We start from the raw sequence: 57671 nt of genomic DNA on the forward strand, positions 1-57671 counted from the left end.
TTTGCCAAATCAATTGATAATGTGCTAATTTTCATGACGGACGTTCCCTTTTAACTGAGTGAGTTCAATTACCAGTTTGGCGCATTGACGCCGTTTTGGGGAGCGTCCATCTCATCACCCATCCTAAATTTTGCTCTTTTGAAAATTTAGGACTACGTTTTAGTTAGTGCAAAAAATGAGCAGGGTGTCTTATGGCAATTGCAAGAAAGCGTCAAATAAGTTTGGTTGATACAAAATACTATCACTGTATTTCACGCTGTGTTCGTCGTGCATTTTTATGTGGAGAAGACCGTTTTACTGGTCAATCTTACGAGCATCGACGAGGGTGGGTTGAAGATAAGCTGCTTGAATTAGCAAAGGTATTTTGTATTGATGTGTGTGCTTATGCTGTTATGAGTAATCACACTCACTTAGTCCTGTATGTAGATGATAATCAAGCAAACAGACTGAATGATAAAGCGATTGTTATTCGCTGGCATAAACTGTGTAAAGGCACAGTGTTAACGCAGAAATATGTACAAGGTGAAAAGTTAAGTAAAGTTGAGCTCATCTTTTTCAACCAAACGGTTAAACAATACCGCGAACGCTTATCAAGTATCAGCTGGTTTATGCGGCTCTTAAATGAAGACATTGCGCGCAGAGCAAATAAAGAAGATAACTGCACTGGTAGGTTCTGGGAGGGCCGATTCAAATCGCAGGCATTACTAGATGAAGCAGCACTTGCGGCCTGTATGGCCTATGTTGATTTAAATCCCATTAGAGCAAAAATGGCTAACACACCAGAAGAGTCAGACCATACCAGTGTACAAAAGCGTTTAACATGCGCAGCAGAAGGTAAACAACCAAAACAGTTACTACGTTTTGCTGGTCTGCCTCGTCAGATTATGCCCAAAGGGCTGCCGTTTGAGCTTAAATCGTACCTTGAACTTGTTGAGCTAACAGGGCGAATAATACGAGAGGATAAGCGTGGGCATATTGATAATATGAACCTTCCTTTGTTAGAAAGGCTTAATATATCCCCAGAGAACTGGCTAAAACTGACTACGCAATTTACGCGCGTATTTCATGGTGCAGTAGGCAGACCCACTTCACAAGCAAGTTACTGTGAAAATTTAAAGCGTAAACGGCGATCAAATATTAGCAATTGCGAAAAGCTACTCGCATAAAACTTAAGCTACTCAGTAAAACTATTCAGTAATAAATCACAACTGCATTATGCTGTTATTTTCATGCGTGTAATTTAGCTTTAATAGGGCTAATTACTTATTTAACGGATGAAATAAAGTGACCCACTCATAAAAGATAAATTTTGAACTTGAAGAGCGAATTTTTTGGTATAGTTTTGTTTGTTCAATTAAAGTGGCTGTCTAGTTTAGTCGTGACCCACTTACTTACAGTTGATTTACCAACTCCCATAGCCTTAGCTGCATCTTCTTGCGTGTAGCCTTGGTCAACTACAAGCTGTGCGGTTTCTAATTTGATTGCCGCAGAATACGTTGCGCGTTTTAATTTCGTCATTTTTTCACCCAAATTTGTATGCTTATTAGCATAACATTTCTTTCTTAATGGGTGACCAAATTAACTATGCCACTACAGCAAGGGCGTACAACTGAGCAGAAAGCGAACCTTTCAAAGCAAATAGTAACCAAGCTGGTGGATTTGTTTCCTGATATACCGAATATAGCTATGAATATAAGCGACTTTGAAAAAGCTACTTATTGTAATAGGGCAATGCTCTAAACGTAAAACATCGGCGAATTAGCATTCTAATATACGCCGATGTTTATAACTTATTTAAGTAACTACCTTACTAAAAAGGCATTAAACCTTAATCTGCTTTACGGTTAAGACTAATTAAACATATTGCTAAAAGTAACGTTGCAATCATGCCTGAAGCACCAGCAACACCTGATGGCATAAATCCATCACGGCCAAAGATGATTAATATAGCATTGGCAAACATAGCAACCACACCTGCTAAGGCAGTAAGCCCTCCAATCGCTTTGCCACCTTTAGCGATAAAAGACAGGCCAAAAACAAGAGCTGCTAATCCCAATAATAATTTAGCTGCGTAGTAAATCATGAATGACAAATAAACCACGCCACCAATTAAAGGTTGTGCGCCTTCTACGGCACCCGCTACTTTTCCAAATGTAGAAAACAAAGTAAGGCCAATGCTTACCTGCACTATGTTAAGAATTGCGCTAAATGTTATAGCCGACCATCCTAGCTGAGAGTTTTGTGCTTGCACCATAGCAGAACCCGCAAAGGCAACAAGTAGAGTGAAAACCACGGCTTCTAGTCCCCATGCATACTGCCTTGAAAAACTAATTTCTGCACTGTAAAGGGCAGTAAAAACAGCCTGTGTTAACGCTAATACCAACAATAAAGATGCCGTAATTAGCATGGTGCGTTTATTCGTAAATTCCATTATGTACCTCTTATAATTTTATATTTAATGTTTTTAAAAGCTGTAATAGCTCTCATACTTGGGTAGAAGACAGGTAAAGCTATTTAATTATTTCACTCAAACCTACAAAAGTAATAATTAATAACAAATAGGCTCAAGCTACGGATTTTAATTAAAACTTAAATCGTCAAAGTCGCTTTGACTCAAGCCATTTATGCCTCTAAAAGCGCAGGGTCTCACACCCTCTTTGTGAATTAACTTTTAGATTACTAAGAGGGCATTTTACACGTATTCTAGCAATGGACATAAGTGACTTTGTAAAAGCCACTTATTGTAGTCAGGCAATGCTGTAAAAAGGCTTAAAACCTACTTTGTTAAGATAGAAATATAAAGTGAGACCAATCACTTAACGCTGTGATAGTTTGTTCTGTAGGGGGCGCAACATAGATTAAACCTGCAATGGCAATAATTGAAGCTAGCGTAATTAACTTATTATCAAAGTCAGCTATTTTTAAAGCGGTGCCAAAAGAGCGTTTAATTCTGACATTACTTAAATCTACACTGTAAATTTCATCCAGCAATAAATGAATTAATCCGCCTAATAAAATAAACCCACCCGTTAACCAGGCAAAGACAGCTGCTTGTGTGATTGATTGGTCATTCAGTTTCCATGTTACTTGAGTCGTTAATAACGCGCATAGCAGTATAAATAGTAAAGAGTGGCAACTACCTCTGTGTACTGTGATCCATTCAAAAATTGGTCTAATAATATATTTCATAAACCCGTACACCAATAATGGCACTACTATTAACTCAATAAAGCTAATTTCAATAATGAGCTCGGTGGTTATGTAATGCAGTACCAGTAATACAGCGCTGAGTGCAAATAAGTTAAAAATAGTATCGAGTGATGTTGAGTTATCTGAATCTATATCTGGTAATAAGCCGCCGATTGAGCCTAAAAACCATAACCAGAGTGCGCCCTTTAATTCAATATGTCCTGCAGATAATAAGGTGGCTGAGGCTAAGCCTGTGATGATTACGGCAGTATTAAGATGAGTATTGAAGTTTGCCATTGTATCTCTTGATAGGAAAATAGGGGGGCATTCTAACAATTGAAAAGTTTATTGTTCAATGTTCTTTAAAAATTGGGCTTAAATAACCTTGGCTCTGCTTATAAATCACTCTCTAGTAGCCATTTTTAGTGCTAACTGCGTTGAAAGAGCTCAATTAACCATCTTACTTTTTAAACTCGTCATAAAATGCAATTTGCCCTCGGCCTGTTTCTTTTACGTGGTAGAGCATTTTGTCACCATTGATCATTAATTCGAGTAGCTCTTCACCATCATTAGGGCCGACTGCAATACCAATGCTTGCACCCACGGTGCATGTTTTATTTTGTGAAATATAAATGTCTTGTTGTAGCTCATTTAGCAAAGCGATTGATTGATCACGCGTGGCTGCTTTGTTGTAGGTATTAACCTGCCTTGCAACTATAAACTCGTCACCGCCTAGGCGGATGCATATGTCGGTTTCTTGGTTAAAGTGCTTTTTAAATCGGTGTGCTATTTCAATAAGTACTTTATCACCGGCTTCGTGGCCGTAGGTGTCGTTAATGGGTTTAAACTTATCTAAATCAATCATCATTAGTACTAGGTGCTGATTGTGTTTAATGCACTCGCGCAGCGCTTTTTTAAGGCGTTTTTCACCGGCTCGGCGATTAAGTAGGTCAGTAAGTGGGTCGTGATCGGCTTCAAAGCGGGTTTGAAATTCGCGTTCGGCGCGCTCAGTTACATCATGTAAAATTACTTCAACTAAGTGTTCTTGTTGAACGCTTCGCTTTGTTTCACGTTGCTCTGTTAATCTAACAAATAAGCAGTGCAACCAAATGGTTTTATGGCCCACTTTGCACTCTATATCTAGAGTCGCTTGTGGTGGGTTTTTATCACAACGAATATCCGCAAGCAGGCTTTGTAATTCATCAACGTTATTTAACAGAGCAGGAAAGTGCAAGGTTGATAATTCTTCTTCGCCGGGTACGGTAAAGTAATGTTTAAACGCAGGGTTAAAGGTGGTGATAATATTTTTGTCATCTAATAAACAAATACCGGCGCTGGCTTGTTCAAAAATAAGTCTAAATTTAGCTTCTAGTTCTTGAGTTTTTTTACGAAGAGATTGCTCATTACTAATGGTTAGCTTTAACTCATGCATTAAGGCGTTTATACCTTGTGTTAGCCTGCTTATTTCGTCTCGCTTACCCTGCTTAAACTCTAGCATTGTCATGGTTTCGGGATTGGTAGGATCAATTGTTGCAAAGCTATTTGTTAAATTTTGAATAGGCTGAGTAAGCCATTTGCGTACTACTAGTGACACAAAAAAAGCGATGACGATTGATTGAATCAGCATTAAAATAAATTCTTTTATAAGTGATGACTGTGCTTGTTGTTCAATAAAGTTATCGTCGGGGTATATGGCCAGTACACCTATAAAAGTGTCTTCTATAAAGGGGTGAACTAATTTAATTAAAACAGCTTCTTTTTTCTTGTTAGTAGAGCCACTTGCAATAAATAAATCCATTTCTCCTTTTGGGTTTACTTCTCCTTCTAAGCTTGCACCTTGCACTAAGTCGTTACTTAGCAAGCCATTAATAATTTCTTGGCTTAATTCACGATCGTTTAGGTAGGCTGCTATGGCGGCTGTTTTTCCCATTGTTTGTGCTAACTGCTGCACGAGTAGGTAATTGGTGTTTTTCTTTTCTTTAAGACTCGAGTAATAAGAAAGTGTTGACGATACTAATGTGACTACAATGGCGACAATTGCGATTGATAGAGCAACGCGTACGTAGAGTGCTTGGCTAATTTTTATCAAATGTGTATACCACTTTTACTGCGTCTGTAACTTGCGATTGAGGAATATAACCAATTGCAAATTGTGATGCAGCTATTTTGTTTAATGCATCTTCAACGGATGTTGACGGTGATGGGGGCTTTGCGCGCCCTGAAAATAATAACCTTGCCCAATAAGCATTAATTTTTTGCTCATTTTTATTGACCAGTTGCAGGTAAAAATCATTTTTTAATGTTGATTGCGCCGGTAAATCAAGTGGCTTAGAGGTTTCACCATCAGGAAACGTTAAATAGCGACCCATATAAATATCAATAACTTCGCGTTTAGATAAAGCATTAATTGTATTGTTTTTATTTACCACTACTACAAATTCTGTAGATTTTGCATTAACACTAACAAGGAGCAGGCATAGCGGCAGCAACACATAAAGGAGTGAGTTACGATAGCTCATCATTGTTAAAACACCATACTAGCGTTCAAACTTAGCATATGTACTTTGTGGCCTTTGTCTACATCGGCAGGATTACTAAGACTCCATAAACCCGCGCCTTCGGGCTTTATATCAAAGCGGTCTAGTTGAGCTTTTAGCGCTAATCGCTCCGACAGTTGCCATTTTACACCTATATTAATTGAATGCTGATGAACATAAGGCACCTTAATAGCAGCTTGTGTTGCAAGTGCTAGCTGTTGTATTGGCTCTGAAATTTGATCGGGTATGCCTGGTGAAAAAACAGGTTCGTTTACTTGTATAACATCGTGACGATTTTTTGCTGCTGAAAAGCTCGTGTAAAATATTGCATTGTTTACCCTATAACCAGCGCTAATATAAGTATTGAGTACTGATGGAGCTATTATCCAATCGGATTCCGAAATACCTACTTCAGATTGAATAAGCCAATTATTATGATCGTAGGTTAGTCCAAACGCCGCGTATTCTATACTGTGGCCTTTGGTATTAAATTTGTTAGATATCGTTTGTGCTTGTGGCCATATACTTTGTGGTACTGCGTCTAGTAAGGCTAAAAACTCATCCAATGAGGTTAACTTATAGCCTCCAAAATCTGATTTAGATAAAGAGAAACGTGCGGTCCATGCATCTAGAGAATAGGTGGCACTAAAGGTGGTTAAATTATCAAAATCAATAAAAAAGTCATCATTATAGGCTTTTAACTTTGCTGTAGAGCTTCCATATGCGAGCTTTAAACGTAAAAAACCTTCATCAATGGCTTTACTGTATTCAATATCCACACCGTCGTAATTTCCTGCAATGTTTGCAAAAGAGTAGTATTCATGAGGAGGGCGGATCCACAAATAGGCGTATCCTACATAAGGATATTCGGAGAGTAAGTAAAGGTCGCTGTTTAGCCTGCCAGCACGAATAGCCCAGTGGCGCGAGGGGCGATAACGAATAAAAGCGAGTTCTAAAAAGTTATCAAGACTTTTGAAGCTATGATCTTGTACTACTACTTGAACCACAGAGTCCCAATTTTTTGAGAGTGAGATATTAGCTTGCCCACCTAAAATTGAATCACGCGTTGCTGAAAAGCCTGTATCGTTTTCGTTTAAATAATTAGATGCAAAGGCGATATCTGAATCGTCAGTGTAACTGAGTGTTAAGGATGCAAAACCACTAAATTGCACGTCTACTTCATTTGCATCGCTTTTATTAGCAGCAGAAATTACCAATATAGCTATGGCAATTGTACCTCGGAACAACATGTTAGCGCTTATTTTTATGATATGGATAATAAAAAGATAGCACATTTTTTAAAATTACCAACTTACTCAACATAAGATTTTACCAAAGGCGTTAGCATGGCAAAGCTAAAAAAATTACACTCTTTATACTTGGTTTTTAATTTACGTTAAATCGCAAATAAATACACATAACACCATCCTAAATTCCTCATAAAAGGGGTTATTAAAGTTGCTTTAATTTTTACCTCCTAAAGTAATAATTTATTAACTAAGTAACCATAATTATCTTATTTGTTAACTATTGGGATGTTATATTGTTGCAATTGTCATTTGATATAGTATAACATTCACGCCATATAATTTCCCTAAATAGAGTTTGAGTGTGACAGCACCTACCGCGATTAATAAAACACCAACAATTGCCCCTAAAACTTTTGATAAACAACTTAGCAATGCAGACGCCATCCTGAGTGATGCGATGATTGAAGTGAGTTCTTTAAATTTTAGTATTAAAAATAACGCTATTTTAAAAAACTTAAGCTTTAGTGTGGCTGCTGGTGAGGTTTATGCGCTACTTGGTGGTAATGGTGCGGGTAAATCAACCACGTTAAAAACGTTACTTGGGTTTAATAAACCAACCAAAGGCTCTGTAAAAGTAGCGGGTAAAGAGGTGAGTAAAGCGCTTGATTTTGTGCGAGGTAAAACAGCGTATTTGCCAGAGTCGGCTACGTTATATCCGCATTTAACTGCTCGTGAAAATGTTGAATATTTTTTATCACTCGCTGATATTACAAAATCGGTTGAGCAAATTAACGCGGCTTTTAATCGTGTTGCACTGCAACACGATGCGTGGGACCGCCACATGCAAACTTATTCAAAAGGCATGAGGCAAAAAACAGCAATTGCACTTGCGATACTGCGTGAAGCACCCATTTTTTTACTTGATGAGCCAACCTCTGGTCTTGATCCTGTTGCTATTGATGAATTTAATCAACTTGTACGTGAGCTTGCATTAACTGGTGCGACTATTTTAATGGTTACCCACGATGTATACGGTGCCTGCCAAGTCGCTAATCGAATTGGTTTACTTAAAAACGGTGAGCTGGTGGGAGAGTTTGATGCGCCACAAAGTGGGCGTATTGATACCGAGCAAGTACACGCTGCGTTTGGGCATCACGCTAAAAGAGGTGCTTAATGAGTATAAATAACTTTTCAAAGGTGGTGATTGTTGCCAAAGATGAGTGGCGTTATTGGCTTCGCTCAAAACTAGCAATGACCGTGCTTGCTATAGGTTTGGTGCTCACGCTTGCTTCGGTCATTGTAACGGCTATAACTATGATGGAGCTAAGCCATACTCGCCATGAGTTACAAACAACAAGCGATAAAAGCTTTGTTGATCAACCCGACCGCCATCCACACAGAATGGTGCATTACGGGCATTATGCGTTTAGAACGCCTTCGCCACTTAGCACGCTAGACCCTGGTATTGACGCTTACACAGGCAACTCTATATTTTTAGAAGGGCACAGACAAAACAGCGCAATGTTTGCAGATAGTCGCCAAGGGACTGCATTAACTAAATTAGGCAGTTTAACGCCTGCATTTATTGTGCAAACACTCGCACCTTTATTATTAATATTAATTGGCTACAGCGGTATTAGCCGAGAGCGCGAATCGCAAACGCTTTCGTATTTGTTATCGCAAGGTACATCGGGTGTAACGCTAATTGCAGGCAAAGGATTGGCGCTACTTTCTGTTGTGGGCTTAATTTTAACTCCACTTACGGTATCGGCTTTATTTACGGTTGCTGCGGGCGAAAGCTTACTGGCAGTTGTAAGTTTTGTTGTTGGCTACGCTTTATATTTAACTGTGTGGGTATTACTGATTTTACTGGCATCGAGCGTGTTTAGTAAAAACAGTGGTAGCTTTACCGCACTTGCCTTTGTGTGGATTTTACTGTGTATTGTTATGCCACGCGTAGCAAGTACCAGTGCCTCAACGGCTGTGCCATCTGCCGGTAAAATAGAAACAGACTTTGCTGTAAAAGCACAACTTAGAAAATTAGGCGACGGCCATAACGCAAACGATCCTGCCTTTATGCAATTTAAACAATCACTTCTTAAAAAGTACAACGTTAAAAGTATATATGAGCTACCCGTTAATTTTAGAGGATTAGTAGCCAGCGAATCTGAAGCAAAATTGACTAACGTACTAAACAAATTTGCCCAGCAACGTATGCAAGCTGAGCTTAAACAAACGAAGGTATCTCGTTATTTTGGTTGGGTTTCACCTATGGTGGCTATTCGGTCGTTATCGATGATAGTGGTAGGAACGAGTATTGAAACTCATCACCGCTTTTTACGTGAAACCGAACAGCTTCGTTTTGACTTTGTGCAAGGGCTTAACAAAGTTCATGTAGAAAAGCTTAGCTACCAAGACGATATGAACCGTAATGCCAGTACCGAAGCGACTAAGCAAGCTCGTGTAAGTGCACAAAATTGGCAAGTACTACAAAACTTTACTTTTAATGTAGATAACGCACAAGTGAGAGCGCAGCGAAGTATTCCTGCATTTTTACAGTTATTTATTTGGATTGCAGTGCTGTTAGGCGGTATTAAATTTGTAGGGAAGCGTTTGTTATGAGTTATGTATTTTCACAGCTAATTCGTGAATGGCGTTTTTTACTTCGCCAAAAATATTTAGTGATATTACTGGCATGTACATTTGCTGTATCGGGGTTTGCAGTTTTTAGCGGCCTTAGTGAAGTAAGCCTGCAACAACATACTATTGAGCGTTTAAAAACAGCTGACTTAATTGAATTAGCTAACGTACAAAATAAATACAGTGATGCTGGTTCGCTTGCCTATTACAGCTTTCATTTAACGTATTCAGCACCTTCAAATTTAGCGTTTGCTGCTTTAGGCGAGCGCGATATTTATCCTTGGAAACATCGGCTGAACTTACTTGCCCTAGAGGGACAAATTTACGAGAGCGATTCACAAAACGCAGAGCTAGCGCAGGCAGGTAAAATTGATTTTGTATTTGTAATTAGTGCATTAGCACCGCTGATAGTTATTTTACTATTTCATGATTTATTTGCTAATGAGCGAACAAGCGCCAGGCATGACTTATTAGTGACTACGGCTAAGTCGTACTTTGCATTATGGGGGGCACGTATAGCTGTAAGGTTAATAGCAGTAATAGTGTGTTTAATGTTGCCATTTTATGTAGGTACATTGCTTAGTCATTCGGCCCTTGCTGATGTGGGGTTTGTTACTTTTATATGTGTAATTTACATTGCGTTTTGGACTTTGCTTAGTGTGTGGTGGGGAAAAAATGCCAACAGTGCGCCGCGTGTTGCTTCAACATTAATCGGTTTTTGGGTGTTAGTTGCCTTTATTATTCCTATTTTAGGCGATTTAGTTATAAACAAAACGGTTCACTCACCAAAGGGCGGCGACATTGTGCTTACTCAAAGAGAGGCCGTTAACGATGCATGGGACTTACCAAAGAAAACCACAATGGATGCTTTTGTTACATCAAATCCACAGTGGAAAGATCACGTTGATATGCAAAGCGAGTTTGAGTGGAAATGGTATTACGCATTTCAGCAAGTTGGAGACGAAAAAGCAGGTGAACTTTCACATGCGTATCGTGATGCAGCGCATACAAAGTATCAATTAGCGGGAATTGTATCGTGGTTTTCACCACCACTATTGCTACAACGCAGTTTTACCCGATTGGCGAGCACTGATGCTTTAGCTGCATTTAGATACGAATACCGTATGCGAGGATTTCATAAAAGTTTAAGGGAGTTTTACTACCCTTGGCTCTTTATAAAGGGTAACCCACCAAAAGCGGCGCTTAAGAATATGCCTAGCTTTAAAAAAACAATGCTTAATGAAATGGATGAGCCTGAAGTTACAGGCGTTAAGCTAAAAGAAAATTTATCAGTTAACTAATTAACAAGGTTTATAATGAATACCAATAATAAAGGGCTAAAGCTAACCTATTTAAGCGCATGCTTAGTCAGTTTATTTAGCAGCCATGCTATGGCAGTTGAGCAAAACCAAAAAGATGACAACGCAAATAATAGCCCTATAGAAAGATTGGCTGTAATCGGCTCGCGCCAAGCGTATCAAGGTAAATTTAGTGCGTTAGAAACACCGCAATCAGAACTGACAATAGATTTAGAAGCCCTTGAAAACGCAGGTGCGATAGATTTAAACCAAGCACTTGATTTATCGGCATCGGTAGCGCGTCAAAATAACTTTGGTGGGCTTTGGAATAGCTTTGCACTACGTGGTTTTGTAGGCGATGAAAACTTACCAAGTAATTACCTTGTAAATGGGTTTAATGCCGGGCGTGGTTTTGGTGGCTCGCGTGATTTGTCGGGTATTGAGTCGGTTGAGGTTTTAAAAGGCCCACGCGCGGCTTTATTTGGCCGTGGAGAGCCTGGTGGTACAGTAAATTTAGTTACCAAACGCCCAACGTTTGATACAAGTGGCGAGCTCAAGCTAAGCGTAGGCAGTTTTGATACCTACCGTGCTGATGTAGATTACACAACGCCCCTTAACGACGATGTAGCAATTAGACTGGTTGGTTTTTATGAAGACGCGAAAAGCTTTCGCGATACGATAGAAACAACTAAACAAGGCTTTAGCCCATCAATAACGTGGAATATTAATGATAATAGCCAGCTAATATATGAGCTTGAATACAGCGACCAAGAGGTCCCTTTTGATAGAGGCGTATTAGCCATAGATGGCGAACTTGGTTTAATACCACAGAGCCGCTTTTTAGGTGAGCCAGGTGATGGCCCAATAGAGGCTGACGTACTTGGCCATCAATTAGAGTTTATTCATGACTTTAATGATAATTGGAGCGTATTGCTGGGCGCTAACTACCGTGATACCTCGCTTGAAGGGTTTGCTACCGAAACTGGTTTTGATGGCGTGATTGATGGCGAAGTAAATCGCTTTAGGCGCTACCGTGATTACAATGCAAAATATCAGGTATTTAGAGCCGAAGTGACAGGTAATTTAGAGGTTGCAGGGTTGGATCACCGTTTAATAATTGGGGTTGATTCTGATAAGTTCGAAAATGATCAATTTGTTCTTCGTGTACGTGGCGATCAGTATATAAATGTTTTTAATCCTGTATATGGAGCGTATGAGTTACCTACGCCAACGGCCAATACCGATAAGTTAGAAGTGCAAGAGTCGTTAGGTGTATTTATACAAGACCAAATAAGCCTAACCGATAAGCTTGATGTACGTATTGGTATACGTTTTGATGACTACCAACAAACACTCAATAATCGTTTAGCTGATACACAATCAAAACAAAATGAGTCACGTGTTAGCCCCCAGTTAGGTGTTGTGTATGAGGCGAGCGAGTTTGTATCTTTTTATGCCGCTTATGGCGAAAACTTTAGGCCTTTATCAGGCACTGATACAAATGGCGATGGGTTTGAACCAAATCAATCTACTTCAACAGAGTTAGGGGTTAAATTTACTTTAAACGATGGCGCTTTATTTGGCACTATCGCGATGTTTAAAGTAGAGCAAGACAACATGCTGGTGGTTGACGATCCCACTGCATTTACTTTTGCTGCAATAGGCGAAGCACAAAGCAAAGGCATAGAGATTGATATAAACGGTGAGCTAACGGATGATGTAAGCCTATGGTTATCGTATGCGTATGTTGATGCAACTATTGAAAACTCATTTTTTGATGCTAACTTTGGCTATACCGTTGAAGCGGGTAGTTCTTTATTAAATATTCCTAAACATCAACTTAGTTTACAGCTTGTTAAATCAGCCGAGTTATATGGCAAAGCAATTAAATTTGGCGCAGGTTTAGTTTATGTAGACTCACGAAACGGCTTTTTTGGTACCGATTTTGAGTTACCAAGCTATACAACAGCGCGTACGTTTATAGATATTGATGTAACTAAGGCAATTGGCTTGCGTGCAGAGGTAGATAACCTGTTTGATGAAACTTATTACACTAACTCATTTGCTGATGCCTGGGTTCAACCGGGCACACCCAGAAGTGTAAGGCTATCTGCAACGTATAAGTTTTAAACGTAAACTAAAACGATACTAACGAAAAGGCTGCTTAAATTAAGCAGCCTTTTTGCTTAGTTAAAAGCTTAGTTAAAAACTTAGTTAATAACTCGATTAAAATGGTGCATAGCCGTCGTTCGTCTTTTTAGGGTTAATCCAGCGCTGTTTAGCATTAATAGGAATGCGTGGTGCACCTTGTGCTGGTAATCGCCCACGTTCTCCATACAACCACAAAACAAAATTAGTTCGCTCACCACTGGTAATAGGCTTTGCTGCGTGTGCAATATTGCCACGATGTAACATGGCAGTGCCGGGCTTAAACGTAAGTGATTTAATGTCGCCTGTGTACGGGTGATAAAAGTCAACTTCTGACCCTGTAAACTCTTCACCTGGTAAGTTTAAGTTAATATTAAGCGTTACGGCCGATGCATCGGTATGTGGGCGAATTGACGAATCTGTGTTTGGCTCATAATAAATAGAAAAACCAAACGTTTGTGTATCAAACCCCGTAACCTCAGGGAACAGCATACGCGAAATAGGGCGCATATAAGTGTTTAGTATTTCGTTATAAAACGCTTGAAAGCTTGGCGCTGCTAAATAACCTTCTGATCGGCTATCAAGCATGGCACCACGGCGATTTAACACTATGCCATATGGTGGGCGCATAGGAATTTGCGAATTCCATACTTGTTCTAAATACCCGCGTATTACGGCAAGGCGCTCTGGATCAAAAAATGGAAATTGAAATACATCAGGCGCAACTTCGTGTAATAACGCTTTTACGGCCAGCTCTTTTGATGGATCTTCCCATGCTTGCTTTACTGCTTCGCGTAGGTTTTTATCAAGTAGTGTATCGTCAAGCGTAAACGTTGAGCCATCTATTGATGTTGTTTCCCATTCGCTCCAGGCGTTTGTAATTAGGTCGGTGTTACTATTCCAAAAGTGTTGTACTGCTGGTTCACGGTAAAGCATGGCTTGGCGTGTAGGTAACTCTAGAGCACGCGCTAGCTGTAATTGATTGGCAAACATTTTGTGTAACTCCAGTTGTTGAATTTGGTTTATATCAATCTAGGAGTGCAATTTATTGCATTTGATTTAGTAGATAAACAGCCTGCTTTAGGAAACAGAATATACTATTTATTGATAATGAAGGTTTGTATACTTTTTGAAGCAGAGAAAGCTAGCTTTGTAGATATATAAAAGGCTGCACAATACGCAGCCTTTTGTTGGTGTAATTTAAGTTGCTTAATAAATACTAGTGGGTTGCTCTGTCGCCCCAAATATCTTCTAGGCGGCTATCGCGACCACAACGCCAACGATAAGTGTTGTATCGGATTGGGTTGTTTTTGTAATAATCTTGGTGAAAGCTTTCCCTCCCTTTAATAGGGTAAAAGGTACTTGCGTTTAGTATAGGTGTAACCACAGTTTGATTAGGAAACTCGGCTACAACAGCTGCTTTTGTTTTTTCAGCTAATTTACGTTGTTCGTCGTTTTCAACAAATATAGCGCTTAAGTAACTAGGGCCTTTATCGCAAAACTGGCCTTTGGCATCAAAAGGATCAATATTTACCCAGTAATGATCAAGTATACCTTGATAGCTTACTATGGCTGGGTCGTAAGTAATTTCTACCGCCTCGTAATGGCCTTTATGATTACCATTGTATGTCGGGTTTTTAAGTTTGCCGCCAGTAAAGCCCGATATTACATCGGTTACGCCTTCTAGCTTTTCAAAGTCACTTTCCATACACCAAAAACAACCTCCAGCTAAAACGGCTTTTTCGGTTTTAGCTGCATGAGTAAATGTGCTAAACAATATTGCGGCAGATGTTAATGCGAGTGCGAGTGATTTTTTCATAAAATTATCCACCTGAAGTGTGAGTTTAAATACTTATGAAGTTAGACCCGCTAAATGCTAATACTATTTCATTGTAGAGGCATAGTTTTAGCTGGCTAACTTATATATGGTGCAAACCAATGTGCTTAAGATGTTTTATAAACGTAAAGCTGGTATTTAGATCACTTTTTAGTTAGTAGCATTGTTTAATTAGTTTAGCCAAATAAGCGTTATTTAATGGGGTATTGAATTATGCTGGCTTGTTCATTAAAGTGACAACATTCGAGATATAAATTAGCAGGTGATAAATGAACCAGTTAACTGAAAAATCAATAAACTGCCCTTATTGTGGAGAAAGTATAGAAGTATTACTTGATGCAGCAGATATTGATGAGCAATACATAGAAGACTGCCAAGTATGCTGTAAGCCTATTTCGTTTGTAGTATTTGAAGATGAGGACGAGTTAAACGTTAATGTTTACAGTGAAGACGAAGCATTTTAACTCGTTAATTAGATATTAGGCTGCAAAATTGCAGCCTTTTTATTGTGTATGTGTTTGGTTAGCTATTTTGCTCACGCGCTAATTGGTTAGGAAGAAGTTCTTCTACTATTTCGCGTGCTGGAAGTGTATAGCGTGTGCCGTCAAACATTACTGAGGTAAACTCGTTAATATTAGTAATGCCTGTTAAGGTCCAGCCTTCGCCGCGCTTTGGGCAATATACTGTGGTAGTGGGTTGTATTACTTGAAAATCGTCACTCATTACGTTCTCTTACTCTTTTTGCTTTAAAGATAATGCTTGTTAATGGGGTATGGTAAGTTAATAATGCCTGCCCATAAAGAGCTAATTTAACTAACCACTTAAATAAAATGTTTAATACCACAAAGCTTGAACGCGTTACGCTGCGTTTAATTACCCACAAACACGCTGCGTGTTTATTTAATATTTTAAACCACCCGCATGTGTCAGAATTTAACGACTACGAAACACCGCTCAGCAAAACACAAATCAAACAATTAATACAAGATGATATTAGTGCCTACTACGAAGGCGAAGTGATTAGAGTTGCAATTGAACATAATATATCTGGAAAGTTAATGGGTACTTGTGGGCTTTATAATTTAACGCCGTGTAAAAGTAGTGCGTTTATAGGATTTGAGCTGCACCCCGACTTTTGGGATAAAGGCGTAATGCTTGAAGTAGTCACCGGTTTTATTGAAACGCTACTTAAGGAAATTGCGCTTAAACATTTATCGGCTGAGGTGAGTGCACACAATGCACGTTCCCATAATTTACTTATTAAGTTAGGTTTTAGCTTAAGAGAAAATTCTATTTGGCATAAATCACTTTAACGAAAGACGGCAATTATAAGTGCTTATCTTTTTTCAATCCTGAAAGGTCAACGCCTCCAAGTGTAAATAAAATACAAAAAATAACGGCTTTCTATTATAGTTAAGCGTAAGCAAATGAATTTGTTACCCGTGTTTTATTAAATATTTACGCTTAACAAGGATTTTATATGCTAGAAAAACTATCTCAAGATGCGCTTGTTATTTGGGCAACCATTGACCCCATAGGCACTATGGCGCTGTTTGCTGCGCTTACTTCTCATTTAACAGATCAACAACGTCGTAAAACAGCCTTTAAAACGGTCCTCTATGCTGGTTGCGTACTATTGGGTTCTATATTGATTGGGCAGCTAATACTTAATGCGATGGGAATTAGGTTGGTGTCGTTTCAGTTAGGAGGCGGAATTATATTGTTTTTGTTTGGCCTGCAAATGATATTTGGAAATGATTCTAACAAAGCTAAACAAGACCCCGATCACGATATAGCAGTGTTTCCGCTAGCTATACCAGCAACTGCGACCCCTGGTGCTATTTTGGCGGTGATACTACTTACCGATAACCACATACACCCAATTACCACACAAATAGGCACAGCGCTTGTTACACTTGGTGTGTTGGGTATTACATTAATACTGTTGCTGCTTTCGGGTAAAATAATTAAGCTTATTGGTACTGGCGGCGCGTCTATTTTAACGCGTGTGATGGGGATGATTTTAGCCGCGTTTTCGGTTGAGCTTATTATGACCGCGCTTGAAATAAAACAATGGGTTAAGCTCGATTAAATAACTCTTAAACATTTGAAGGAATGCCGCATGGCAATAAAAATAACAAAACACTATTTTATTAATTTAAGTTTAGCCGTAGTCATTTTTGCTATCGGTATTTTAGCCATACGCTATTACAACCATTATGTATCGGCCTATACAGACGTAACAATTAACTCAAGCGTGCTTAATGAGTCGCGCAAAGTGTTTATAAGATTACCCGCTAATTACAATCCTAAAAAAGCGTATTCGTTAATTATTAAAACCGATGGTAACTTTAATTTAGATACATGGGACAAAGCACTTACAAAACAAGCTAAGAGCGAAAAAGGGGATAAGGCTATATTGGTGTCTATTCCTAATTTGTTTTTTACAGATACACGTAATCGCGATTTAGTGCCTCCTTATGCTCGCCAAGATGTAAATACACAAGCGCGCCCAGAGGGCGAAACACTTATAGAGCCTAATGGTGAAGCCGACAAGTTTTTAGCGTTTATTGAAACTGAGTTATTCCCGTATTTATCGGCAAAATATAAGCTTAGTAATAACCGTGTATTAAGTGGTTTTTCGGCAGGTGGTAGCTTTGTACTTTATACACTGCATACAAGGCCTGAACTGTTTAATGGCTACTTTGCATTTAGCCCAGCGGCTTGGTATGACGACATGACTGTGGTTAATAATGTAGAAGCGTTTTTAACTACTCAAGCTAACAAAGTTAAGGCGCCTACTTATTTATATCTTTCGGTGGGTGGAGCAGAGCATCCGTTAATGTTAAAAGCGTTTAATAATTTAGAGTCTGCTTTAAAAGCAAACCCTAATAATAACCTTGCGTGGCAAAGCGCTATAAACGAAGGTGCTGAGCATTCAGATAATCCACCACTTAGTGTATCAAAGGCATTAGCTGGTTATAGTGCGTTTATTAAAAAATAGGTTAGATAGGTTTTAGCGGTAACTGTATGTATGCACAGTTACCGCTGTTTTATCTATTTAAGATAACGAATCAGTTTTATAGTACTTTACTTAGTTTAATACTATTAACGACTTACAAAGGGTAGTTGGTTTAAATTATTTTTGACAGCAAATACACGCAGCGTGACTATTGAGTTAGAATGCAGTCAGTACCTATGAGCATATATCACACCTATTTGTTACTGCTTTTAATCATCCTTACGCCTTTGTGATCAGCAATAATCAGTGTAAGTACTTTGCAATTTCAATATAGTTTCACCATCTTTTACTCTCTTAATGCAGTTAATATAGATTAGCTGGTGGCTTTATAGTAAAAGAACACATCATACTAAATCATATTATAATGCTAAACTTAGCAATAGAGTTAAATTAGAAAGAAGTAATCAGGAAGATAGTGCAAATAATAAAGCGGGAGGTTTAGGTAAAAAAGAGCATTTATAAAAATGCTCTTTTGTAAGTTATTACTACTTTGCTTTGATCGGTTTAAAAAACAATACCAGTGCGATTATAAATGCTGAAACGCCACAAATTATAAATACGTTTTTCTCACCACCAGGTATGTACTGCATAAATGAGGTAAAAAACTGACCCGAGAATACAGCCATCGTAAAGTACGATAAGTTACGGCCGCGTACTTTCACATCACTGAGCTCTACCGTCATATGGTTTAAAAGCGGAATACTAAAACCAAATCCTATACCTATTAATATTGCGCCTAAAATTAAAAGTAGGGTGCTTACTTGTGTAAAACAAATATACGATAAACTAAACGCTAAAAAGGCAAATGCCAAAACCTTGGGCTCACCAAGCTTCTTTGTTATTTTAGGCATAAAGCCTGCGGTAACTACAGCCACTAAAGATATAAATGCGAGTAGTTGGCCTATTTGTGACTCATTAAAGTTTTCCTCGTTCATTGTAATGGGCAGTAACACAGTAGACGTAAAAAATATGGTCATCGCGAGTGTTGAAATTACATAAACGCTTTTTAACGAGAGACCATTGTTAGCTTTGTGGTATAGATGTTCTGACACTTCATCGTTATTATTAGCCAGTGAGTTTTTACTTGGCACAAATAATAAAAGCATGGCCAAAAATACCCACGCTATTAAATAAAGTGAAAATGGCAGTGCCCAAAATTGCGACGCTAATAATCCGCCTAAAAATAAAAATATAACACCGCCTAACTCTATCGCCATGCCTTGTTTTGCAATCATGCCAAGGCGTGCTTCGCCTGTGTACCACGCAGAAATTAAAACCGTACAACTTGCCATTACCACAGCAGTTATACCGCCGAGTAAAAATCGATTAGCAAATACAAGCGTTGGGCCTTTTAAAAAGTAAGCGCTGGCACCTGCAACCCCATATAAAAATAACCCAATTACTAAAAGTTTATAAGCTCCGTATTTATCAATTAATTTTCCTGCTAAGGGCGCAAACACCACAGCGCCTAACGATGGCAACGTAATTAAAAGTACGGTGTTATCGGTTATACCTAATCCTTGTGAAATACTTACTAAACCTGGCGCAAGTAGGGTTCCCACCATAATAGTTAAGCTGGCAATACACAGTAATGTAAAGCTACCCGCTGTTTTCAATGTATTCATTTTTACTCCTTAAGTTTTAAGCGATTACTTTTTAGCAAATGAATTAAAAATGCCACTTAGCAAAATAAATATAATGCTTACAGCAACAACGCCAGGCCATTGATAAAGTGCAAATGCCTTAACACCAACCATTGAGCCAACAGCGCCTCCAATGTAATAACCCAGCATGTAAATTCCATTTATGCGACTTTGCGCAGTGGGTTCAATACTAAAAACACGCACTTGGTTAGCCACTTGCGCACTAAATATGGCAAAGTCGATTAAAATAATACCAATAACCAACGACGCTAAACTGCCATTAAACAAACCTGTAATAGCAAAGCCGATTGCCGCAAGCGTAAGTGCAATCATAATTAGAGCTTTAGACCCTAGTTTGCTGACCCATTTACCCGATGACTTAGCGCCTATTACGCCAGCCAATGCTATTACACCAAATAAACCAGCTTGTTGAGCGTTGTAGTTAAATGGCTCATCACTAACATAAATTGCAAGTGTTGCCCAAAGCACATTAAATGATGCAAACCAAAATGCGCCCGAAAGTGTAAAATGCTGCAGTGATTTATGTTTAATAAACAACGCCAACGTACTTTTAATGAGAAGCCAATAACGCAAATTAGTGTGTGGCTTATTGCTAGGTAAAAACACGCGCAGTAATATACCAAATAATGCTGCGAGTACTGCCGACATTAAAAATACACTTCGCCAACCAAATTGCTCACCTACAAACCCACTTAATGTTCTTGAAAGTAATATACCGATAGTTAAGCCCATCATTAATGTGCCTAACGTGGCACCTTTTTGCTCGCTCGATACAAGCGATGCTGCAAAGGGTATTAATTGCTGAGTTATTATTGGCGCTTACACCAATTAAAAATACCGATATAAGTAATAAAGGTAAGTTAGGTGCAAGCATTGCTGCACTACAAGCCAATACTAATAAGCACGACAAAATAGTAATTAAATGCCTGCGAGCAATCGAGTCGCCCAAAGGAGAAATAAATAATAACGCAAACGCGTAACCAATTTGTGTTAGCGCGGGAATACTCCCAAGCTGCGAATCAGTTAAATTAAATTCGTTCGCTATAAGCGGTAAAATAGGCTGGTTGTAGTATAAGTTTGCTGCTGTTGCGGCAATTGCAGTGGTCATTAGTAATAAAATAAATCTACTTAATGACTGATTTTGTTTGGGTTTGGTCATGGTTGTCTAGTGTTGTTAACTCATATAGCTATGGTATGAGTACTTTAGCTATAACAAAAATGATATTATTTTATAGAATCTATACAAATAATGTATTAAAGGTGCGTAATGGATATTAAAACATTAAAAAGTTTTGTCAGCGTGGCTAAGCATCAGAGTTTTTCAGAAGCGGCCAAAGAGCTACACACCGTGCAACCTGCAATAAGTAGGCATATTGCACAGCTCGAAAGCGAACTTGATGTTGTGCTGTTTATAAGAAACTCACGTGATGTTGCAATAACTCAAGCGGGTGAGCAGCTATTAAAAGATGCACGCGCTATTTTGGCTCTAGCTGACAAAGCTAAAACTCAGGTTAAACGTGCCCAAAACGGGCAGATAGGTACACTTAATATTGCGCACTTAAGCTCGGCATGTTTAACCTTTATGGCAGCACTGGTTCGTGAATATAAACAGCAATACCCAAGCGTGCACGTTACATTGTTTGAAATGACTGCAACTGAGCAAATACATGCGTTTAAAAACGATTTAATTGATGTGGGTTTTTCACGGCCTTTACCTGATTCAATTAATGATGAATTTGTAAGTCATACTATTTATGTAGATTCATTGGTGGCCATCGTTAATCAAAACCATGCGCTGGCAAATTATAAAAATATTGATTTAGCTAAACTAAAAAATGAATCCTTTATTATTTTTAATAGAGAGGAAGCACTTGGTCTTTTTGATGAAACCATTTTGCAATGCAAACAAGCTCATTTTTCACCGAACATTATTAGCCAACCTAGGCATATGCAAACATTAGTTACTGAAGTGGCTGCTGGCCTTGGTGTGGCAATTGCGCCTTATTGCGTACGTAAATTATATAGTGAAGGGTGCTATTTTATAAAACTGAGCGACGTACTCACGCAAATCCCGGTGCTATTACAAATTAAAAAAGCAGATACCAACGCGGCTGTTAATGCATTTGTTGAAATAGCCTTAAATGCAAAACCAAGTATTCAAAAAAGTATGGCGGAATAAAAAAAGCCCAGTTAAAAAAGTTAAAAGGGCTAAAAGGGTTGTGCTTAGGGAAGTTGTAGTCGTTTTTAACTTATATTTAGAGCTTATATTTAGAACTTATATCTAAAACCAAATGCTATACCGTCGTCTTCCGACTGCTCCATTTGTGCTTGTTGATCGTCGTTATCACTTTCAAAGTCACTAAAGTCCTTACGTGCTTCTATGTAGGCAATAGTGGCTTCGTCAATTAAGTAATGTAGGCCAATAACAGCAAACTGACGCTTAAATACATCGTCAGGATCGGCGTTAAAGTTTGGCTGAATTACGTAATCATCGCCGGCATCAAACACGTTGTAGGCAATAAAAGGGCGAAAATCGTTATCAAAGCGGTAAGATGCAAATGTTTCTATACCTATTGCGTCTTTAATTAAGCGACCAATATTATCTGTGTCGTGGTTTTTGTTTTTATTTATGTTGGCAGCAACGTATAGGCCTGGCTTATCAATGTTGCCCCACATAATGCCTGCACCGTAAATTAAATCTTCAACATTGCGAGTAGAACCATCGCCAAACGTTAAATCAAACTCGCCACGGTTAATGCCCGCTGTAAGCGTGAGCATATCTGTAGGGGTATATGTTACAGATGCACCAAATGTGTAGTTAAATTCAACTTCTTGGGCTGCACTATCGCCAGAGTTCCAAAGCGTTTCGCATTCTTCTTCTGAAATATCGCTTACGTCACAGGTATAAAATTCGCTGTTTTTAAGCTGCGCTTGTACTGCAAAACTAAAATCGTTATAGCTATTGCGGTACTGCACTAACTTATCACCACGGCCAGTGCCATTTACAGCGCCATCGTCTTTGTTATAGGTGTAAACGCCTGCTGCATTACCATCCCATACAAAGCTATTATTTGTTCCATAAACTACGTCGTACCATGCACCCCATTGTTTACCAATGGTAAGTTGACCGTACTTTTCGTGTGAAAGGCCTGCGTAACCTAAACGGTTATACAAAAATTCGTCCTGAATTGACTCAAAACGATTGTTATAAATAATATCGCTACTACCAACAGGGTTTACACCCCATTCTACAAGAGCAAGAGCAGTCCAATCTTTCTTTAGCTCTCTAGTAAAGCCAAAGTTAATGCGCGAAGTACCGTTAACAACTTCGGTTTCGTTTTGTGTGTTAATTACACGCACATCAAGATACCCACCTACTTCTAGAGTGTTTTTGTCATCTTTGTATAACTCTACCGCTGAAATAGCGGGTGCGAATACAATACTTGCGCTAATCAGTGTCGCTAATTTTTTGCTCATCTTGTGTGTTGCCCTGTGTAAATTTTTAGTGTTTTTACGTAGGTAAAAATTCAGATTTGAAGACTAACAAAGCAATAAAGAGCTCAAAAGTGAAAAATACTCAACAAAATTGACAGGCAAATTCTATTGATATTCACTGGAGGTTAATTTTGTTTTTCAGGTGTTGCTGAGGTTTGTTTTTTTAGTTGTTTTGTAGGTAAAAAGGATTGGTAATAAGTGGTGTGTTAAAATTCTAATTTGAATTAATTTCATCTTGGTTAAAAAATAGCGACTAGTGCAAAAGCTCTAAAAGTGCTTTATTTTCATAAATATAACTTTTTATTATTATAGGTTGTACAAAAATGAGTTAAGTAAACACACAAACACGTTAAAAGTGTTTTTACTCTAGGGTCTGTTGATCTTTGCGGATTAAAATTTATTCAAACTAGGGGCTATTTAATCGCGGCGCGAGGTTTGTAACCTAGTGGGCTAAGTAAAAACCGAGCAACAAAGAGTAAATAGCCCCTAGGAAGACCCCTTTGGGCAGCGCCTGTTTGGTATTAATGCTACGTTATCGCCAATTTATGGGGAATAACCACACTACATAGACTCTGCCTTGCCTTAATACCAAACAGACTGCTGAAAATTCAACCTTAAAAGATCAACAGACCCTAATATATACCAAATTCTAAACGCTCATATCGGTTTATTATGAATGTATTTATGAATTTTAATTTATCTAAGTTGAATAACAATTTGCAAAAACACTAAATCTAATTTGTTATTTTAATTACGAGTAGCTCAGTGATAATAATTACCTTAAACGACGAGGTTTGCCTTTAAACTTTCATAGAAAAACAGGCCATTTTGGTTTAAACTGCGCGCAATTTAAATACATCATTACTCCTTTGGAGGGTAGCGCTATTATTAGTACAGCTAATGTCACCATGCAATTTGGTGCTAAACCATTATTTGAAAATATCTCAGCAAAATTTGGCGACGGAAACCGTTACGGTTTAATCGGTGCAAATGGTTGTGGTAAATCAACATTTATGAAGATTCTAAGTGGTGAGCTCGAAGCGTCTTCAGGTAATGTAAGTACTGATCCAAATGAACGTGTTGCTAAACTAAACCAAGACCAGTTTGCCTACGAAGAATACTCAGTAATTGATACTGTGATCATGGGTCACAAAGAGCTGTGGAAAATAAAACAAGAACGCGACCGCATTTACTCTTTACCAGAAATGAGTGAAGACGACGGTATGAAAGTAGCCGATCTTGAAACTGAGTTTGCTGAAATGGATGGTTACTCTGCTGAATCTAAAGCAGGCGAGCTTCTATTAGGCGTAGGTATTGGCACAGACCAACACTTTGGCCCAATGTCAGAAATTGCACCTGGTTTTAAACTACGTGTGCTACTTGCACAGGTGTTGTTTTCAGACCCAGATATAATGCTACTTGATGAGCCTACCAATAACTTGGATATTTACACCATCAAGTGGTTAGAAGACGTGTTAAACCAACGCGACTGTACCATGATAATCATCTCGCATGACCGTCACTTTTTAAACTCTGTGTGTACTCACATGGCCGACATTGACTACGGTGAGCTACGTATTTACTCTGGTAACTACGACGAATACATGTTTGCAGCAACGCAAGCACGTGAGCAACTACTTAGCGAAAACGCGAAAAAGAAAAACCAAATTGCTGAACTTCAACAGTTTGTATCACGTTTCTCTGCTAACGCATCTAAAGCTAAGCAGGCAACATCGCGCGCTAAACGTATCGACAAAATTCAGTTAGACGAAGTTAAAGCGTCTTCACGCCAAACGCCGTTTATTCGCTTCGACCAAGAAAAGCAGTTATTCAGAAACGCGCTTGAAATGAATAACTTAACGCAAGGCTTTGATGACAACACGTTGTTTTCTGGACTTGAAGGTTTAGTAGAAGTTGGCGAACGTATTGCTATTATTGGTGAAAATGGTGTTGGTAAAACAACATTACTTAATACATTAGCAGGGCGCTTAGCTCCTAAAGCCGGTGAGTTTAAGTTCTCAGAAAATGCAAATATTGGTTACTACGCGCAAGATCACGCAGATGAGTTTGCAACCGACATGAACTTGTTTCAGTGGATGGAGCAATGGCAACAAGAAGGCGACGACGAGCAAGTGGTTCGTAGCTTCTTAGGTCGTATGTTGTTCTCTCAAAACGATATTAAAAAGTCAGTTAAAGTAATTTCAGGTGGTGAGCAAGGCCGCATGCTGTTTGGTAAAATTATGATGCATAAACCAAACATACTGCTAATGGATGAGCCAACCAACCACATGGATATGGAATCTATTGAAGCGCTTAACTTAGCACTTGAAGCCTACGAAGGTACATTAATGTTTGTATCGCACGATCGTCAATTTGTATCATCGGTAGCTACCCGAATTTGGGAAGTTAAAGATGGTAAAATCATTGACTTTAGAGGCAACTACGCAGAATACCTAGCGAGTAAAGAAGCTTAATTAGCTATTTACACGTTAACCCTAAAAAGCCATGTTTAAACATGGCTTTTTTTGTTTTTGTGGCTTTGTATTAGTCGCAATTAATATGGCTTTGGGTATAATACCCGGCTTAAACAGGACATAAGTCCGCTATTTTAAAAATACATTACTGAGGAGTATTTATGACTGTTGGCATTATTATGGGTTCTAAATCAGATTGGCCAACCATGGAACATGCAGCACTTATGCTTGAGCATTTTGGCATTAAGTACGAAACTAAAGTCGTGTCTGCACACCGCACTCCTCAATTACTTGCTGATTACGCAAGTTCAGCCGCAGAACGCGGTATTAAAGTTATTATTGCTGGCGCTGGCGGCGCGGCTCATTTACCAGGTATGGCTGCTGCTTTTACATCGCTTCCTGTACTGGGCGTGCCTGTAAAATCAAAAGCATTAAATGGTGTTGATTCACTTTTATCTATTTGCCAAATGCCTAAAGGCGTTGCAGTGGGCACACTTGCAATTGGTGAGCCGGGCGCAGCAAACGCAGGTTTACTAGCCGCACAAATTTTAGGGTGTCAAAATCCAGAAATTTTTGCAAAAATTGAAGCGTTTCGTAAAGCTCAAACCGACACTATATTAGCTAATCCAAACCCTGCAGAGTAATAATGAATATTTTAATATTAGGTGCAGGGCAACTTGCACGTATGATGAGCCTTGCAGGCGCGCCGCTTAATTTAAACGTGGTTGCATACGATGTAGGCAGCAAGCAAATTAAGCATCCGCTAACTGGTGAGTTTTATAGCACGTCACTTGAGCAAGCAATATTAAACGCTGATGCAATTACTGCAGAGTTTGAGCACATTCCTGATGACGTACTAACACTTTGCTGTAACAGCAATAAGTTTTACCCAGGGAAAGCCGCTATTAAAGCCGGTGGCGATCGCTCGCTTGAAAAAGCATTGCTTGATAAAACAAACGTATCTTGTGCGCCATATCAATTAATTACTGAAAAAGCGCATCTTGAACACGCAGTTAAAACCCTAGGTAAGCCACTTGTTATTAAAACATGCCAAGCGGGTTATGACGGGAAAGGCCAATGGCGTTTAAAATCAGATAATCAAATAGACGAAATTTGGTCACAAATGGCTGACTTTATTGCATCAGGTACGCAGCTTTCGCCGCATACAATTATTGCTGAAAAAATGATCCCGTTTGATCGTGAAGTATCTATTATTGGTGCGCGCGATAAACACGGTAATGTTGCTATTTATCCGCTAACAGAAAACGAGCACACTAATGGTGTATTAACGCTTTCTATTGCCGGTAAAAATAATCAAAGTGTTGAAACTCAAGCAAACGATGCATTTACAAAAATAGCAAACGAGCTTAACTACGTTGGCGTGTTAGCTATTGAGTTTTTTGATGTACAAGGTACGTTACTTGTTAACGAAATTGCGCCGCGTGTACACAACTCAGGCCACTGGACGCAACAAGGCTGCCATTGCTCACAGTTTGAAAACCACATGCGTGCTGTTGCAGGTTTACCGCTTGGTAATACAGAGCTTAAACACATTACCGCGATGATAAACGTACTAGGCCAACCTAGTATTCCAGCTGACGTACTAAAATACGCAGATGTAACTAGCCACTGGTACGGTAAAACTGCAAAACCAGGTCGTAAAATGGGCCATATAAACGTATCGGCCAGCAGCATGAATGACCTAGCAGATAAATTAGGTGAGCTTACTGAATATTTACCTGAGCAAGACTACCCAGGTATTTTAAAAGCGGCAGCAAATTTAATACTAAGCCAATAATTTCTAGTTATAGAATTAATTTTTTAATACCGGCTTGAGCCGGTATTTTTTTGTCATAAAAAAAGCTTTTGAATATGTAATACTGTTAAAGTCTAATTTTAAATTTGTGAAGTAAAACAATGAAACTAAAAACAATATATGGCGCGCTAGCCATTGCTACATTATTTAGCTTAAATGCATTTGCATCAGGCTCTCTTCGTGTTGCTACTTTTAATGTAAGTATGGATGCGACAAATCACACGCCTAAAGGCGAGCAAGTTAAAAGTGATGCTTTAGTTAATGCACTTAAAGCAAACCACCAGCAAATTAAGAACATAGCGGAAATTATTCAACGAGTTCGCCCTGATATTATTTTACTTAACGAATTTGATTACATCCCAAAAGAGCAGGGCATTGAATACTTTAATGAGCACTTTTTAAATATAGGTCAGCAAAAACAAGACGCTATTAACTATCCTTACTCTTACATTGCTCCGGTAAATACTGGGCTTGCCACCGAGTTTGATTTAGATAACGATGGCAAAAAAAATGGTGTTATGGGCGATGCACAAGGCTTCGGCTTTTTTGAAGGCCATTACGGTATGGCTATTTTGTCAAAATACCCAATCGATTTTGATAAAGTAAGAACCCTTCAAACCTTTAAATATAAAGACATGCCAAATGCACTAATGCCAGTGATGCCTAAAACAGGTGAAAACTGGTATAACGCACAAGAATGGCAAGCGCTTAGACTCAGCTCTAAATCGTTTTGGGATTTACCTATTAACGTAAATGATAAAACCATTCATGTTATTGCATCTCACCCAACACCCCCTGTATTTGACGGTGAAGAGGATAGAAACGGCAAGCGTAACCATGATGAAGTAAGGCTAATTGCCGATTACGTTTCAAACGCTAAGTATATTTACGATGATAAAGGCGAAAAAGGCGGTTTAAAAACTTACTCTCATTTTGTTATCTTAGGGGATTTAAATGCCGCCCCTGAGGGTGATAAAGCCCGTACAAACACCACAGATCAACTACTTAAAAATCCACTTATTAACGCTCAATTTGTTCCAAAAAGTGAAGGCGCTAAAGAGCAGTATGACGTGCCTTATGCACAAAATTACAGTGCTAATTGGCAAGCGCGTGTTGATTACGTACTACCGTCAAACTATGGCTTAAAAATTAAGGACGGTGGTGTATTTTGGCCTACTAAAACTAGTAGTGAATATCGTTTAATTAAAGATAGAAACGCATCGAGCGATCACCGCATGGTGTGGCTTGATTTAATCGTTGAATAACGTCCACTAATAAAGGGGGCGTTAGTAAACTGAGCTTTACCCTGTTTAATGGCTATTTATCTTAAAAAATTGCAATAACTTGAGTGCTTCTGCTTAAATACGGCTCAATTATAATAACCGTATAGAAGCACTATGATTTTTAATCTTTCTTCATCTAAAACGTTAGTGGCCTTAGCTGTTGCCTCAAGTGTCATGCTTGCAGGTTGTAGCGCGACCGCTAACACCTCTTCAACACAGCAAAGTGCATTACCAGCAACTAAAATTGCTGCGGTTGTAAACACGCCAGCAGATATCGGCTCACAAAAAATAACGCTAGAACAAGCAATGGCCGATCCGGATTGGATGGGTAATCAGCCAGAGGGTGCTTACTGGGCGAGCGATTCGTCTACTATTATTTATGCTCAAAAAGAGCAGGGTAATACACTACGCGATTTATTTAGCCAATCGGTTACTAGCCAAACAGCAGAGCAAGTAGCTCTTAATAAACTTCATACTGTGGGTTCAAATAAAGCCGTTTATTCTAAAAATAAAACAATGGCGGCCTACACATTTAAAGGCAATGTATTTGTTAAAAACCTAAAAACCGGCGAACTTAAACAAATTACAGCTACATCAGCGGGCGAGTCAAAGCCACAATTTTTAAATAATGGCGATTTAGTTTACCGCCAAGGCAATGTATTTTTTAAAGTTGATTTAAAAACAGGCTTAACGAGCGAGCTTGCTAACTTAAAACTTGCTGATGAGCCAAAAGGGATTGAAGAGCCAAGCACGTATATTGCTAAAGAGCAGCATAAATTGATTAAGTTTGTGGCGCTTCAACAAAAAAATAAAAAAGTTAAGCAAGCACGTAATGAGCAAATTAATGAACAAAACGATTCAATTGCTAACACAGCTTACTACTTAGGTGACGGTAATAAAGTTGCAGAAGCACAGCTTTCGCCAAATGGTGATGCGCTGTTAGTCGTTGTACAAAAGCAAACAGATTGGCGTGGTGATGGCGATATTATGCCTAACTACATTACAAATGACGCCACTATAGAACCTAAAAAAGCACGCCGCCGTGTAGCCGATGCTAAAGAAGAAACCTCAAAGCTTGTGTACATCAATTTAACTAACAAAGAGCAAACATCACTTAGCTTTAATACCTTACCGGGCTTTGATGAAGATGTTTTAGCCGCAGTTAAAAAAGAAAACTATGCACGTGATGGTAAAACATATAAGTCTAAAAAGGCGCCTCGTGGCATTAACCTTATTATGGACTGGGGTTTTGAGCAAAGCCCAATAGTATGGAACGATGACGGCTCGCAAGTAGCTGTCATGCTCGAAGCATGGGACAACAAAGACCGCTGGCTTGCTACCGTTGATTTTAAAAGCAACAAACTTGTGTCGCAACATCGCCTTCATGACGATGCATGGATTGCTTATGCGTTTAACGACTTTGGCTGGTTACATAACTCGAACACGCTTTATTACCTATCGGAAGAGTCGGGTTACAGCCAGCTTTATAAAAAACCAATTAACGGCAAAGCAACTGCGCTAACACAAGGCCAATTTGAGGTTTCTAATTTAACGCTTACCAGCGATGACAGCGCAATTTATTATAAAGCGAATGTTGAGCACCCAGGTCTGTACGAAATTTACCGTGTTAACCCACAAACAGGTAATAGCGAGCAAGTTACTGACTTAAATGGCATGACCGATTACACGTTAAGCCCAGATGAAACTAAGTTACTCCTTAAGCACTCTACAATTACCATGCCTAATGAGCTTTATGTAGCTGATGCTCAAGCCAATACAAAAGCAACGCGATTAACCCATACTGTGTCGGATGAGTTTTTAGCTAAAAAGCTAACTGCACCTAAAATTGTTGCTGTGCCATCGAGCCAAACTGATCAACCTATATACGCAAAAGTGTATTACCCAGCTGATTACGTAGAAGGTGAAGTAGGTAAAAACCGCAAAGCGGTTATTTTTAATCACGGCGCGGGTTACTTACAAAACTCACATATGGGATTTTCGGTTTATTTTCGTGAATTTATGTTCCATTCACTGCTCGCTGATGAAGGTTACATAGTAATGGATATGGATTACCGTGCATCTAAAGGTTACGGCCGTGATTGGCGCACCGCGATTTATCGTCAAATGGGCACACCTGAAACACAAGATTTAGCCGATGGCGTTAAATGGATGGCGCAAAATGCCAACGTTGATACCAAAGCCGTAGGCACTTATGGTGGCTCTTACGGCGGTTTTATGACCTTTATGGCATTGTTTACCGCGCCTGAGTTATTTCAATCGGGTGCGGCACTTAGACCTGTTACCGATTGGGCGCATTACAACACAGGTTATACGGCTAATATATTAAACCACCCTGATGTTGACCCGATTGCGTATGAGCGCAGCTCGCCAATTTATTATGCTGAGGGTTTAAACAAGCGTTTATTAATTAACTCACCAATGGTTGACGATAACGTGTTTTTTCAAGACTCAGTGCGTTTAGTACAGCGCTTAATAGAGCTTGAAAAACAAAACTTTGAAACAGCTATATTCCCTGTTGAACCACATGGTTTTGTACAGCCTTCAAGTTGGTTAGACGAATACCGCCGTATTCATAAGTTATTTAAAGAAACGCTTTAATCTTTAATTCTTAAAGTATAAAAACAAAAACGCCGCATTGGTTTAGTTAACCAATGCGGCGTTTTTATTGGATTGAACAAAATCTAACTTTATTATTTCTTTTTAAAGTTCTTTTTAAAGAGCTCTATAGCCAATGGTATGGCAAGCAGAGTCCCGCCAATAACACCAATTAAATGTGCATCAATAGCCACAGTGGAGTTAATAAGCTTTCCTATATCAGCATTAGGGCCGCTAAATTGCTCAAACGCTATTTTAATCCATACGCCTATAAATAATAAATAACCAGACTTAAGCCCTACAGTTATATCTTTAACTGCCCCCCAAATAATTACACCATGCAGCAGAGCACTTAATCCGGTGTAAATATGTATGCTTGGGCAAAACCAATACACGCCGAGTCCACACCACAGTGCTAGCGCAGTTGTATTAAAAGCGTAGCGAGTAGGTGATGTGTATTCGCCATGTAAAAGCCATATTAATAAAACACCACTGGCATTTAATCCCAAATGAGCCCAATTAGCATGAACAAATTGGCTAGAAAAGATTCGCCACAGTTCGCCTTCATCAATTAGGCTTCGGTTAAATTCAAGTAAATTATTTAAATCAAATGCAGCAAAAATGGTACTAAATAGCAGCAGAATAATAGGCGGTAATATATAACGAGGTTGAATAGGTAAATTAAGCATTTTATTATATTTTTTTAGTCAAAATTTTTGCATATTGTGCCCGTTTAACTTTAAGATGCCAAATACAACTACGTAATTAAGTGTTTTTAGTATTTTTATGCATTTTAAACTTAACTCATTATTTGCCATTGGACTGTGCGCAGTATCACTGCCTTCATTTGCACAGCAAGCAACTCAAATTGAAACTCGCGAACCTGAAGCCGCTACTGGATTAATCCATAAAAAAGTAGTGCAAGGTGATAAATACATGGTTGCTGCGGCAAATCCATATGCCTCAAGAGCCGGTCAACAAATTTTAGCCCAAGGCGGCAGTGCCGTAGATGCTGCCATTGCTACTCAACTAGTGCTTACTTTAGTTGAGCCGCAATCGTCAGGTATTGGCGGTGGTACATTTATGATGTACTACAACAAAGCAAACAATAAATTGACTAGTTTTGATGGCCGCGAAACAGCACCTGCAAATGCAGACGAAACGCTGTTTTTAGATAAGCACGGTAAAGCCGTTAAATGGATTGAAGCTGTAGTAGGCGGACGCTCTGTTGGTGTGCCTGGTATTTTACATGCCTTTGCAAGCGCGCATAAACAATACGGTACATTGCCATGGGAAGCGCTTTTTAAACCGGCTATTGAACTTGCAGAGCAAGGCTTTGTAATTTCGCCGCGTTTACATGGCTTATTAGCACGCCAATTAAACCCTGGTGTATTGAGTATGCCGATTATTAACGAATACTTTTACCCAAATGGTAAGTTAATTGAAGTAGGTAGTGTTAAAAAGAATCAACCGCTTGCTGATTTATACAAAGACATTGCAAAGCAGGGCATTGATGCATTCTACAAAGGCGAAAATGCTAAACAAATGGTTAATGCTGTACAGCACTCTAAAATAGCCCCTGGTAAATTAAGTGTGCAAGATTTAGCAGATTACAAAAGTAAAGAACGCGATGCGGTATGTATACAATACCGTGCTTATAACGTGTGTTCTATGGCGCCACCAAGTAGTGGCGGTGTAGCAGTACTACAAATGCTTGGCCTACTTGAGCATAAAGATATGAGCGCACTTAAACCAAATGGCGAAAAGGCGATTCATTACTTTAGCCAAGCTTCGCGTATTGCATTTGCCGATCGCGATATGTACATGGGCGATCCCGATTTCACTCAAGTACCTACACAAGAGCTTTTAAACAAAGATTACATTGCCTCACGCGCTAAATTAATTACCGAAACAGACCAAAAAGCCGTAGCCGGTAATCCAGTAGGGTACTTAAGTTATGCAATGGATGATTCATACGAGTTACCTTCTACTTCGCATGTCTCTATTGTAGATAGTAAAGGTAATGCCGTTTCAATGACCAGTTCAATTGAAATGGCGTTTGGCTCTACGGTTATGGTTAATGGCTTTATTTTAAATAACCAACTAACTGACTTTTCGTTATCGCCACGTAAAAACGGTAAGCTAGTAGCAAACCGTGTAGAGGCTGGTAAACGCCCGCGTAGCTCTATGTCACCGGTAATGGTATTTAATAAAGATGGCAGCTTACGTTTAATTGTAGGCTCACCTGGTGGTAGTCGTATCATCGATTACGTTGCACAAGTTGTTGTGGGTGTTATTGACTGGAATTTATCAGCACAAGACGCTATTAACTTACCGCGTACAACAAATCGTAACGATTACACCAGCCTTGAAAAAGGCACAACCATTGAAGCCATTGCGCCTGCGCTTACTAAACGCGGCCACAATGTACGTATTATTGACTTAAACTCGGGCTTACACGCAGTTGAAGTTAAAAATAATACCTTATATGGTGGTGCCGATCCGCGCCGTGAAGGTGTTGCGTTATCTGATTTAACTGATAATAACGCCACTATACAATTTTAAATTATGTATAATATGCATGTGGGCAGTGAAGCCCGCATGTATTTTCTCTCAATGGTCTGACTAGCTTAATTGTCGTTGCAATTAAACCTTTAACACTGATAATGACAGATCATAACTTAAGACTCCGTTAAAGCCTGGAAATATGACAACTAATACTGATCCTAACTACTTATATATTCATCATTCTGGCCCTGGCCTAATTGAAACACCGCTATTAAATAAAGGCAGTGCCTTTAGTAAAAAAGAACGCGAAAATTTCAATCTTGCTGGTTTACTTCCTCCTCGCTTTGAAACAATAGAAGAGCAAGTTGAGCGTTGTTATCAGCAGTATTCTAGCTTTACCGACAACCTTAATAAACATATTTACTTACGTGCGATTCAAGATAACAACGAAACACTTTACTACCGTTTAGTGCGTGATCATCTTGAAGAAATGATGCCAATCATTTACACGCCGACAGTGGGGGATGCTTGTGAAAAATTCTCAGACATTTATCGCAGCGCGCGTGGCTTATTTATTTCGTATGAAGATCGTTACCAAATTGACGACATTTTACGCAACGCTACCAAAGGTAAAGTAAAAGTTATTGTTGTAACTGATGGCGAGCGTATTTTAGGCCTAGGCGATCAGGGTATTGGTGGCATGGGTATCCCAATTGGTAAATTGTCACTTTACACTGCTTGTGGTGGTATAAGCCCAGCATACACATTGCCTGTAATGCTTGATGTGGGTACTAATAACGAAAAGCTTTTAAACGATCCTATGTACATGGGCGCACGCCATAAGCGTATTGCTCAAGACGAATACGATGAGTTTTTAGATTTATTCATTAAAGCAGTTAAACGTCGCTGGCCAAATGTATTACTTCAGTTTGAAGATTTTGCACAACCAAATGCAATGCCGTTACTTAAGCGCTACCGCAATGAAATTTGTAGCTTTAACGATGACATTCAAGGTACTGCGGCTGTAACGGTCGGTTCTTTACTTGCTGCGTGTCGCGTTAAAAATTCAACCCTAAGCCAACAAAAAGTAGTTTTTGTGGGTGCAGGTTCTGCTGGTTGTGGTATTGCTGAACAAATTATTAGCCAAATGGTTTTTGAAGGTATTACAGAAGCTCAAGCGCGTAGCCAAGTATTTATGGTTGACCGTTTTGGCCTACTTTCAGAGGGGATGGAAGGCTTACGCGATTTCCAACAAGCACTTGCACAACCGCAAGGCTCGTTAAGTGATTGGACTTACAGCGGTGAATACGCATCACTTCTTGATGTTATGCACTGTGCACAACCAGACATTTTAATTGGTGTTTCAGGCCAACCTGGTTTGTTTACTGAGCAAGCTATTCGTGCAATGCACGCCGGTTGTGAACAGCCAATTATTTTCCCATTAAGTAATCCCTCTAAGCAGGTAGAAGCGCACCCTGCTGATGTGATTAAGTGGACTGACGGTAAAGCGCTTGTTGCAACAGGTAGCCCGTTTGATCCGGTTGAACACAACGGTGAAATTTTCCCAATCCCACAATGTAACAATAGCTATATTTTTCCAGGTATTGGTTTAGGGGTTATTGCAGCTAAAGCGACACGCATTACAGATGCTATGTTAAGTGTGTCTAGCGAAATGCTTGCAGAGTCGTCGCCGCGTGCCAACACAGGTAAAGGTAGTTTATTACCAGCCCTGACTGAAATTGAAACGCTAAGTAAGCGTATTGCATTTGCCATTGCTAAAAAAGCAATCGAAGAGGGCGTTGCTCTTGAGATTACTGATGATGCGTTATGGGCAGCAATCGACAAAAATTACTGGTTACCAAAATACCGTAACTATAAACGTTGTAGTGTTTAATTAGGTTTATACGTAATTAAAAATAAATAACGTTGTAGGCACAGTTACAACGCTTAACAAAAAACAGGCAATTGCCTGTTTTTTTGTGCTTGTTCATATTTAATTAACCGCGTACGGTGTTTACTTGCTTTTACATAATTAAAGGATCGACTTAATGAAAACACTGACTCTTGTTTTAGGTAGTGCACTGGCTTTAAACGTACTTAGTTTTGATGCACTTGCGGCAGCGACTCCCGATGCTCCTCATATTTATGTTAAAGGCGAAGCGACTCTTACTACAATGCCAGATTACGTACAGCTTAGTGTAGGTATTACTGAAGTTGATAAAGACTTAATTGCTGCTAAAAATAAAACCGACTTAACCATCGCTAAAGCAATTAAGCTCGTTAAAGAAATTGGTGTTAAAGAGGGAGATATAAACGCCGGGCAAATCTCAATAAACCGTGATAGCCAATACAACCGCACTACCGGTAATCAAGAATTTAAAGGCTTTAAGGTTTCTCGTACATTAACTGTAAAGCTTAGCGATATAAATAAATACCCTGAGTTACTACAAAGCTTAGTTAACAACGGTATTAACGAAATTAATCAAACGCAATTTTTAGCAAGTAACTATAACGAGCTGCATAAAAAAGCGCAAAAGTTAGCAATTAAAGACGCACGGGATGCAGCAAAAGAGTTTAGTGAAGATTATGACGTTGATTTAAAAGGATTATATAGCGCGTCACTAAGTCCACTCAATGTGCAGTCGCAGCCTTATATGCGCGCAGAAAAAGTAATGATGGCTGATAGCGCACCAAGTAACTATGTACCTGATGCCTACCATGCTGGAGAGATTAAAGTTACTGCCTCAAGCTATGCTGTGTACTACATAGATTAAAATATAGGTTCTTCCTAGGGACGATTAACTCTATGTTGCTCGGTTTTTACTTAGCCCACTAGGTTACAAACCTCGCGCCGCGATTTAATCGCCCCTAGATTGAACAAATTTCAATCCAAATAATTCAACACGCCCTAGTGGTGCTCAAAACGTGCCACCAACTTCTCACCTTGCTCTTGGCTAATACGCGCTATTGAGTTGAGCATATTAGTCACTTCGCGTCTGTCGTATTCATTAGTTACATGTTCATTTATGTCATCAACAATCGCATTTAAATAATTAAATAAACTGTTGCGTGCATCGGTATCTTTATGGGCAACAAACAAAATATTTTTAAATGCCTCAAGCACGTTTGTCATTACGTATGCATCGCCTTTGGCGTAATTACGCAGCGGTGTAAAGTTGTCGTGTAATAACTCATCAAAGCTTGTTTCGTGAAGGTACAACAATGGGGCATTATCACTGTGCTTAAACGAGTAGTTAATATCGTTAATTGAAAGTCGTTGAATAAGTAAAATACTCAGCATATCAATTGATTTAACCGCAGTACCAGGATCGTTTATGCCCGGGCTCATTGCCTTAACTGCAATCTCAGATATTTGCGTTAACCCATAACGGTAATGATCGCTAATGTACTCTTCTATATAAAAAATAAAGCAGTCGAGAATTTTATTTATCAACTCTTCATCGTTTGCTATATCTTTATTACATTTTAAAAACGGGTAACCTTTAACTGTAAAATAGCCTTGGTTAACAGAGATATACACCTTTATATCTTGCTCTGCCAAAATGGCACACAGCTTATCGGTATGTACGCCTTTATAATACCCTTCCGTTTTACTGCTAACCGAATGCCACTTGCTAAAGTCTGGAAAGTCTTCAACTGGGTTCTCTTGTTGTCTTTGTATTATTGTTTTAATTTCGTTTTTAGTTTGGCTAAACAAGCCATTTAACACGTTATCAACCTGAATGGCACGAGAGATTGAATGTATAAAAAATACAAATAAACCTAATGAAATCAACCCAAAAACAAGTGCAAACAACACACCAATTGAAGGAATAGCCGTACTACCACCTTCAAGTTTATTAATATTTATAAGCATAATAATTGAGTAAATTATGCTGCCTAAATAAAAGCCCAAAACCATTTGGTGTGATTTACGCGTAATAAGCCCTGGCACTACGCGGGGCGATAAACTCGCACTGGCCGAATTTAAAACCACCATTACCATCGAAAAACTAAACACGGTAAGCGAAATAATACTACCCGCTAAAGTGCTTAAAATAGTACGCGCGTTTTCGGCGCTATCAACAAGTACAACCGATATAAACGATTTTAGCTGCTCAATAGGGGCTAAATATTCAACCGACATAGTTATAATGGCAAATACTAAAAAGCCCACTGAAAGCATAGAAGGGTAAAAGCCAATACTGTTAATCATTTCACGGTAACTGTCGGCTACTTTGCGAGGTACAAACATAAAATCCTTATGTAATTTTCTACTTACTTAATACCCTTAGCTTAGCATAGGCATTTATTAAACTTCTGATAATGCTGCTCAAATTTATATGTTATTATCACGCCCACAATAATAAAGCGCATGCTTATGCGATAAAAATAACAGGAAAACGCCGTGATCATTTCAACTTATGCTGCATTACTTGCATTCTTTTACATTTATTTGAGCTTTAACGTAATAAAAGTGCGCCGCGCGGAGCAGATATCACTTGGTGATAATGGTAACGCAACGCTACAACGTGCTGTGCGTGCCCACGCTAACTTTATGGAGTACGTGCCAATTGCTTTAATTTTGCTTTTTTTAGCAGAATACCAAGGGCTTGCTAGCCATTACTGTCATATATTAGGTGGTGCGTTATTAATAGGGCGTGTGTTTCAAAATTTAGGCATAGTAGAAAAAAGCTTGAAATACCGCCAAATTGGTACTATTACTACATTTTTAGTGATTATTGTTAGCGCCTTTGTATTGCTAGTGACACGCGGATAATTAAAGAAAAGTTAATGAGCAAAATATTTATAATAGGTTTACCGCGTACCGGCACTACTAGTGTGTGCCACGCATTTTTAGAGCTTGGTATTACAACGGCGCATACCGCGTATACTAATGCTTGTTTTGAAAATGCTAACGCGATTGCCGACACTCCCATATTTAATGACTTTAAAGCGCTTGATATTCATTACCCAGACTCTAAGTTTATTTATTTAGAGCGCGAACTTGGTGCATGGCTTGTATCAATAAAACAGCTTTTAACGCGTATGCACACTAATTTAACCCGTGCAGACGGGGGCTTTAATATTCATATAAAACGCTGTTATTTAAATACGTTTAGTGAGCTTTCGCTTAATAATATTAGCGACGATAGCTACTTAGCTCACTGCTATAAAACACATTTTAATGATGCTCAAACGTACTTTAAGAACCGTGACAACGATTTTTTATCCATTGATATAGCAAAACCTGATAGCTACAAAAAGCTATGCGATTTTTTAGCATTAAAAAGTGACAAAGCTGATTTTGAAAAAATGAATATGGGCGGCAAAGTCACCGCGTGGAACGACATTAAACACCCGTTAAAAGTTGAATCTACGGCTAAAGGACGCATAGATAAATTACTGCCTTACAAGATTTTTTAAATCAAATACGTTAAAATCCTCGCATTATTATTTAAGTTGTACAGAACATGTTTGAATTAAAATACCACACCCCATTTGAATGGACCGAAGTTGTCCTTGCTGACTTTAATACTTTTTTACAAGATCACGCCGCTGCAGAAAAAAAAGCATCGGGTATGGCTATGTCTATGCTTTCGCATTATCCAGACAAACGTAAATTAGTAAAAGCTATGACCGACTTAGCGCTAGAAGAATTAATACATTTTAAACAAGTACTTAAATTGCTTTTAGAGCGAGATGTAAACTTAGGTGACGACAAAAAAGACCCGTACATAAAACAAATACGTGCACTGTTTAGACATGGTCGTGATGGTTTTTTAATGGACCGATTACTGGTTGGCGGTGTAATTGAAGCACGTGGCCACGAGCGTTTTTCTTTAGTTGCACAAGCACTTCCTGAAGGTAAAGAAAAAGATTTTTATGTTGCTATTGCTAAGTCAGAAGAAAAACATAAAAACCTATTTGTAGAACTAGCTTACGAATACTTTGAAAAAGAAGAAGTTGATGTTCGTCTAGAAGAGCTGCTTATAGCTGAAGCTAAAATCTGTGAAAGCATCCCGTTTACAGCCGCTTTGCATTAATTAAAACTAGCGTAAAGCGTATTTTCACTCGCTTTGCGCCACACACCTCTGCTCTTATTTCTTTGTTAACCTCTTCATGAATTGTTGATTTGCAATTTGCGAATCAAAATAATAAAAAACACGTTTATACATCTTAATCCATTGATTATAAATACAAAAACCCTTGGTCTCATACTTGCTACCTATACAGTAAGCAAATTGAGGGAAAGGTTTATGTTAAAATTTATTTTTATACTATTACTAATATCTTTTACCGCTATGGGCAGTGAAAGTCATTTAGATTATATAGAAAATGCAAATGGTGAGCGGGTAAAAAAAGTATCGCACTTAGTTAAATGGACGCATACTCGCTTTGTGTTTACCCGTGATATTTCTCGTATTGCACTTGGCCACGAAACAACACTTGATGTGAACGTGGTAAATGGCCGTGAGCTACTAATTTTAGCTAAAAAGTTGGGCCGTACATCTATGATGGTGTGGTACGACGATAAAAGCTCTGAAACATTTTTACTTGGCGTAACCGAAGACTACAGCGTACTAGAAAATGCCTTAAACGATATTCATCCTGACGTACAGCTAACCATAGCGCCTGATCGCCATGCTGTTGTATTACGTGGTGAAGTACCTACTATAAATTATCGTCATGCCGCTTATGAAGCTGCAAAAAACTACCTTTATGCCAGTAGCTCACAAGCATCACAACCCGTTATCACCTCAAATCCTAACCAAGGTATGTTTAATTCACTTGCTCAACGCTTGCAAGGCTTGGGTAACGCAAACGGCGGTAGCTCTCAAAACTCGAGTAAAGTCGCTATTATTAATTTAATAAAAGTAACTCAAGCACCCAAGCCAAAAGAAGAGCGTATTAGCGAAGTGATTAAATCAATGGGCGCAGATAAAGTGACCATTAAACGCATCTCGGTTGATGAGTTATCAAATGACGACAACGATGTGTTTTTACTTTCCGGCTCTGTAAAAAACCAGATAGAGCTAGTGCGCTTATTAAATACAATTAATAAATTATTCGAACCAGAGCAAGCATTACAAACTCAGGGTTCTCCTCTTGATCCTAATAATTTAATGGGCGGCGCAACGCAGGATAAAAGTTCAGGTATTGAAGTACTTGCCAACGAGTCAGGCGGTTTAATAAATGATGCTACCTCAGGATTAAATTTAAGTAATGTAAGTTCAAACATTGCAAGAGCAACGTTGCTGTCAGTGGCTGGCGGTAAAGTTTTGTCGAGCATTGAAGTTGAAGATTTACCGCAAGTGCGTGTATCGGTGCAGCTATACGAAGTAAATCAACGTAGGTTAAAGCAATGGCGCCCAGATATTAGCGTGCTCTCTAATGGATATGAAAAAGAAGCGGGCTTGTTTGGTCGTGACGGTATGACTAATCGCGAATCTGGCTCTGCAACAATAGAAAATGCGCTGCAATTAATTGGTGGTCAATTGACTAATAACTTACAGCTTTCTACCTCACAGTTTGCCATTGATATGTTATTTTCATTACTGGAACAAGAAGGTATTTCTCGAACGCTTTCTCGCCCTACAATCACGGTTTTAGCCGGTGAAAGTGCCGTGTTTAAAGTCGGTGGTGAAGTACCTGTACCTACAAGTTATAGCCCTTCAGGAATTACAAGCGGGCAGCAAGGTAGTAGTGGGTCGGTGTTTAGCGGTACAGAATTTAAATCATTCGGAGTTGAATTAAATGTACGCGCCATGGTTGACGACAAAGATAGAATAACACTTGATCTAAACCCAGTAATTTCATTACCCGATACCACGTTAACCGCCGAAATTGCACAAAGCACAGGCAGCAGTTTAAACAGTAGTGCATTTAATACACGCAGCATGCAAACATCAACGCGTTTAAAAGACGGGCAACCTCTTATTATTGGTGGCTTAATTAGCACTGATAACAATGCAAGCCACGACTTTGTACCTGATGGCAACGGCAATAGCATGCTAGGAAAGTTAAGCGAAACAACCAGCAAAAGTGAAAACAACCGCGAGCTTATAATTGTTGTAACTCCAAATCTGGTGCGTGAGCCAATTAATACATTACGTTCGTGGGAGCAGGCAAATATAGACACCCAGGTACTTAGCTATATACAGGAGCAAGGGCTATGAAAATATTTTATATAATTTTACTGCTTACTTTATCGGGTTGCGCTCATATTGATTACAAGCCAACAGTAAATCCTTACAACGCGCTGGGTGACATAGTTAAAAAATACCAATTAAATGCCCAACCATTAAAGTGTGAAGGTATAAATGCAAGTAACTGTTTGAACCTTGTGCATGAGGTAAATCAGTTAATGCTTGAACACCCCGATAACACGGCAATACTGTCGATATCGGCATATGTACTTTATAAAAGTGGCCGTGCTAATCAATCTCAACAGGTTATAAACACATTACTGAATAAAGCTAATCCACCATTAAATGCAATTACTTTAGGGGTTACGTTAGCAATAGAGCAAGGTAATTTAGCTAAAGCAAAAAGCATCGCTCAATACGGCGTTGATGTTTTTGGTACACATGCTTCACCATACCTGCAAATGGCCTCTATACATTATGCCCAGGGCAGTTACGTTATAGCTTCAAACTACTTAGAGCTTTCGGTTAAGTTTGGTTTAAATAGCACCGCCTATTTTTACCATAAAGGGTTAATTGAAGAAGCTAATAGCAATAATTTATTGGCTTGTGGCTATTATGAGCAAGTTTTACGTGCAGAACCCACGCATAAAAAAGCACTTGCTAGGCGCGGTAAACTCTCCGTTTTAGGTAATTGTTATTCTTAAGGCCTTCGGGCCTTTTTTTATACCTAAAATTTGGCATTATTAAGGAGCCAAAACCACTTTATTATTTATCAACAATAGGAGTAAAGCTTACGCTCATCCTACGTTTTATACGTAACCTCACAAGACTGCTTTTAATATTTACCCCTTACACTATCCATCAGTTTTAATAATACTTTCAATAACGTAAACCTAGCATTATTTATCTAAAATATTTTTAATATTGATTTGCATTTTGCAAATCAAAAATGAAAATATCTAATAAACAATAACCATTAAAAACATAACCAACTGTATTTAATGGTTATTTATAGCTGGCATGGTCCTCGCAATATGTAAAGTGAGCATAAGCTCTTCTAATTTAAAGGCTACGATTATGAAAACTATTAAACATAACTTAAATAGCAAAAAGCAAAAAGGTTTTGTACTAACGTCAGAGCTAATCATTCTTTCTACTTCAATGGTAGCAGCACTTGTAATTGGTTTATCTACATTACGTGACTCGGTAACCAGCGAACTTGAAGATGTAGCTGAAGCAATTGGCTCACTTGACCAAAGCTATGTATTTGACGGCATGATTAACGCCGAAGGCACTGCTGAAGTGTCTGGCTCTGGGTTTGTAGATTCAGTTGATGTGTACGCAGGCGATGGCAGTTCATTCACTTTTGTTGCATCAGACTTTAGTGAGAATGCGGCACTTGTTAATGCAACACCAAGCGGCGATGCTGCAACACGTACAGCAGCAGGCGGTTCACAAGGTAACTAACACAAGGTACCCAATATAAGGCAACCAGGTTTGAATACCAAGCTTAAGGCTCACTGCCACAAAAGTGTGGCAGTGAAAGTTACTCTGGAGGAATATTATGAAAAGTAAAAGTAACAAAGGCGCAACCACTGCGGCTCTCACATTACTCATCACCTCTGGCATGTTAGCTTCGGCTTTGGGCATTAGACAGGTAAACGATGAAAATAGCGTAACAGCCTGGGTAGTAAACAAAAATATGTCGGCCGGTCAAACAGTAACCGTTCACGATGTAGAACAAAAAAGTATAGATCCAAGTAACTATTCAAATATTGCACTGAGCGTTCAAAATCCGCGTGCATTAATTGGTCAAAAATTAGCAACTAACAAAATGGTTGAACAACCCTTGTTCGACACCGATTTTATTAGAGCGAAAAGCCAAAACTTATCAGAAGCCATACCGGCAGGGCGTGTTTTATATACTTTAAAACTAAACACCTTAGATATTCCGCTTTCGCGCATACACAAAGGTGACCGACTCGACATAGTCGCTAAAACTAATCGCTTAGTAAGAACAGTTGCCCGTGATGTACAGCTTATTGGTGTTTCAAAAGGTCCTAAATCGCAAGCCGCTAAAAGTGGCGTAATGGATAATTTAGCTCAAGAGTCTAACTCCGCTGCGGGCGGTGTTTCATTAGTCCTTGCGGTACTTCCAAAAGATGTTTATTCGTTGGCGGGTATAGATAACGCTGACAAAGTTTCAATTATTGTGCATAGCGCTTATGACATTGAACAGGGTCGTTTGCAAAACTTTTCACGCTTACAAACCAGTCGCACAATCGAAGTGGTTAAAGGCGTTAAAAATGAAGCTGTATATGTAGCTAAGTGAGTTTTTATGTTTAATTTATCAAGCAAACATGAAGAAGTTCAAACCAGTTTAAGTACCTTTGAAGAGCTTAAAAAGCTATTGCACGATGCCGTTATCGAAGAGTACGAACAAGAACCAACCGCGCTTTTATCAAGTAATGTTCTCGAAAAAATCTCTGCATTGTGCAGTGAAATTCCACAATTTAATCAATCTTCATTTAATCAACACCAACAAGAGCAGGTTGTTCAGGCTGTATTTGATGAAATTCAAGGCCTGGGACCTATTGCACAGTTTATGCTGGACGATCAGGTAAGTGATATTTTAATAAACGACACGCAAGATATTTGGATTGATAAACAAGGCAAACTACTTTGCACAGCCAGTAAGTTTGATGACGAACGCCATTTACGCCGATTTGTTGATCGCTTACTTGATGGCTGTGGTCGCCAAGTCAATGCGCTTATGCCAATTGTTGATGGCAAACTAAAAGATGGTAGCCGAGTTCATATTATTGTACCGCCTGCGTGTACCAGCGCAGCTATTGTGTCTATTCGTAAGTTTAATCATAAAAAAATAAACGATGACTTTTTAGTTAATAACCATTTTTTAGATAAAAACATCTTATCATTTTTAAAAAGCGCAGTTAAAACAGGCGTTAATATTTTAGTGTGTGGCAATGCCGGGGCTGGTAAAACATCATTATTAAACGTACTTGCTAACTCAATTAACCCAAATGAACGAGTTGTAACCATTGAAGAAAGTGCTGAGCTTAATTTGCATCACAACCACGTTGTGCAATTAGAAGCCCACGACACAAACAGCGATGGTAAAGGTGCAGTAAGCCTAAGAGATTTAGTAAAAGCAGCCCTAAGAATGCGCGCAGATAGAATACTTGTAGGTGAGGTACGCTCAGGCGAGGTAATCGATATGCTCCAAGCAATGAACTGTGGTCACCAAGGTTCGATGACGACCATACATGCTAACAGCGCAAATGATGCCGTTATTCGTTTATCTACCTTAGTGCAGTTACACAATGCACAACTGAGCGATACCCATACAAGTTCGCTAATCGCGTCGAGTATTCAACTTATTGTGCATGTTTCTCGCTCAACTAATGGCATCCGAACTCTAAAAAGTGTTGGTGAAATTAAACGTGTTAATGGCGGCGCACATTTTAGCCCGCTTTATAGTATTAACGAAGCAGAGCCAGTACAAAGTGAGTTAATAGATAACTCAAGTGTTATTGAGTTTATGAAAGGCCAAGGGGCAAATGCAAAAGAATTAAAAGCGTTACTGCACAATAACCCGGAGGCTAACAATGACTAAACTTGATTATTTATTAGCTATAGCGGCGGTTATAACCTTTGTACTTGCAACTAGTGTGTTGGTTTCTTTGTATGCTAAAAATAAAAGCAGCCAAGGCACTAAAAAAGTAGATATTTTAGAAGAAAAAGACGTACTTACTCTGTCACTACGAGTGCTAGGCTTAAACATAAGTAACGCCTGGTTTATAAGCATGGCGTGCTCGCTCTCTAGTAGTTCATGGTTTTTAGCTAAATTATATTACCCTGAGGCATCAACCAGCGCGTTTATTATTTCAATCGTGGTTTTTGTAACCTGTTTTATAACTGTGATTGACTTGGCTCATTATAAATTAGCAAAATTTGAGCATCATTTTTTAGAATTTATTGAAACCGTACAATCGTGTTTAAGCACTGGGCTATCGCTACAGCAATCAATGCAGTTTGCTGATGAACATGCAGACCCATATATAAAAAAACAAAGCACCTTACTAATACAACGCATGAGCATGGGTAGTGATGCCGAAACGTCGTTTGCCCCTTTAATTGAAAGATACAACTGCGAAACCGTAAGATTGTTTGCTCATAGCATCATTACACATACACAAAGCCAGTGCGATTTAACCGATATGCTAAAAAGCGTATGCAACATGATGTCGCTTCGGACCCTCGACCGCCAACAGCTAAAAGCTAAGCTTTCGGGCACTAAATACGCTGCTGTATTTAGTGGTTTTTTACCTTACGCACTAATTCCTTTATTTAGCTATACCGATCCAACCTGGTTTGAACCATTATTAAACGACCCTAATGGGATTGCATTTATAACGGTTGCGCTTCTTTGTCAGCTATTTGGTTTTTTATGGCTACGCCTTAGCTTAAGGGTAACATTATGATTGATATACTTTTACTTATCGGACTTTTAGTAAGTATGGGCTCATTTATCCATATTCATAGGCAATCTCTTAAAGTCGAATTAGATAAACCCGATACTAAAAACATTAATTGGTATCCGCTAATCATCATCTCTAAACGTCAATTAAGACAAGCAGGGATTCAAATTAATAAAATATTAATAAGCCTGTACTGCTTCAAAGTGGCTGCTACTTTTAGTGCATTTACGGTTATAGAACTAACAGGTTATGAGATGAGCCAATCGATTAAATTATTACTGTGTTTTATGTGTTTTTTTGCACCCGAATGCTGGTTTTTATTACGTAAAAATCAACGTCAAACCACTATTAATAATAGTTTAGAGTTTTTTTTACGGGTGTTACTGGTTTACATGCGCGCTGGATTTTCACTAGAGCGCTCATTTGCACTGGCGGTTGATCATGGATTAAGTCAAAAACACCCATTATACAAAGAGCTAAAGTTATTTTTATTCGAACTAAGCGCAGGTAAAGATCGTGAATTTGCATTTAATTCACTTTTTGAAAGAACCGGCGTATTAGGAATTAAAAAGCTCGCCAACTTAATGTTAATAGGGTCAAAACTTGGTACGCCACTTATCCAAGCAGTAGAGGCTCAACTTGAAGGCCTAGCTCTAAAAAAGAACATTTTACTCGCTAAAAAGGTAAACAAAAAAGCGATGCACACAACCTTTCCCATTATCTTAATTTGTTTTCCGATGTTTTTGGTATTGGTGTTTTTTCCCGCAGCATTACAAGTAATGAACGTACTTAAAATGCTTGTAGAAGTGTTATAGGAGCCTGATATGAAAAAGCATTATCAACAAGGGTACATACTTACTATTGAGCTTATATTAATTATTACAATTTTAATTATTGGCTCAATTGGTGGAGTTATTTTAGTCAGGGATGCCCTTATTAAGCGCCATCAAACTAAAGTAGATAATCAAATTACTGTAGTTGATGCTAATAATACACCACTCGGTATTGCAGTAAGTTTTGATGAGCACCAAGCCCCACTAATTTTTTATACAGACAGGGGGGCAAACAGCACATACAGAGCGCTAATTGGCATACGAGATGATAGGTTTACCTCACGAGAAGCTGTTTATTACGATGCTCCAAATTGCCAAGGTAATCCGTGTTTAAAGGGCTTAAGCGACGAAGCAACCGATAGCCAAGGTGTGAGCAAGTTAAATAATACCGGTAATGTAAGTTATATAAATGCGCTGCAGCAAGGTCCAAATTACGCAATAGGGCAGTTAGGTAATACCGCTATTGGTCAGTTATTAAGAAGTACGCCACAACAATGCCCTGCTAATAGTGAACAAATTCTATCTCGTTATGTATCGCAAAAAGTGGTAACAGGCTCACCTTGTGAAAGCTTTAAAATAGATAAACAACCGGCCGATAGCAGTTGTTTAGTTGGGGTAACAGCTTTAGGTAATCCACTTTTAGGTACAAGCGACCAAGGTTTATCGCAATCGTGTGATACATGCCAAGCAGGGTACGAATCGCAAGGTGACATACTTGATTTATATTTACCCCAGGTAGAACCACTTTTAAATACAGCCCTTAATGCGCTGTCATTAGTTGGTATTGGAACAAGTGTTGATATAGAGCTGGGTACAATATGCTGTCCAGAAGGTACACGCTTAGAAGAAGATGAAAACATTGTAGAAACGCTTGTTTTTACTGTTTTAAAAACAACGTTTGAGCTGGTCGGAATCGACTTAGTCAACAACCTGATTATAAGCGAAACACTAAGCTTAATAGGGATTGAGCCAGGCGTTACATACTGTAAAACATCACTGAATTTAGTTAATGCAGAACAAGTAATTAATATCACCACCGGTGAACCTGCGCTTAGTAGCTTAACGCCACCATTTAAAGTTTTACTGCCAGTACACAGCGGTCAAAACAGTACAACGTGGATACATACTCCCCCCAAAGGGGAAGGAGAACGTCAATGAACGCCTCAAATATATTTACCTCACATGCTAATGTAGCAGATAAACAAACTGATGAAATATCAACAGAAATTAAAGAAACGCTAACGCTGCTAAAACAGTTTTATGACGTTGCAATTGTTAAATTTATCGATTTTAGAGAAGTTTATTCAGAGCAGTTAATAACCTGCAACGATAAAGAAAGCGTCGAAAATGAGTTATTAAGCTATCAAAAACGCTGTACACAAGAAAAACTATATCTATTTGAAGATACTTTTTTTGATGATGTATCAAACAACACGCACAAATTAATTCGTTTTTATGCACAATATCCAATTTATAGTGTCACTAATAAATTAATTGGCGTAGTGCTGATGGCCGATTTAGCACCTAAAACATTAATAGGTTCACAAAAAGATCAGTTTATTTCATTTGCTCAATTATTGCAGACACAGTTAAATAAAAATTCAGATTTAGTAAGTAATCAAAGTACTAATCCTGTGAAAAAAAATCATGGTGAAAAGTATATTCATGTATTTAGTTTAGCGCCCGTCGCATTTTTAATTGCATTAGTATTATGCTCATTCACTGCATTACTTCTTTATACTATTGAAAAAAAGGAGCTGCAAAGTAACTACAATCAACAAACCCAGCAATTGCGTAAAACGTTATTTAATGCATTAGAGCGATTTGATAATCAAGGATTGTATATATCTCAAAAAGATTTAGTTATCGCTGGTTTTTTACAAAGCCAAAATAATTATACAAAAGAGCAGCTTAATGATTTAGTGCAAAGTCAGGTTTCACAAAACTTAACTTACAAAGGGTATGTAGTGTTTGATTCTGAGTATAACCAACTTGCACTTTGGTCAAAAAATAATTTTGATTTAGCCGCGTATGGATTTAAAAGCTGGTTAGAAAAATTCAATAATAGAGCTAATAAACAAGCAGTAGAAGTATTTACTGTTGCAGATACGGCCTTCTTAATTTCTGAAATAAAAATTAAACAAGGCTCTATTTATACACTTACAGCATTTGATTTAAGTAAGTTTTTAAAAGCCGTTATTGGTAAATTAAACACTGAAAATTATAATGTTTTTATAGCAACACCACAGTTTACTTTAGGAAAACAAGGAGAAGTAAACCCCAGTATAATTAAAAATAGTATTAGCGCTTTAAGCAGTCGTTTTCCACCTACTTGGCGTTTACATGTGCAACCAATGAATAAAATAGTACGACCACAAATAACTAAATACAGTTTAATTAGATTAGGGTTAATCTCTTTTTGTGTATTCGCGTTTGTGTACTATTTTTTACGTTTGCCTAGGCGTTTACACAATGAAATAAAACAAAAAAATCAGTTAATACTTAATAGGGAAGAGCTATTTTCAAGTTCTCTTGATGCACTACCGCATGGGTTTGCTATTTTTAATAGCCACGAATTTCCTGTGATTACCAACAATGCATTTAATCTTTTATTTGCACAGGTGAATAAACAAAACAGTCAGCTATCGTATAGCCAGCTGATAAGTATTGCGCAACAGCATAATATTATAAATCATTACCATGAGCATCATAAGCTTGATGATGATCGTAACCAATTAATAGATATAGGTTTTACAGACGGGAAGTGGATAACTGTATTACAAAGACATACAGATTTTAATGGTTTCGTTTGCTACTTTAGAGATGATACAGAGGCACATCAAAAAGAATGTTTACTCGCTGATGTTCTCGAAAAATCAAAACAGACAAATCAATTAAAAGAAAAATTTGTTACAAGGCTTAGCCGTCAGTTAAAAACGCCTTTATCATCTTTAAAGTCATTAGTTGAAATATCTAAAGATCCAATAAGCTTTAACGAATTTAAAAACAATGTGGGGAACATTTCTGATGCATGCGACCAGCTCGAAAGTGTAATTCAACAACTCGTAAATATAAATAAATCGGAAATAGGTAAGTTAAAGCTTCAGGCCAAAAACGTAAACCTAAATCAAATGATCAATAATAATATGTCGATTTTAGCTAAAGAGGCTGAAAATAAAAGAATCGTTCTCAAAAATAATATTACGCCTGAATTAACGGTCGCAAGCGATGAAAAGTTAATTTCTCAATTGGTTATTCAATTAGTGACTGAGGTTTTGGATTCATCAAATAATACAACGCTTTCAATTAACGCTCAGATTAAAAATGAAAGTAAACGTAATTACTTATACCTCGATTTTTCATTAAGTAATTTGATCGACAGTAGTAACTTTATAACTGAGCTTAAAAGTATATCGGGTGATGATATAACGCGCTTTATAGATGATAAAGACGTGTCATTAGAGTTAAAGTTTTTTATTTCAATATTTAAAATGTTAGGTGGTAAAGCGATAACTGTAAGTAGTAACGCGAATAAATCAACGATATCACTTTCTATGTTGGTCAACATAGCAACCAAACAAGGTAAAGGTAAAGACAACGAGCAAGAAGTACCAAGTAGCTCGTTAACAAATAATGATTTAGTAAAAGCTAGTTTAGTAACTAACAAACACCAAAACACGCTATTACTGGTTGATGACGATCCTCTTGTTGAGATTGTAATTAGAGCGATGCTAAAAAATGAGAATATTAAAATAGATTACGCGCGCAGTGCAATAGAAGCGATGTTGATGGTATCGCAAAACAGTTACGACATTATTTTAATGGACATAGTAATGCCAGAATTGTCGGGAACTGACGCTATGTTAAAAATTAAAAAACACAGTGACAATTTGAAAACTAAAATAATTGCGCATACATCGACACCCGATACAGGTTCAAAATACGTTAACCAGGGCTTTGATGACATGCTATTAAAACCAGTAAAACAAGGTGTATTAATAAACCAAATAACACGCATTTTAAAAGATAAGTCGTTATAAATTAGCGTATATTACTGGAACAGTAATGAGGTAAAACATGAAAAACACTATTGAAAATATGGCTGAAGTTATCGAGTTTAAAGTAACGCCAATAAATAAAACTAAACGACTGCTTTTAGTAGATGATGACTTGCTAATAGAAATAGTAATTAGAAAAATGCTTAACGAAGAAAATATTTTAATAGATTTCGCATCAAGTGCTATAGAGGCGCTACTTATGGTTTCTCAAAATATTTACGATATAATTTTAATGGATATAGTAATGCCGCAATTTACAGGCACCGACGCAATGCTAAAAATAAGAAAGCATGCTGACGCATCAGCAACAAAAATTATCGCTCATACATTTAGTGAAAACGAAAATAGTGATAACAAGTATGTGAAGCTTGGGTTTAACGGCCTGTTATTGAAGCCAGTTAAGCAAAGTGTATTAATAGAAAATATTAGATGTTTTTTGGAATGATAAATTGAAACAGTAGGGCGGTTAACTATTTTTTATTTATAGCTTACTAAAAAATTAAATTATAATTTTTGAAAGCACTAATGCTTATTAGTGCTTTTGTGTATATGAACCTTTAATTTATTTAAATTTGTAAAAATCCTTTAATAAGAATAATTACTTCAAATTATTTCTTCAAAGTATTACAAACTACGCTTTTGTAATTGTTGCATGTATACGAGTCATCGTTTCACACTTCTTAAAGCGGTTTGATAATCACAATTATTAAACACTGCAATATTATAAAGTCAGTAAATTTATTTAGCCTAGAGCCTACGTATCACAGGGGTTTAACTTTTAAAACATTAAGATTTTTTAAAAACTAATAAATACTCATATTGGGACGGAATTTGCTTTATAAGGCTATATTCTAATTTTATAGTTTACTAAATATTATAATTTTTAAAGTTAAAGAGGCAAAATTATGAACAAGACACAGTACGTTACAGTAGAAGGTCATCAAATTGCTTATCAAGAAATGGGACAAGGAACACCTTTATTATTGATACACGGAATACCAACCAATAAATTTTTATGGCGAAATGTGATGCCAAAACTTGCATCAAAATATCGAGTAATAGCGCCTGATTTACTAAACTTTGGTGAATCTGATATGCCAATTAACACCGATGTATCTATAAATGCGCAATGTAGAATAATGTGTAAGTTTTTGGAAGAACTCGGTATTTCTAAAGTTAATATTGCTGCACATGATATTGGTGGTGGTGTTGCTCAATTAATGGCTGTAAATCATCCGGATAAAGTAAACGGGTTGGTTTTAATTGATAGTGTATGTTTTGACTCTTGGCCAATACCAGAATTTGAACCTTTGCTAGAACCAGGTGTAGAAGAAAAAACAACTGTAGCTGAATTTGTGGATACATTAAGAGATTTCATGCCCAAAGGTGTTTACGACTCGAGCGTAATGACTGAAGAGTTGATGAAAATATACTTAGCACCATGGAGTAATGAAAAAGGAAAAGCCGCTTTATTTAGTAACATGCGCAGGCTCAATAAAGAATATACCGAAGCTATTACAGGCGATCTTAAAAGCTTACCTCATGAAACACTCATAATATGGGGTAAAGAAGACAAGTTTCAAAAGCCAAAGTATGCGCCAATGTTAGAAGAAGCAATTCCAAATTCATCATTGATTTGGATAGATAAAGCCGCTCATTGGGTTATTGATGAACATCCAGATAAAGTGTCTGAGCTTATTAGTGAATTTATGAATAATAAAACATTCTAGTGAATTACTAGGTTTATTAAAAAGCTATTTGTTTCAATACGTTAAGTTTGATTGGGTAAAGTGGCGAATAGGCAATCATTGTAATACCGCTTGATTATATTAATAACCAAGCGGTATTTTTATATGTTCAAGAACCTAATACCGTAAATGGGTAAGGCATTAACTATTAAGATAAGTAGGTTAATGCTTATTAAATAGTCAAAATATCGCGTTTATACGTTAATTAATGAAGGTGAGTAACTTGGTTATGTATTTATTTATGCTATTTAACATAATATAAATTATAGGTAGTTGATGTGTATATAGAAAGAGCGCTTAAATGCGCCCTTGCTATGTCCAATACTAGACGGTATCGGACATTAAGTGATTTTATTACAATAACAGATATTACTAATACAGATATTACTAATTTTATTTATCAATTTGTTTAATCAATACTTAATAAACGCTCAGCTGTATATTCGTTAGTAATTAATCCGCTGATCATGTTTGACCTTACTGCGCCTAAAATGGCTAACACTTTTTCTTCACCAGCAGCTATCGCATAAATCTGTTTGTTAGCATTTGTTTTTAGTGGCGTACTTGCTACACGCTGATTAACCGTGCAATCTAAAAGCTTACCGTTTTTATCAAACACCCAACTAATCATTTCACCAACGGCACCAAGATCTTGTAACTCTTTAAGTTCTTGCGCATCAATAAAACCATCTATATGTAATGGCGATTTTTCACCTAAGCTACCAATACCCACAAATGTTACATCGGCATCTTTAGCGAGTTTTAAATTACCGGTAATATTTTGTTGTGCATGTAACTGTTCTTTTTCTTCAATACTTCTTGGTAAAACTGGCAATGGCATTGGGTAATGTTTTGCATTGGTGTGTTCGGCCATTCTTACTACAACATCATAAGGTGAAGCCGATCCATCCAAAGCCATATTACCTAGCATTGCTACAATTTTATGTTGCGGACAATCAACGGTTCTTAGCTCATCTACACATGAACGTAAAACACGACCTGTTCCCATAGCAAGTACTTTGGGCTGTTCTGATTTTAAATGACGTTCTATTTCAGCCGCGCCAGCTTGAGCCAAACCTAATGTAGATGATGGTTCAGACGGATCGCTCGGTACAACTTCGCACGAATCTAACCCAAAACGGCTTTTTAATTTTTCGGCCAAATCCATACATTTAGCAATCGGGTGGTCAAGTCTAACTTTAATTAATCCTTGGCTCACAGATAATGCGACCATTCTTTGTGCAGATTGACGAGATATATTTAGCTTTTTAGCAATTTCATCTTGTGTGTTACCGCCAACATAATATAACCACCCTGCTCTGGCTGCATCATCTAGCTTTCTAATTTCTGTATTTGATAGCTTTACCACGTAAACCTCTTAAAATAGAAGGAAAACCAAGTCCTTATTTTCATTACATAATTTTAATTATATGTGCTGCTATATAAATTATTTTATTAATTTTGGAGCATCTATTTATTAATAACGTTTTTGTTATTTATAATTGTAAATATACCATCCCTTAATAAAAAATACCTAGGTTTCATAGGATTATGTAATTAGAATTTAGTTAATAGCACCCTTATAAAGGTGCTATTTAAGGTAATTAAAAATAGGCTTTAGCGAATTGTTAAACCGTTATTATCAAACTTTAATACTTTATCAGCCGGTGCGCTTAGGTAAATACTGTCGCCATATTTTAATGGGCAATCACCATCTGCTTTTACTGTTACGGTCCCTTTGCCTTCAATATTTATATGTAAAAAGCTCTCCGAACCTAAATGCTCAATTACACCTACAGTTCCAGCCCAAGTACCTTGCTCAGTAGAGAGTGTTATATGCTCTGGTCGAATACCAATACAGCTAACATTCGCATCTTCATTTTGTGGAGCATCTATAAAATTCATTTTTGGCGAACCTATAAAACCAGCTACAAATTTGTTTACAGGGTTTTTATAAAGCTCTAAAGGTGTGCCTACTTGTTCAATAATACCGGCATTAAATACCGCGATTCTATCTGCCATTGTCATGGCTTCAACCTGATCGTGCGTAACATAAATCATTGTTGTGGCTAAACTTTTATGTAATTCAGATATTTCTAAACGCATATTTACACGTAATGACGCATCAAGATTCGAAAGCGGTTCATCAAATAAAAATGCCGAAGGTTGGCGTACAATTGCGCGCCCTATCGCTACTCGCTGGCGCTGACCGCCCGACAATTGCCCTGGCTTTCGATCTAAATAATCGGTCAAATTAAGAATTTTAGCAGCGTTAGCAATTTTACTCTCAATTTCTGCAGGGCTTACCTTGGCTCTTTTTAAAGGAAAAGCAATATTGTTACGCACGGTCATATGCGGGTATAACGCATATGATTGAAACACCATTGCCAAGCCTCTTTTTGCCGGCGGTGTTTTAGTGGCATCTATACCATCGATTTCTATATTACCACTGGTGGTATCTTCAAGCCCTGCGATCATACGAAGTAATGTAGATTTACCACAGCCCGATGGCCCAACAAAAACGATGAATTCACCGTCTTTAATTTCTAAGTCGAGCGGTTTAATTACGTTTACTTCATCAAAGTTTTTAGTGACTTGTTTTAGTGTGATGCTGCCCATGTGTATTCTCCTATTTTACTGCGCCGAAACTTAATCCACGCACTAATTGTTTTTGACTAAACCAACCAAGTATTAAAATTGGCACAATGGCCATGGCAGATGCTGCCGATAACTTAGCGTAAAATAACCCCTCAGGGCTTGAGTAACTGGCAATAAATGCCGTTAAAGGTGCAGCATTTGCAGCGGTTAAAATAAGTGTCCAAAACGCTTCGTTCCACGACAAAATAACATTGAGTAATAGCGTTGAGGCTATACCTGGTAAGGCTATTGGCAATAAAACATGGAATATTTCTTCACCAATTGTTGCGCCATCCATACGAGAAGCTTCAAGTATTTCGTTTGGTATTTCTCTAAAGTAGGTGTAAAGCATCCATACCATTATTGGTAAGTTAATGAGTGTCATTACAATAACCAAACCTAATTTTGTATCGAGTAATGCAAAGTCGCGAAACAATAAATAGATAGGAATAAGTACGCCTACTGGTGGTAACATTTTGGTTGAAAGCATCCACATTAATAAGTGCTTTGTTTTTTTAGTTTGCACAAACGCCATAGACCACGCAGCAGGTACCGCAATTAATAACCCCAGTAAACTTGAACCTAGTGATATAACTACAGAGTTCCAAAAATGGTTAAAGTATGGCGAGCGCGACAGTACATCGCGGTAATTTTCGAGCGTCCAATCAAACGCATATAAGCTTGGGCTTGCTGAAATTGCTTCGGCTTCCGTTTTAAAACTGGTGATTAACGTCCATAAAATTGGAAAGAAAATCATGCCGCTTATTGTCCATGCAGCAATGGTATAAATTAGTTTGGAACGACGGCTATCTTTTATAGTCATAATTAACCCTCCAAGTTTTTGCCAATTAAGCGCATTAAAAATATAGCGACTATATTTGCAATAATAACTGCAACTATGCCCCCTGCTGAACCGCCGCCTACATCAAACTGAAGTAGCGATTGCGTATAAATTAAGTACGTTATATTGGTTGACGAATAACCAGGACCGCCACTGGTTGTAACTAATATTTCAGCAAAAATTGACAGTAAAAATATAGTTTCGATTAATATAACCGCAGTTACAGCGCGCGATAGGTGCGGTAAAACGATGTAAAAAAACTTACTAAATGGGCCAGCTCCGTCTAAATCAGCCGCTTCTAATTGTTCACGGTCGAGTGATTGTATTGCTGTTAGCAGTATTAAAGCTGCAAACGGTAACCACTGCCAAGACACAATTATGATGATTGAAAATAACGGCATTTGAGCAAAAAAGTCGATAGGTTCAAAGCCAAGCCAAATAGCAAAGTGTGCAAATAAGCCATTAACTGGGTTCATTAGCATGTTTTTCCATACCAATGCCGACACAGTTGGCATTACAAAAAATGGGGCTAGTACCATAATGCGAACGTAGTTTCGCCCCCATATTGCTTGGTCTAGTAAAATAGCTAAGCCAATACCACCACAAATAGTGATAAGTAAAACCCCAGTTACTAGGTAGAGCGTGTTAAAAAATGATTCAAAAAAAGCCGGATCAGTTAGGAAAAATTCATAGTTTAAAAAGCCTACAAACTCTTTATCCCCTGGAACGAGTAAGTTGTAATCAATAAAAGAAAAATACAGTGTCATACACAGCGGAACTATCATCCAAGCAAGTAATAAAATTACACTTGGAAGAAGCATAAACCGAGCAAGCGTGCGCGAGTTAGTTGTTGCCATAAAGGTGACCTTAAAAAAGCCAATTCTATTTACTTGTTAACTATCAAGTGAAAATCAGAAACCCTTGATAGCGTTTATAACTAACAAGTAAATAGAATTGACATAAAATATTGGGTAAGTTTGAGTACTTACCCGCCCATTACATGCTATTTAGGATAGCGAGCTTTACGCATTGTTCGCTCAACGAGGTGCTGAGACGTACTAAGCGCTTGCTTAACGGTCATTTGGCCAGTTAATGCTGCTGAGAATTGTTGCCCAACAGCTGTAC

The 57671-nt window shown here is 38.2% G+C and carries 51 protein-coding genes and 1 pseudogene (1 of these 52 running past the window's edge); 32 read left to right on the forward strand and 20 right to left on the reverse strand.

Annotation, left to right across the window (positions count from 1 at the left end):
* The first annotated feature begins 191 nt into the window (after positions 1-191).
* Entirely contained in the window at positions 192-1166 is a 975-nt protein-coding gene (locus I6E82_RS18160) for a transposase (protein WP_197118422.1), read from the forward strand.
* 214 nt (positions 1167-1380) lie between these two features.
* On the opposite strand, the pseudogene I6E82_RS18165 reads toward I6E82_RS18160, so the two are convergent.
* The 6 genes and pseudogenes from I6E82_RS18165 to I6E82_RS18190 all read right to left on the reverse strand — a co-directional run.
* Positions 1381-1518: pseudogene (locus I6E82_RS18165) on the reverse strand (transposase); the annotation flags it as partial.
* A 310-nt stretch (positions 1519-1828) separates the two neighbouring features.
* Positions 1829-2431: a thiamine biosynthesis protein ThiC gene (locus tag I6E82_RS18170; protein ID WP_197118423.1), complete on the reverse strand. Its 603-nt coding sequence runs from the start codon at positions 2429-2431 to the stop codon at positions 1829-1831.
* A gap of 353 nt (positions 2432-2784) precedes the next feature.
* Positions 2785-3486, reverse strand: a complete 702-nt coding sequence (locus I6E82_RS18175; RefSeq protein WP_197118424.1) for a metal-dependent hydrolase — start codon at positions 3484-3486, stop codon at positions 2785-2787.
* A gap of 163 nt (positions 3487-3649) precedes the next feature.
* Positions 3650-5278 (reverse strand): sensor domain-containing diguanylate cyclase, encoded by a 1629-nt coding sequence (locus tag I6E82_RS18180; RefSeq protein ID WP_197118425.1) that lies wholly within the window; start codon positions 5276-5278, stop codon positions 3650-3652.
* Entirely contained in the window at positions 5265-5711 is a 447-nt protein-coding gene (locus tag I6E82_RS18185; protein ID WP_024593760.1) for a hypothetical protein, read from the reverse strand. Before I6E82_RS18185 ends, I6E82_RS18180 begins: the two co-directional genes overlap by 14 nt.
* 2 nt (positions 5712-5713) lie before the next feature.
* Positions 5714-6976, reverse strand: a complete 1263-nt coding sequence (locus I6E82_RS18190) for a hypothetical protein (RefSeq protein WP_197118426.1) — start codon at positions 6974-6976, stop codon at positions 5714-5716.
* 457 nt (positions 6977-7433) lie between these two features.
* On the opposite strand from I6E82_RS18190, the gene I6E82_RS18195 reads away from it, so the two are divergent.
* From I6E82_RS18195 to I6E82_RS18210, 4 genes are read left to right on the forward strand one after another with little or no spacing between them, the layout of a single operon-like run.
* Positions 7434-8150, forward strand: a complete 717-nt coding sequence (locus I6E82_RS18195) for an ABC transporter ATP-binding protein (RefSeq protein ID WP_231616956.1) — start codon at positions 7434-7436, stop codon at positions 8148-8150.
* Positions 8150-9598: an ABC transporter permease gene (locus I6E82_RS18200; RefSeq protein WP_197118428.1), complete on the forward strand. Its 1449-nt coding sequence runs from the start codon at positions 8150-8152 to the stop codon at positions 9596-9598. Before I6E82_RS18195 ends, I6E82_RS18200 begins: the two co-directional genes overlap by 1 nt.
* On the forward strand, positions 9595-10917 hold the full coding sequence (locus I6E82_RS18205) for a DUF3526 domain-containing protein (protein WP_197118429.1): 1323 nt from the start codon (positions 9595-9597) through the stop codon (positions 10915-10917). Before I6E82_RS18200 ends, I6E82_RS18205 begins: the two co-directional genes overlap by 4 nt.
* 15 nt (positions 10918-10932) lie before the next feature.
* Positions 10933-13044, forward strand: a complete 2112-nt coding sequence (locus I6E82_RS18210) for a TonB-dependent siderophore receptor (RefSeq protein WP_197118430.1) — start codon at positions 10933-10935, stop codon at positions 13042-13044.
* Between the two features lie 96 nt (positions 13045-13140).
* Here the strand turns inward: I6E82_RS18210 and I6E82_RS18215 are convergent, their stop codons facing one another.
* Complete coding sequence (locus I6E82_RS18215) at positions 13141-14055, reverse strand: 2OG-Fe(II) oxygenase family protein (protein ID WP_197118431.1); 915 nt, start codon at positions 14053-14055, stop codon at positions 13141-13143.
* 226 nt (positions 14056-14281) lie between these two features.
* Complete coding sequence (gene msrA, locus I6E82_RS18220) at positions 14282-14881, reverse strand: peptide-methionine (S)-S-oxide reductase MsrA (RefSeq protein ID WP_169043665.1); 600 nt, start codon at positions 14879-14881, stop codon at positions 14282-14284.
* A 287-nt stretch (positions 14882-15168) separates the two neighbouring features.
* Here msrA and I6E82_RS18225 point away from each other — a divergent pair, with 287 nt between their 5' ends.
* Positions 15169-15363, forward strand: a complete 195-nt coding sequence (locus I6E82_RS18225; RefSeq protein WP_197118432.1) for a CPXCG motif-containing cysteine-rich protein — start codon at positions 15169-15171, stop codon at positions 15361-15363.
* 58 nt (positions 15364-15421) lie between these two features.
* Here the strand turns inward: I6E82_RS18225 and I6E82_RS18230 are convergent, their stop codons facing one another.
* Positions 15422-15622, reverse strand: a complete 201-nt coding sequence (locus tag I6E82_RS18230) for a hypothetical protein (RefSeq protein ID WP_007586727.1) — start codon at positions 15620-15622, stop codon at positions 15422-15424.
* 107 nt (positions 15623-15729) lie between these two features.
* Between I6E82_RS18230 and I6E82_RS18235 the strand changes: the two genes are divergently transcribed.
* The 3 genes from I6E82_RS18235 to I6E82_RS18245 all read left to right on the forward strand — a co-directional run bounded on the left by I6E82_RS18235 (position 15730) and on the right by I6E82_RS18245 (position 17903).
* Positions 15730-16212, forward strand: coding sequence for a GNAT family N-acetyltransferase (locus I6E82_RS18235; protein ID WP_197118433.1), 483 nt, complete (start codon positions 15730-15732; stop codon positions 16210-16212).
* 167 nt (positions 16213-16379) lie between these two features.
* Complete coding sequence (locus tag I6E82_RS18240; RefSeq protein ID WP_024593948.1) at positions 16380-16991, forward strand: MarC family protein; 612 nt, start codon at positions 16380-16382, stop codon at positions 16989-16991.
* A gap of 30 nt (positions 16992-17021) precedes the next feature.
* On the forward strand, positions 17022-17903 hold the full coding sequence (locus I6E82_RS18245; protein ID WP_197118434.1) for an alpha/beta hydrolase: 882 nt from the start codon (positions 17022-17024) through the stop codon (positions 17901-17903).
* Positions 17904-18406: 503 nt separating this feature from the next.
* On the opposite strand, the gene I6E82_RS18250 is transcribed toward I6E82_RS18245, so the two are convergent.
* From I6E82_RS18250 to I6E82_RS19920, 3 genes are read right to left on the reverse strand one after another with little or no spacing between them, the layout of a single operon-like run.
* Complete coding sequence (locus I6E82_RS18250) at positions 18407-19546, reverse strand: MFS transporter (RefSeq protein WP_197118435.1); 1140 nt, start codon at positions 19544-19546, stop codon at positions 18407-18409.
* A gap of 24 nt (positions 19547-19570) precedes the next feature.
* Positions 19571-20320 (reverse strand): MFS transporter, encoded by a 750-nt coding sequence (locus I6E82_RS18255; RefSeq protein WP_269435151.1) that lies wholly within the window; start codon positions 20318-20320, stop codon positions 19571-19573.
* A complete protein-coding gene (locus tag I6E82_RS19920; protein ID WP_269435152.1) occupies positions 20262-20744 on the reverse strand; it encodes an MFS transporter in 483 nt (160 codons plus the stop codon). The genes I6E82_RS18255 and I6E82_RS19920 overlap by 59 nt, the downstream gene beginning before the upstream one ends.
* Before the next feature lie 108 nt (positions 20745-20852).
* Between I6E82_RS19920 and I6E82_RS18260 the strand changes: the two genes are divergently transcribed.
* The gene (locus I6E82_RS18260; protein WP_197118436.1) at positions 20853-21764 is read left to right on the forward strand and encodes a LysR family transcriptional regulator; all 912 of its coding nucleotides are present in this window, start codon (positions 20853-20855) and stop codon (positions 21762-21764) included.
* An 89-nt stretch (positions 21765-21853) separates the two neighbouring features.
* On the opposite strand, the gene I6E82_RS18265 is transcribed toward I6E82_RS18260, so the two are convergent.
* Positions 21854-23062 carry a porin gene (locus tag I6E82_RS18265; RefSeq protein WP_197118437.1) on the reverse strand — a complete coding sequence of 403 codons (1209 nt, stop codon included), beginning with the start codon at positions 23060-23062 and terminating at the stop codon, positions 21854-21856.
* Positions 23063-23964: 902 nt separating this feature from the next.
* Between I6E82_RS18265 and I6E82_RS18270 the strand changes: the two genes are divergently transcribed.
* The 5 genes from I6E82_RS18270 (at position 23965) to I6E82_RS18290 (ending at position 31272) form a co-directional block, all read left to right on the forward strand.
* Positions 23965-25554: an ABC-F family ATPase gene (locus I6E82_RS18270; protein ID WP_076915491.1), complete on the forward strand. Its 1590-nt coding sequence runs from the start codon at positions 23965-23967 to the stop codon at positions 25552-25554.
* A 161-nt stretch (positions 25555-25715) separates the two neighbouring features.
* Positions 25716-26198: a 5-(carboxyamino)imidazole ribonucleotide mutase gene (gene purE, locus I6E82_RS18275; RefSeq protein WP_002962540.1), complete on the forward strand. Its 483-nt coding sequence runs from the start codon at positions 25716-25718 to the stop codon at positions 26196-26198.
* Between the two features lie 2 nt (positions 26199-26200).
* Positions 26201-27352 carry a 5-(carboxyamino)imidazole ribonucleotide synthase gene (locus I6E82_RS18280; protein ID WP_197118438.1) on the forward strand — a complete coding sequence of 384 codons (1152 nt, stop codon included), beginning with the start codon at positions 26201-26203 and terminating at the stop codon, positions 27350-27352.
* A 119-nt stretch (positions 27353-27471) separates the two neighbouring features.
* Positions 27472-28635, forward strand: coding sequence for an endonuclease/exonuclease/phosphatase family protein (locus I6E82_RS18285; protein ID WP_197118439.1), 1164 nt, complete (start codon positions 27472-27474; stop codon positions 28633-28635).
* A gap of 132 nt (positions 28636-28767) precedes the next feature.
* A complete protein-coding gene (locus I6E82_RS18290) occupies positions 28768-31272 on the forward strand; it encodes a S9 family peptidase (protein WP_197118440.1) in 2505 nt (834 codons plus the stop codon).
* A 92-nt stretch (positions 31273-31364) separates the two neighbouring features.
* On the opposite strand, the gene rrtA is transcribed toward I6E82_RS18290, so the two are convergent.
* The gene (gene rrtA, locus I6E82_RS18295; RefSeq protein WP_197118441.1) at positions 31365-31958 is read right to left on the reverse strand and encodes a rhombosortase; all 594 of its coding nucleotides are present in this window, start codon (positions 31956-31958) and stop codon (positions 31365-31367) included.
* 97 nt (positions 31959-32055) lie between these two features.
* On the opposite strand from rrtA, the gene ggt reads away from it, so the two are divergent.
* The 3 genes from ggt to I6E82_RS18310 all read left to right on the forward strand — a co-directional run bounded on the left by ggt (position 32056) and on the right by I6E82_RS18310 (position 36551).
* Entirely contained in the window at positions 32056-33834 is a 1779-nt protein-coding gene (ggt, locus tag I6E82_RS18300) for a gamma-glutamyltransferase (RefSeq protein ID WP_197118442.1), read from the forward strand.
* A gap of 142 nt (positions 33835-33976) precedes the next feature.
* Positions 33977-35671 (forward strand): NAD-dependent malic enzyme, encoded by a 1695-nt coding sequence (locus I6E82_RS18305; RefSeq protein WP_007586692.1) that lies wholly within the window; start codon positions 33977-33979, stop codon positions 35669-35671.
* 154 nt (positions 35672-35825) lie between these two features.
* Entirely contained in the window at positions 35826-36551 is a 726-nt protein-coding gene (locus tag I6E82_RS18310; RefSeq protein WP_024596616.1) for an SIMPL domain-containing protein, read from the forward strand.
* A gap of 134 nt (positions 36552-36685) precedes the next feature.
* Here the strand turns inward: I6E82_RS18310 and I6E82_RS18315 are convergent, their stop codons facing one another.
* Entirely contained in the window at positions 36686-38032 is a 1347-nt protein-coding gene (locus I6E82_RS18315) for a DUF2254 domain-containing protein (RefSeq protein WP_007586690.1), read from the reverse strand.
* Between the two features lie 153 nt (positions 38033-38185).
* Between I6E82_RS18315 and I6E82_RS18320 the strand changes: the two genes are divergently transcribed.
* The 14 genes from I6E82_RS18320 to I6E82_RS18385 all read left to right on the forward strand — a co-directional run bounded on the left by I6E82_RS18320 (position 38186) and on the right by I6E82_RS18385 (position 53050).
* Positions 38186-38557, forward strand: coding sequence for an MAPEG family protein (locus I6E82_RS18320; protein ID WP_007586689.1), 372 nt, complete (start codon positions 38186-38188; stop codon positions 38555-38557).
* Between the two features lie 14 nt (positions 38558-38571).
* Positions 38572-39204: a sulfotransferase gene (locus tag I6E82_RS18325; RefSeq protein ID WP_197118443.1), complete on the forward strand. Its 633-nt coding sequence runs from the start codon at positions 38572-38574 to the stop codon at positions 39202-39204.
* Positions 39205-39251: 47 nt separating this feature from the next.
* Positions 39252-39824: a tRNA-(ms[2]io[6]A)-hydroxylase gene (locus tag I6E82_RS18330; protein ID WP_007586685.1), complete on the forward strand. Its 573-nt coding sequence runs from the start codon at positions 39252-39254 to the stop codon at positions 39822-39824.
* 213 nt (positions 39825-40037) lie between these two features.
* Positions 40038-41957: a pilus assembly protein N-terminal domain-containing protein gene (locus I6E82_RS18335; protein WP_197118444.1), complete on the forward strand. Its 1920-nt coding sequence runs from the start codon at positions 40038-40040 to the stop codon at positions 41955-41957.
* A complete protein-coding gene (locus I6E82_RS18340) occupies positions 41954-42631 on the forward strand; it encodes a tetratricopeptide repeat protein (protein WP_007586681.1) in 678 nt (225 codons plus the stop codon). The genes I6E82_RS18335 and I6E82_RS18340 overlap by 4 nt, the downstream gene beginning before the upstream one ends.
* Before the next feature lie 373 nt (positions 42632-43004).
* Positions 43005-43394 carry a hypothetical protein gene (locus I6E82_RS18345; RefSeq protein WP_197118445.1) on the forward strand — a complete coding sequence of 130 codons (390 nt, stop codon included), beginning with the start codon at positions 43005-43007 and terminating at the stop codon, positions 43392-43394.
* Positions 43395-43491: 97 nt separating this feature from the next.
* A complete protein-coding gene (locus I6E82_RS18350; RefSeq protein WP_197118446.1) occupies positions 43492-44259 on the forward strand; it encodes a hypothetical protein in 768 nt (255 codons plus the stop codon).
* Positions 44260-44265: 6 nt separating this feature from the next.
* Complete coding sequence (locus I6E82_RS18355) at positions 44266-45564, forward strand: CpaF family protein (protein WP_197118447.1); 1299 nt, start codon at positions 44266-44268, stop codon at positions 45562-45564.
* Entirely contained in the window at positions 45557-46432 is an 876-nt protein-coding gene (locus tag I6E82_RS18360; RefSeq protein ID WP_024589373.1) for a type II secretion system F family protein, read from the forward strand. The genes I6E82_RS18355 and I6E82_RS18360 overlap by 8 nt, the downstream gene beginning before the upstream one ends.
* Positions 46429-47244, forward strand: coding sequence for a type II secretion system F family protein (locus I6E82_RS18365; RefSeq protein ID WP_197118448.1), 816 nt, complete (start codon positions 46429-46431; stop codon positions 47242-47244). The genes I6E82_RS18360 and I6E82_RS18365 overlap by 4 nt, the downstream gene beginning before the upstream one ends.
* 9 nt (positions 47245-47253) lie before the next feature.
* Positions 47254-48420 carry a hypothetical protein gene (locus I6E82_RS18370; RefSeq protein ID WP_197118449.1) on the forward strand — a complete coding sequence of 389 codons (1167 nt, stop codon included), beginning with the start codon at positions 47254-47256 and terminating at the stop codon, positions 48418-48420.
* Positions 48417-51302: an ATP-binding response regulator gene (locus I6E82_RS18375; protein ID WP_197118450.1), complete on the forward strand. Its 2886-nt coding sequence runs from the start codon at positions 48417-48419 to the stop codon at positions 51300-51302. The genes I6E82_RS18370 and I6E82_RS18375 overlap by 4 nt, the downstream gene beginning before the upstream one ends.
* A 37-nt stretch (positions 51303-51339) precedes the next feature.
* On the forward strand, positions 51340-51765 hold the full coding sequence (locus tag I6E82_RS18380; RefSeq protein WP_165721887.1) for a response regulator: 426 nt from the start codon (positions 51340-51342) through the stop codon (positions 51763-51765).
* A gap of 460 nt (positions 51766-52225) precedes the next feature.
* A complete protein-coding gene (locus I6E82_RS18385; RefSeq protein WP_197112801.1) occupies positions 52226-53050 on the forward strand; it encodes an alpha/beta fold hydrolase in 825 nt (274 codons plus the stop codon).
* Positions 53051-53477: 427 nt separating this feature from the next.
* On the opposite strand, the gene I6E82_RS18390 is transcribed toward I6E82_RS18385, so the two are convergent.
* The 5 genes from I6E82_RS18390 to I6E82_RS18410 all read right to left on the reverse strand — a co-directional run.
* Positions 53478-54437 (reverse strand): sugar-binding transcriptional regulator, encoded by a 960-nt coding sequence (locus tag I6E82_RS18390; RefSeq protein WP_002960874.1) that lies wholly within the window; start codon positions 54435-54437, stop codon positions 53478-53480.
* Positions 54438-54685: 248 nt separating this feature from the next.
* Entirely contained in the window at positions 54686-55687 is a 1002-nt protein-coding gene (locus I6E82_RS18395) for an ABC transporter ATP-binding protein (protein WP_007377154.1), read from the reverse strand.
* A gap of 10 nt (positions 55688-55697) precedes the next feature.
* Positions 55698-56528 carry a carbohydrate ABC transporter permease gene (locus tag I6E82_RS18400; protein ID WP_002960878.1) on the reverse strand — a complete coding sequence of 277 codons (831 nt, stop codon included), beginning with the start codon at positions 56526-56528 and terminating at the stop codon, positions 55698-55700.
* Positions 56529-56530: 2 nt separating this feature from the next.
* A complete protein-coding gene (locus tag I6E82_RS18405) occupies positions 56531-57403 on the reverse strand; it encodes a carbohydrate ABC transporter permease (protein ID WP_002960879.1) in 873 nt (290 codons plus the stop codon).
* A gap of 146 nt (positions 57404-57549) precedes the next feature.
* Positions 57550-57671 carry the final stretch of an ABC transporter substrate-binding protein gene (locus tag I6E82_RS18410; protein ID WP_076925990.1) on the reverse strand. It continues 1183 nt past the right edge of the window, so only the last 122 of its 1305 coding nucleotides appear in the window; its start codon lies off the right edge, out of view — the gene reads right to left on this strand; it ends in the stop codon at positions 57550-57552.

The organism is Pseudoalteromonas sp. NZS11, assembly GCF_015864765.1.
GTDB classification, from domain to species: domain Bacteria; phylum Pseudomonadota; class Gammaproteobacteria; order Enterobacterales; family Alteromonadaceae; genus Pseudoalteromonas; species Pseudoalteromonas arctica.

Excerpts from the sequence above, each read along its gene's own strand:
- I6E82_RS18330 (WP_007586685.1), top strand. The coding sequence starts at position 39,252 with ATGTTTGAATTAAAATACCACACCCCATTTGAATGGACCGAAGTTGTC.
- I6E82_RS18185 (WP_024593760.1), bottom strand. The coding sequence starts at position 5,711 with ATGATGAGCTATCGTAACTCACTCCTTTATGTGTTGCTGCCGCTATGC.
- I6E82_RS18225 (WP_197118432.1), top strand. The coding sequence starts at position 15,169 with ATGAACCAGTTAACTGAAAAATCAATAAACTGCCCTTATTGTGGAGAA.
- I6E82_RS18175 (WP_197118424.1), bottom strand. The coding sequence starts at position 3,486 with ATGGCAAACTTCAATACTCATCTTAATACTGCCGTAATCATCACAGGC.
- I6E82_RS18195 (WP_231616956.1), top strand. The coding sequence starts at position 7,434 with ATGATTGAAGTGAGTTCTTTAAATTTTAGTATTAAAAATAACGCTATT.
- I6E82_RS18265 (WP_197118437.1), bottom strand. The coding sequence starts at position 23,062 with ATGAGCAAAAAATTAGCGACACTGATTAGCGCAAGTATTGTATTCGCA.
- I6E82_RS18315 (WP_007586690.1), bottom strand. The coding sequence starts at position 38,032 with ATGTTTGTACCTCGCAAAGTAGCCGACAGTTACCGTGAAATGATTAAC.
- I6E82_RS18250 (WP_197118435.1), bottom strand. The coding sequence starts at position 19,546 with ATGAATACATTGAAAACAGCGGGTAGCTTTACATTACTGTGTATTGCC.
- I6E82_RS18260 (WP_197118436.1), top strand. The coding sequence starts at position 20,853 with ATGGATATTAAAACATTAAAAAGTTTTGTCAGCGTGGCTAAGCATCAG.
- I6E82_RS18240 (WP_024593948.1), top strand. The coding sequence starts at position 16,380 with ATGCTAGAAAAACTATCTCAAGATGCGCTTGTTATTTGGGCAACCATT.
- I6E82_RS18285 (WP_197118439.1), top strand. The coding sequence starts at position 27,472 with ATGAAACTAAAAACAATATATGGCGCGCTAGCCATTGCTACATTATTT.
- I6E82_RS18335 (WP_197118444.1), top strand. The coding sequence starts at position 40,038 with ATGTTAAAATTTATTTTTATACTATTACTAATATCTTTTACCGCTATG.
- I6E82_RS18360 (WP_024589373.1), top strand. The coding sequence starts at position 45,557 with ATGACTAAACTTGATTATTTATTAGCTATAGCGGCGGTTATAACCTTT.
- I6E82_RS18160 (WP_197118422.1), top strand. The coding sequence starts at position 192 with ATGGCAATTGCAAGAAAGCGTCAAATAAGTTTGGTTGATACAAAATAC.
- I6E82_RS18310 (WP_024596616.1), top strand. The coding sequence starts at position 35,826 with ATGAAAACACTGACTCTTGTTTTAGGTAGTGCACTGGCTTTAAACGTA.
- I6E82_RS18405 (WP_002960879.1), bottom strand. The coding sequence starts at position 57,403 with ATGGCAACAACTAACTCGCGCACGCTTGCTCGGTTTATGCTTCTTCCA.
- I6E82_RS18375 (WP_197118450.1), top strand. The coding sequence starts at position 48,417 with ATGAACGCCTCAAATATATTTACCTCACATGCTAATGTAGCAGATAAA.
- I6E82_RS18340 (WP_007586681.1), top strand. The coding sequence starts at position 41,954 with ATGAAAATATTTTATATAATTTTACTGCTTACTTTATCGGGTTGCGCT.
- I6E82_RS18380 (WP_165721887.1), top strand. The coding sequence starts at position 51,340 with ATGAAAAACACTATTGAAAATATGGCTGAAGTTATCGAGTTTAAAGTA.
- I6E82_RS18400 (WP_002960878.1), bottom strand. The coding sequence starts at position 56,528 with ATGACTATAAAAGATAGCCGTCGTTCCAAACTAATTTATACCATTGCT.
- I6E82_RS18385 (WP_197112801.1), top strand. The coding sequence starts at position 52,226 with ATGAACAAGACACAGTACGTTACAGTAGAAGGTCATCAAATTGCTTAT.
- I6E82_RS18280 (WP_197118438.1), top strand. The coding sequence starts at position 26,201 with ATGAATATTTTAATATTAGGTGCAGGGCAACTTGCACGTATGATGAGC.
- I6E82_RS18255 (WP_269435151.1), bottom strand. The coding sequence starts at position 20,320 with ATGATGGGCTTAACTATCGGTATATTACTTTCAAGAACATTAAGTGGG.
- I6E82_RS18395 (WP_007377154.1), bottom strand. The coding sequence starts at position 55,687 with ATGGGCAGCATCACACTAAAACAAGTCACTAAAAACTTTGATGAAGTA.
- I6E82_RS18205 (WP_197118429.1), top strand. The coding sequence starts at position 9,595 with ATGAGTTATGTATTTTCACAGCTAATTCGTGAATGGCGTTTTTTACTT.
- I6E82_RS18170 (WP_197118423.1), bottom strand. The coding sequence starts at position 2,431 with ATGGAATTTACGAATAAACGCACCATGCTAATTACGGCATCTTTATTG.
- I6E82_RS18290 (WP_197118440.1), top strand. The coding sequence starts at position 28,768 with ATGATTTTTAATCTTTCTTCATCTAAAACGTTAGTGGCCTTAGCTGTT.
- I6E82_RS18365 (WP_197118448.1), top strand. The coding sequence starts at position 46,429 with ATGATTGATATACTTTTACTTATCGGACTTTTAGTAAGTATGGGCTCA.
- I6E82_RS18355 (WP_197118447.1), top strand. The coding sequence starts at position 44,266 with ATGTTTAATTTATCAAGCAAACATGAAGAAGTTCAAACCAGTTTAAGT.
- I6E82_RS18210 (WP_197118430.1), top strand. The coding sequence starts at position 10,933 with ATGAATACCAATAATAAAGGGCTAAAGCTAACCTATTTAAGCGCATGC.
- rrtA (WP_197118441.1), bottom strand. The coding sequence starts at position 31,958 with ATGCTTAATTTACCTATTCAACCTCGTTATATATTACCGCCTATTATT.
- I6E82_RS18235 (WP_197118433.1), top strand. The coding sequence starts at position 15,730 with ATGTTTAATACCACAAAGCTTGAACGCGTTACGCTGCGTTTAATTACC.
- I6E82_RS18325 (WP_197118443.1), top strand. The coding sequence starts at position 38,572 with ATGAGCAAAATATTTATAATAGGTTTACCGCGTACCGGCACTACTAGT.
- I6E82_RS18345 (WP_197118445.1), top strand. The coding sequence starts at position 43,005 with ATGAAAACTATTAAACATAACTTAAATAGCAAAAAGCAAAAAGGTTTT.
- I6E82_RS19920 (WP_269435152.1), bottom strand. The coding sequence starts at position 20,744 with ATGACCAAACCCAAACAAAATCAGTCATTAAGTAGATTTATTTTATTA.
- I6E82_RS18190 (WP_197118426.1), bottom strand. The coding sequence starts at position 6,976 with ATGTTGTTCCGAGGTACAATTGCCATAGCTATATTGGTAATTTCTGCT.
- I6E82_RS18200 (WP_197118428.1), top strand. The coding sequence starts at position 8,150 with ATGAGTATAAATAACTTTTCAAAGGTGGTGATTGTTGCCAAAGATGAG.
- I6E82_RS18245 (WP_197118434.1), top strand. The coding sequence starts at position 17,022 with ATGGCAATAAAAATAACAAAACACTATTTTATTAATTTAAGTTTAGCC.
- I6E82_RS18370 (WP_197118449.1), top strand. The coding sequence starts at position 47,254 with ATGAAAAAGCATTATCAACAAGGGTACATACTTACTATTGAGCTTATA.
- I6E82_RS18305 (WP_007586692.1), top strand. The coding sequence starts at position 33,977 with ATGACAACTAATACTGATCCTAACTACTTATATATTCATCATTCTGGC.
- I6E82_RS18215 (WP_197118431.1), bottom strand. The coding sequence starts at position 14,055 with ATGTTTGCCAATCAATTACAGCTAGCGCGTGCTCTAGAGTTACCTACA.
- msrA (WP_169043665.1), bottom strand. The coding sequence starts at position 14,881 with ATGAAAAAATCACTCGCACTCGCATTAACATCTGCCGCAATATTGTTT.
- ggt (WP_197118442.1), top strand. The coding sequence starts at position 32,056 with ATGCATTTTAAACTTAACTCATTATTTGCCATTGGACTGTGCGCAGTA.
- I6E82_RS18350 (WP_197118446.1), top strand. The coding sequence starts at position 43,492 with ATGAAAAGTAAAAGTAACAAAGGCGCAACCACTGCGGCTCTCACATTA.
- I6E82_RS18230 (WP_007586727.1), bottom strand. The coding sequence starts at position 15,622 with ATGAGTGACGATTTTCAAGTAATACAACCCACTACCACAGTATATTGC.
- purE (WP_002962540.1), top strand. The coding sequence starts at position 25,716 with ATGACTGTTGGCATTATTATGGGTTCTAAATCAGATTGGCCAACCATG.